This is a genomic window from Phocaeicola plebeius, from assembly GCF_003437535.1.
In the GTDB taxonomy this organism is placed as follows: Bacteria; Bacteroidota; Bacteroidia; order Bacteroidales; family Bacteroidaceae; genus Phocaeicola; species Phocaeicola plebeius_A.
Genome location: NZ_QSQT01000003.1, coordinates 1 through 57,671 on the forward strand (window position 1 = coordinate 1; position 57,671 = coordinate 57,671).

General features: G+C 45.6%; 50 protein-coding genes and 5 tRNA genes (1 of these 55 running past the window's edge). 33 read left to right on the forward strand and 22 right to left on the reverse strand.

Annotated features, from left to right (window positions below; genetic code table 11):
* The first annotated feature begins 100 nt into the window (after positions 1 to 100).
* From DXD04_RS02285 to leuB, 7 genes are all read left to right on the forward strand, one after another.
* Positions 101 to 1,423 (forward strand): alpha-L-fucosidase, encoded by a 1,323-nt coding sequence (locus tag DXD04_RS02285; RefSeq protein WP_117670517.1) that lies wholly within the window; start codon positions 101 to 103, stop codon positions 1,421 to 1,423.
* Positions 1,424 to 1,520: 97 nt separating this feature from the next.
* Complete coding sequence (gene pncB, locus DXD04_RS02290) at positions 1,521 to 2,693, forward strand: nicotinate phosphoribosyltransferase (protein ID WP_117670519.1); 1,173 nt, start codon at positions 1,521 to 1,523, stop codon at positions 2,691 to 2,693.
* A gap of 310 nt (positions 2,694 to 3,003) precedes the next feature.
* Entirely contained in the window at positions 3,004 to 4,500 is a 1,497-nt protein-coding gene (locus tag DXD04_RS02295) for a 2-isopropylmalate synthase (protein WP_117670521.1), read from the forward strand.
* A gap of 19 nt (positions 4,501 to 4,519) precedes the next feature.
* Complete coding sequence (leuC, locus tag DXD04_RS02300; protein ID WP_117670523.1) at positions 4,520 to 5,917, forward strand: 3-isopropylmalate dehydratase large subunit; 1,398 nt, start codon at positions 4,520 to 4,522, stop codon at positions 5,915 to 5,917.
* A 12-nt stretch (positions 5,918 to 5,929) separates the two neighbouring features.
* Entirely contained in the window at positions 5,930 to 6,526 is a 597-nt protein-coding gene (leuD, locus tag DXD04_RS02305; protein ID WP_117670749.1) for a 3-isopropylmalate dehydratase small subunit, read from the forward strand.
* 18 nt (positions 6,527 to 6,544) lie between these two features.
* The gene (locus tag DXD04_RS02310) at positions 6,545 to 8,077 is read left to right on the forward strand and encodes an alpha-isopropylmalate synthase regulatory domain-containing protein (RefSeq protein WP_117670525.1); all 1,533 of its coding nucleotides are present in this window, start codon (positions 6,545 to 6,547) and stop codon (positions 8,075 to 8,077) included.
* A gap of 12 nt (positions 8,078 to 8,089) precedes the next feature.
* Entirely contained in the window at positions 8,090 to 9,151 is a 1,062-nt protein-coding gene (gene leuB, locus DXD04_RS02315; protein WP_117670527.1) for a 3-isopropylmalate dehydrogenase, read from the forward strand.
* Between the two features lie 64 nt (positions 9,152 to 9,215).
* Here leuB and msrA read toward each other — a convergent pair whose 3' ends face one another.
* The gene (gene msrA / locus DXD04_RS02320; RefSeq protein WP_117670751.1) at positions 9,216 to 9,701 is read right to left on the reverse strand and encodes a peptide-methionine (S)-S-oxide reductase MsrA; all 486 of its coding nucleotides are present in this window, start codon (positions 9,699 to 9,701) and stop codon (positions 9,216 to 9,218) included.
* A 108-nt stretch (positions 9,702 to 9,809) separates the two neighbouring features.
* Here msrA and DXD04_RS02325 point away from each other — a divergent pair, with 108 nt between their 5' ends.
* A complete protein-coding gene (locus DXD04_RS02325) occupies positions 9,810 to 10,631 on the forward strand; it encodes a tetratricopeptide repeat protein (RefSeq protein WP_119193919.1) in 822 nt (273 codons plus the stop codon).
* A gap of 78 nt (positions 10,632 to 10,709) precedes the next feature.
* Positions 10,710 to 11,849 (forward strand): DUF3352 domain-containing protein, encoded by a 1,140-nt coding sequence (locus tag DXD04_RS02330; RefSeq protein WP_117670531.1) that lies wholly within the window; start codon positions 10,710 to 10,712, stop codon positions 11,847 to 11,849.
* Between the two features lie 6 nt (positions 11,850 to 11,855).
* Here the strand turns inward: DXD04_RS02330 and DXD04_RS02335 are convergent, their stop codons facing one another.
* Both DXD04_RS02335 and pheS read right to left on the reverse strand, forming a co-directional pair.
* Positions 11,856 to 13,055: an MFS transporter gene (locus DXD04_RS02335; protein ID WP_117670533.1), complete on the reverse strand. Its 1,200-nt coding sequence runs from the start codon at positions 13,053 to 13,055 to the stop codon at positions 11,856 to 11,858.
* A gap of 114 nt (positions 13,056 to 13,169) precedes the next feature.
* Positions 13,170 to 14,189, reverse strand: coding sequence for a phenylalanine--tRNA ligase subunit alpha (gene pheS, locus DXD04_RS02340; protein ID WP_007560786.1), 1,020 nt, complete (start codon positions 14,187 to 14,189; stop codon positions 13,170 to 13,172).
* Between the two features lie 147 nt (positions 14,190 to 14,336).
* On the opposite strand from pheS, the gene DXD04_RS02345 reads away from it, so the two are divergent.
* The 9 genes from DXD04_RS02345 to DXD04_RS02385 all read left to right on the forward strand — a co-directional run bounded on the left by DXD04_RS02345 (position 14,337) and on the right by DXD04_RS02385 (position 25,599).
* Positions 14,337 to 15,191: a DUF4348 domain-containing protein gene (locus tag DXD04_RS02345; RefSeq protein WP_117670535.1), complete on the forward strand. Its 855-nt coding sequence runs from the start codon at positions 14,337 to 14,339 to the stop codon at positions 15,189 to 15,191.
* Between the two features lie 6 nt (positions 15,192 to 15,197).
* Complete coding sequence (murB, locus tag DXD04_RS02350) at positions 15,198 to 16,223, forward strand: UDP-N-acetylmuramate dehydrogenase (protein WP_117670537.1); 1,026 nt, start codon at positions 15,198 to 15,200, stop codon at positions 16,221 to 16,223.
* Positions 16,220 to 17,017 carry an MBL fold metallo-hydrolase gene (locus DXD04_RS02355; protein ID WP_022052844.1) on the forward strand — a complete coding sequence of 266 codons (798 nt, stop codon included), beginning with the start codon at positions 16,220 to 16,222 and terminating at the stop codon, positions 17,015 to 17,017. Before murB ends, DXD04_RS02355 begins: the two co-directional genes overlap by 4 nt.
* 108 nt (positions 17,018 to 17,125) lie before the next feature.
* Positions 17,126 to 18,667: a glycine--tRNA ligase gene (locus DXD04_RS02360; RefSeq protein ID WP_117670539.1), complete on the forward strand. Its 1,542-nt coding sequence runs from the start codon at positions 17,126 to 17,128 to the stop codon at positions 18,665 to 18,667.
* A 13-nt stretch (positions 18,668 to 18,680) separates the two neighbouring features.
* Positions 18,681 to 19,385: a BamJ family beta-barrel-assembly machinery protein gene (locus DXD04_RS02365; RefSeq protein ID WP_117670541.1), complete on the forward strand. Its 705-nt coding sequence runs from the start codon at positions 18,681 to 18,683 to the stop codon at positions 19,383 to 19,385.
* 257 nt (positions 19,386 to 19,642) lie between these two features.
* On the forward strand, positions 19,643 to 20,065 hold the full coding sequence (locus DXD04_RS02370) for a DUF6769 family protein (RefSeq protein ID WP_117670543.1): 423 nt from the start codon (positions 19,643 to 19,645) through the stop codon (positions 20,063 to 20,065).
* Positions 20,066 to 20,146: 81 nt separating this feature from the next.
* Complete coding sequence (locus DXD04_RS02375) at positions 20,147 to 21,301, forward strand: efflux RND transporter periplasmic adaptor subunit (RefSeq protein ID WP_117670753.1); 1,155 nt, start codon at positions 20,147 to 20,149, stop codon at positions 21,299 to 21,301.
* A 12-nt stretch (positions 21,302 to 21,313) separates the two neighbouring features.
* Positions 21,314 to 24,427, forward strand: a complete 3,114-nt coding sequence (locus DXD04_RS02380) for an efflux RND transporter permease subunit (RefSeq protein WP_117670545.1) — start codon at positions 21,314 to 21,316, stop codon at positions 24,425 to 24,427.
* Entirely contained in the window at positions 24,424 to 25,599 is a 1,176-nt protein-coding gene (locus tag DXD04_RS02385) for a TolC family protein (RefSeq protein WP_117670547.1), read from the forward strand. Before DXD04_RS02380 ends, DXD04_RS02385 begins: the two co-directional genes overlap by 4 nt.
* A 78-nt stretch (positions 25,600 to 25,677) precedes the next feature.
* On the opposite strand, the gene DXD04_RS02390 is transcribed toward DXD04_RS02385, so the two are convergent.
* Together DXD04_RS02390 and DXD04_RS02395 are read right to left on the reverse strand one after the other, a co-directional pair.
* Positions 25,678 to 27,132 (reverse strand): catalase, encoded by a 1,455-nt coding sequence (locus DXD04_RS02390; protein ID WP_022052994.1) that lies wholly within the window; start codon positions 27,130 to 27,132, stop codon positions 25,678 to 25,680.
* 18 nt (positions 27,133 to 27,150) lie between these two features.
* On the reverse strand, positions 27,151 to 27,585 hold the full coding sequence (locus tag DXD04_RS02395; RefSeq protein WP_177299046.1) for a hypothetical protein: 435 nt from the start codon (positions 27,583 to 27,585) through the stop codon (positions 27,151 to 27,153).
* A 212-nt stretch (positions 27,586 to 27,797) separates the two neighbouring features.
* Here DXD04_RS02395 and DXD04_RS02400 point away from each other — a divergent pair, with 212 nt between their 5' ends.
* The 7 genes from DXD04_RS02400 (at position 27,798) to DXD04_RS02430 (ending at position 36,241) form a co-directional block, all read left to right on the forward strand.
* A complete protein-coding gene (locus DXD04_RS02400; RefSeq protein ID WP_117670551.1) occupies positions 27,798 to 28,691 on the forward strand; it encodes a LysR substrate-binding domain-containing protein in 894 nt (297 codons plus the stop codon).
* 101 nt (positions 28,692 to 28,792) lie between these two features.
* Complete coding sequence (metA, locus tag DXD04_RS02405; protein ID WP_022052998.1) at positions 28,793 to 29,716, forward strand: homoserine O-acetyltransferase MetA; 924 nt, start codon at positions 28,793 to 28,795, stop codon at positions 29,714 to 29,716.
* On the forward strand, positions 29,716 to 31,557 hold the full coding sequence (locus tag DXD04_RS02410) for a peptidase U32 family protein (RefSeq protein ID WP_117670553.1): 1,842 nt from the start codon (positions 29,716 to 29,718) through the stop codon (positions 31,555 to 31,557). The genes metA and DXD04_RS02410 overlap by 1 nt, the downstream gene beginning before the upstream one ends.
* On the forward strand, positions 31,554 to 32,513 hold the full coding sequence (locus DXD04_RS02415) for a hypothetical protein (protein ID WP_117670555.1): 960 nt from the start codon (positions 31,554 to 31,556) through the stop codon (positions 32,511 to 32,513). Before DXD04_RS02410 ends, DXD04_RS02415 begins: the two co-directional genes overlap by 4 nt.
* A 62-nt stretch (positions 32,514 to 32,575) precedes the next feature.
* On the forward strand, positions 32,576 to 34,219 hold the full coding sequence (locus tag DXD04_RS02420) for an ABC-F family ATP-binding cassette domain-containing protein (RefSeq protein WP_007560820.1): 1,644 nt from the start codon (positions 32,576 to 32,578) through the stop codon (positions 34,217 to 34,219).
* Positions 34,220 to 34,342: 123 nt separating this feature from the next.
* Positions 34,343 to 34,415 (forward strand) — tRNA-Lys (locus DXD04_RS02425).
* A gap of 419 nt (positions 34,416 to 34,834) precedes the next feature.
* Entirely contained in the window at positions 34,835 to 36,241 is a 1,407-nt protein-coding gene (locus DXD04_RS02430) for an amidophosphoribosyltransferase (RefSeq protein WP_117670557.1), read from the forward strand.
* A gap of 116 nt (positions 36,242 to 36,357) precedes the next feature.
* Here the strand turns inward: DXD04_RS02430 and DXD04_RS02435 are convergent, their stop codons facing one another.
* Positions 36,358 to 37,554, reverse strand: coding sequence for a BamA/TamA family outer membrane protein (locus DXD04_RS02435; protein ID WP_117670560.1), 1,197 nt, complete (start codon positions 37,552 to 37,554; stop codon positions 36,358 to 36,360).
* A gap of 220 nt (positions 37,555 to 37,774) precedes the next feature.
* Here DXD04_RS02435 and pepT point away from each other — a divergent pair, with 220 nt between their 5' ends.
* Positions 37,775 to 39,004 (forward strand): peptidase T, encoded by a 1,230-nt coding sequence (gene pepT, locus DXD04_RS02440; RefSeq protein WP_117670562.1) that lies wholly within the window; start codon positions 37,775 to 37,777, stop codon positions 39,002 to 39,004.
* 73 nt (positions 39,005 to 39,077) lie between these two features.
* Entirely contained in the window at positions 39,078 to 40,163 is a 1,086-nt protein-coding gene (gene gcvT, locus DXD04_RS02445; protein WP_022052483.1) for a glycine cleavage system aminomethyltransferase GcvT, read from the forward strand.
* 51 nt (positions 40,164 to 40,214) lie between these two features.
* Here gcvT and DXD04_RS02450 read toward each other — a convergent pair.
* The 6 genes from DXD04_RS02450 to DXD04_RS02475 all read right to left on the reverse strand — a co-directional run bounded on the left by DXD04_RS02450 (position 40,215) and on the right by DXD04_RS02475 (position 41,889).
* Positions 40,215 to 40,287, reverse strand: a tRNA-Gly gene (locus tag DXD04_RS02450).
* A 9-nt stretch (positions 40,288 to 40,296) separates the two neighbouring features.
* A tRNA-Tyr gene (locus tag DXD04_RS02455) sits at positions 40,297 to 40,379 on the reverse strand.
* A 17-nt stretch (positions 40,380 to 40,396) separates the two neighbouring features.
* A tRNA-Gly gene (locus tag DXD04_RS02460) sits at positions 40,397 to 40,469 on the reverse strand.
* Between the two features lie 9 nt (positions 40,470 to 40,478).
* A tRNA-Tyr gene (locus DXD04_RS02465) sits at positions 40,479 to 40,561 on the reverse strand.
* Between the two features lie 50 nt (positions 40,562 to 40,611).
* Positions 40,612 to 41,106, reverse strand: a complete 495-nt coding sequence (gene ribH, locus DXD04_RS02470) for a 6,7-dimethyl-8-ribityllumazine synthase (RefSeq protein WP_117670564.1) — start codon at positions 41,104 to 41,106, stop codon at positions 40,612 to 40,614.
* 105 nt (positions 41,107 to 41,211) lie between these two features.
* Complete coding sequence (locus DXD04_RS02475) at positions 41,212 to 41,889, reverse strand: tetratricopeptide repeat protein (protein ID WP_117670566.1); 678 nt, start codon at positions 41,887 to 41,889, stop codon at positions 41,212 to 41,214.
* Positions 41,890 to 42,037: 148 nt separating this feature from the next.
* On the opposite strand from DXD04_RS02475, the gene recF reads away from it, so the two are divergent.
* Together recF and DXD04_RS02485 are read left to right on the forward strand one after the other, a co-directional pair.
* The gene (gene recF, locus DXD04_RS02480; RefSeq protein WP_117670568.1) at positions 42,038 to 43,159 is read left to right on the forward strand and encodes a DNA replication/repair protein RecF; all 1,122 of its coding nucleotides are present in this window, start codon (positions 42,038 to 42,040) and stop codon (positions 43,157 to 43,159) included.
* Entirely contained in the window at positions 43,146 to 43,436 is a 291-nt protein-coding gene (locus DXD04_RS02485) for a DciA family protein (RefSeq protein ID WP_117670570.1), read from the forward strand. The genes recF and DXD04_RS02485 overlap by 14 nt, the downstream gene beginning before the upstream one ends.
* On the opposite strand, the gene DXD04_RS02490 is transcribed toward DXD04_RS02485, so the two are convergent.
* Genes DXD04_RS02490 through DXD04_RS02515 form a run of 6 tightly spaced genes read right to left on the reverse strand, consistent with a single transcriptional unit; the run spans position 43,411 to position 49,325 of the window.
* A complete protein-coding gene (locus DXD04_RS02490; RefSeq protein ID WP_117670572.1) occupies positions 43,411 to 43,974 on the reverse strand; it encodes a 5-formyltetrahydrofolate cyclo-ligase in 564 nt (187 codons plus the stop codon). The genes DXD04_RS02485 and DXD04_RS02490 overlap by 26 nt on opposite strands.
* Before the next feature lie 6 nt (positions 43,975 to 43,980).
* Positions 43,981 to 45,633 (reverse strand): S41 family peptidase, encoded by a 1,653-nt coding sequence (locus DXD04_RS02495; protein ID WP_022053600.1) that lies wholly within the window; start codon positions 45,631 to 45,633, stop codon positions 43,981 to 43,983.
* 5 nt (positions 45,634 to 45,638) lie between these two features.
* Positions 45,639 to 46,073 carry a deoxycytidylate deaminase gene (locus tag DXD04_RS02500; protein ID WP_117670574.1) on the reverse strand — a complete coding sequence of 145 codons (435 nt, stop codon included), beginning with the start codon at positions 46,071 to 46,073 and terminating at the stop codon, positions 45,639 to 45,641.
* Positions 46,074 to 46,083: 10 nt separating this feature from the next.
* Positions 46,084 to 46,557, reverse strand: coding sequence for a DUF4847 family protein (locus DXD04_RS02505; protein WP_117670576.1), 474 nt, complete (start codon positions 46,555 to 46,557; stop codon positions 46,084 to 46,086).
* A gap of 8 nt (positions 46,558 to 46,565) precedes the next feature.
* Positions 46,566 to 48,605 (reverse strand): M3 family metallopeptidase, encoded by a 2,040-nt coding sequence (locus DXD04_RS02510; protein ID WP_117670578.1) that lies wholly within the window; start codon positions 48,603 to 48,605, stop codon positions 46,566 to 46,568.
* Between the two features lie 33 nt (positions 48,606 to 48,638).
* Positions 48,639 to 49,325 (reverse strand): Crp/Fnr family transcriptional regulator, encoded by a 687-nt coding sequence (locus DXD04_RS02515; protein ID WP_117670580.1) that lies wholly within the window; start codon positions 49,323 to 49,325, stop codon positions 48,639 to 48,641.
* Positions 49,326 to 49,508: 183 nt separating this feature from the next.
* Here DXD04_RS02515 and DXD04_RS02520 point away from each other — a divergent pair, with 183 nt between their 5' ends.
* The 3 genes from DXD04_RS02520 to DXD04_RS02530 all read left to right on the forward strand — a co-directional run bounded on the left by DXD04_RS02520 (position 49,509) and on the right by DXD04_RS02530 (position 52,367).
* The gene (locus DXD04_RS02520; protein ID WP_022053595.1) at positions 49,509 to 50,108 is read left to right on the forward strand and encodes a MarC family protein; all 600 of its coding nucleotides are present in this window, start codon (positions 49,509 to 49,511) and stop codon (positions 50,106 to 50,108) included.
* A 70-nt stretch (positions 50,109 to 50,178) separates the two neighbouring features.
* The gene (gene mnmA / locus DXD04_RS02525) at positions 50,179 to 51,249 is read left to right on the forward strand and encodes a tRNA 2-thiouridine(34) synthase MnmA (protein ID WP_117670582.1); all 1,071 of its coding nucleotides are present in this window, start codon (positions 50,179 to 50,181) and stop codon (positions 51,247 to 51,249) included.
* A 17-nt stretch (positions 51,250 to 51,266) separates the two neighbouring features.
* Complete coding sequence (locus DXD04_RS02530) at positions 51,267 to 52,367, forward strand: tetratricopeptide repeat protein (RefSeq protein WP_117670584.1); 1,101 nt, start codon at positions 51,267 to 51,269, stop codon at positions 52,365 to 52,367.
* A gap of 164 nt (positions 52,368 to 52,531) precedes the next feature.
* Here DXD04_RS02530 and DXD04_RS02535 read toward each other — a convergent pair whose 3' ends face one another.
* From DXD04_RS02535 to DXD04_RS02545, 3 genes are all read right to left on the reverse strand, one after another.
* A complete protein-coding gene (locus DXD04_RS02535; RefSeq protein ID WP_117670586.1) occupies positions 52,532 to 53,188 on the reverse strand; it encodes an HAD family hydrolase in 657 nt (218 codons plus the stop codon).
* A 6-nt stretch (positions 53,189 to 53,194) separates the two neighbouring features.
* Positions 53,195 to 53,566, reverse strand: a complete 372-nt coding sequence (gene folB, locus DXD04_RS02540; protein WP_117670755.1) for a dihydroneopterin aldolase — start codon at positions 53,564 to 53,566, stop codon at positions 53,195 to 53,197.
* A gap of 102 nt (positions 53,567 to 53,668) precedes the next feature.
* On the reverse strand, positions 53,669 to 56,215 hold the full coding sequence (locus tag DXD04_RS02545; protein WP_117670588.1) for an adenosylcobalamin-dependent ribonucleoside-diphosphate reductase: 2,547 nt from the start codon (positions 56,213 to 56,215) through the stop codon (positions 53,669 to 53,671).
* Positions 56,216 to 56,540: 325 nt separating this feature from the next.
* Here DXD04_RS02545 and DXD04_RS02550 point away from each other — a divergent pair, with 325 nt between their 5' ends.
* Positions 56,541 to 57,281 (forward strand): NADPH-dependent oxidoreductase, encoded by a 741-nt coding sequence (locus DXD04_RS02550; protein ID WP_022053589.1) that lies wholly within the window; start codon positions 56,541 to 56,543, stop codon positions 57,279 to 57,281.
* A 60-nt stretch (positions 57,282 to 57,341) separates the two neighbouring features.
* On the opposite strand, the gene dnaA is transcribed toward DXD04_RS02550, so the two are convergent.
* Positions 57,342 to 57,671: the 3' end of a chromosomal replication initiator protein DnaA gene (gene dnaA, locus DXD04_RS02555; protein WP_117670590.1), read on the reverse strand. 1,086 nt of this gene lie beyond the right edge of the window; 330 of the gene's 1,416 nt are visible here — the last part of the coding sequence; its start codon lies off the right edge, out of view; its stop codon occupies positions 57,342 to 57,344.

The window sequence follows — 57,671 nt, forward strand, 5'->3', positions numbered from 1 at the left end:
AGAAATGCTTCAGGGTTTTTTGTATCCATAACCCAGATTTTATTGTATCTTTGCAACTGGTTAAATCTAATTATATTGTTTTTTTAATTATCGAATAAGTATGAGAACACGCATCTTACACCGTTGGAAAACGGTTTGTCTAGGGGGATTATTGGGTATTTCGTCATTATGTGCACAAGCAGATGGAACAGGCTATACGCCCGCTCCAGAGAATCTGCAAGCCCGAAAGGAATTTCAGGATGGCAAGTTTGGCATCTTTCTGCACTGGGGAATTTATAGCATGTTTGGGCAGGGAGAATGGTATATGAATACCGACAACATTGATTGCCATGAGTATGCAAAGGCTGCGTCAGGATTTTATCCTTCACGTTTTAATGCGCAGGAGTGGGTAGCTGCAATCAAGGCTTCCGGAGCCAAATATATCTGTATTACTTCCCGTCATCATGATGGCTTTTCTATGTTTGATACGAAATATTCAGACTATGACATCGTGGATGCCACTCCTTTTAAACGAGATGTGATAAAGGAGCTGGCGGAAGAGTGCCGCAAGCAGGGAATAAGACTGCATTTATATTATTCACATCTGGACTGGACGCGTGAAGATTATTATCCGTTGGGAAGAACGGGGCATGGAACCGGACGTACCTCACATGGAGAATGGGCAACTTATTATCAGTTCATGAATCATCAGCTTACGGAATTGCTGACTAACTATGGTCCGATTGGTGCTATCTGGTTTGATGGAATGTGGGATCAGCCCGATGGCTTTGACTGGAAATTGGAAGAACAGTATAAACTGATTCACAAATTACAGCCTGCATGTTTGATTGGAAACAATCATCATAAAACACCTTACCCAGGTGAAGACTTTCAGATGTTTGAACGTGACCTTCCCGGTGAGAATAAAGCAGGACTGTCTGGACAGTCTGTAAGTGCGCTTCCGTTGGAAACTTGTGAAACGATGAATGGCATGTGGGGGTACAAAATAAAAGACCAGAATTATAAGTCGGTTACCGATTTGGTTCGTCTGCTGGTACGTGCGGCAGGTAAAGGAGCTAATCTGCTGATGAATATCGGCCCTCAGCCTAATGGAGAATTGCCGTCTGTAGCTGTTGAACGCTTGAAAGGAGTGGGAGAGTGGATGTCGAAATATGGGGAAACCATTTATGGCACTACTGCAGGAAATGTAATGAGTGCTTCGTGGGGGACCACTACCCGTAAGGATAATATGCTTTATGTACATCTGTTAGCAGATCGTATGCCTCAGTTCGTGACCTTGCCGGTGACGGAAAAAGTTATTTCTTCTACTTTGTTCGGTACCGGTGAAAAAGTAAAATGGGAGAAAATTCAAGGTGGCATCGTATTGCATACAGAAAATTTGAAACCTTCTGTAGACTGTATTGTGGCCTTAAAACTGAAATAATTTGAATTTAAAATAAGAAAAAAGGATTGTCTGACACTTTAATAGTTGTGACAATCCTTTTTCTTGTTTATATTTACCACAAGAAAAACGAAATATCATGGTGATAAAAACAATTTTGGATACAGATTTATATAAGTTTACTACTTCATACGCTTATATAAAGTTATTCCCTTATGCCATTGGAACCTTTACTTTTAAAGATAGGGATGAGACTGAATATACGGAAGGATTTCTGGAAGCCTTGAAAAATGAAATCCATAATCTGGAAATGGTGAAACTGACATCGGAAGAGCAGGAATACATGACAACCCATTGTCGTTTTCTGCCCAGTGTGTATTGGGAGTGGCTTTCTTCCTTCCGGTTTGACCCGAATAAAATAGAAGTATGGTTGGATGAGCACCATCACTTACAGATGACGGTGACCGATTACCTGTATAAGGTAACTCTTTATGAAGTGCCGCTACTGGCCATTGTTTCTGAAATAAAAAATCAATTTCTGAATCGCATTCCAGACAAGCAGGCAATATTGGCAAAACTGGCCGAAAAGGTGAACCTGTCGAATGCACACCAAATGCCTTTCTCCGAGTTTGGTACACGCCGACGTTTCTCTTTTGACGTGCAGAAGCTGGTGGTGGAATATCTGAAGGAACATGCACAGTATTGTACCGGTACATCCAACTGTCACCTTGCCATGAAATATGATATGCGCCCTATGGGTACCCATCCTCATGAATGGTTTATGTTTCACGGAGCTCAGTTTGGTTACAAGCACGCCAACTATATGGCATTGGAGAACTGGGTAAACGTGTATGATGGTGATTTGGGGACAGCCCTGTCTGATACCTATACATCTGATTCATTCCTCAGCAATTTCAGCCGGAAGCAGGCAAAGTTGTTTGACGGTGTACGTTGTGATTCCGGCGATGAATACGAATTTATAGAGCGGTTGATAGCCCGGTACAAGGAGTTAGGCATTGACCCGACTACCAAAACGATTATCTTCAGTAATGCATTAGATTTCGAGAAGGCACTGAAGATTTATCAGTATTGCCAGGGAAAAATCCGCTGTTCCTTTGGTATCGGTACCAACTTGACGAACGACACAGGTTATCAGCCATCTAACATTGTGATGAAATTATCACGCTGCAAGATGAGTCAGAGTCAGGAATGGCGTGAATGTGTCAAGCTTTCGGACGATATGGGCAAGCATATGGGAAGCATGACAGAGGTAGAAGCCTGTCTGCATGAGCTACGTTTGCTTACAGAATGATAGATTTATAGTCTGTTGCTTTTGTTTGTGTGAATTTGTTGTTTAAATAATGAAAAAACTTTCTTTTTATTTTCTTATTTCAAAATATTGTATACCTTTGCAGCATCTAAAACGAAACGTATAAAACGAACGATTATGAACAACTTGTTTTTACATATTTTGCTATGCGGTCTGATTAATCTGCTGGAAAGCCCAGTGGGAAGTGAGTCGTGCGCATACTGATAGTAAAAATGAAATGATATCAAGCCTTTCTCACTTCCTTGTGCGAAAGGCTTTTTTTTGAGATAACAAGAAATAAAAAGATAATATTATGAGTGACAGATTATTTATTTTTGATACGACTCTTCGCGATGGGGAGCAGGTACCGGGATGCCAGTTGAACACAGTGGAAAAGATTCAGGTGGCAAAGCAGCTGGAAGCATTAGGTGTGGATGTAATTGAAGCCGGTTTTCCGATTTCAAGTCCGGGAGATTTTAATTCTGTAATTGAAATTTCTAAAGCGGTGACTTGGCCGACTATCTGTGCGTTGACTCGTGCTGTGCAGAAAGATATTGATGTAGCGGCAGAAGCCCTGCAATATGCCAAACATAAACGTATTCATACGGGAATCGGTACTTCTGATTCGCATATCAAGTATAAATTCAATTCTACCCGTGAAGAAATTATTGAACGTGCAGTAGCTGCCGTGAAATATGCAAGACGTTACGTAGATGACGTGGAGTTTTACGCAGAAGATGCCGGACGTACGGACAATGAATATCTGGCACGCGTAGTAGAAGCAGTAATTAAGGCTGGAGCTACAGTAGTGAACATTCCGGATACCACAGGCTATTGTTTGCCTGATGAATATGGTGCAAAAATCAAATACCTGATGGAGCATGTCAACGGAATAGACAAAGCAATTATCTCTACTCACTGTCATAACGATTTGGGCATGGCTACAGCCAATACCATCAGCGGAGTGTTGAACGGTGCCCGACAGGTGGAAGTAACCATTAACGGTATTGGTGAACGTGCCGGAAATACCTCGTTGGAAGAAGTGGCCATGATTTTACGTTGTCACCATGACATTCAGATTGATACCAATATCAATACACAGAAAATCTATCCTACCAGCCGCATGGTGTCCAGTTTGATGAACATGCCGGTACAGCCTAACAAGGCTATCGTGGGACGTAATGCCTTTGCGCATTCTTCGGGTATCCATCAGGACGGTGTGCTGAAAAATGTGCAGACTTACGAAATCATTGACCCGAAGGATGTGGGTATCGATGATAATGCCATTGTGCTGACTGCACGTAGCGGACGTGCTGCCTTGAAGCATCGTTTGCATGTGCTGGGAGTGGAAATGACTCAGGAAAAACTGGATAAGGTATATGAGGATTTCTTGAAACTGGCTGACAAGAAAAAGGATATCACAGACGATGACATCTTGGTATTGGCAGGAGCCGACCGTAATGTGAACCACCATATCAAACTGGAATACCTGCAAGTGACAAGTGGTGTGGGTGTTCGTTCGGTAGCCAGTCTTGGACTGAATATCAGCGGAGAGCACTTTGAAGCAGCTGCTACAGGTAATGGACCGGTGGATGCCGCTATCAAGGCTGTGAAACAGATTATCAAACGCCAGATGACTTTGAAAGAGTTCACTATTCAGGCCATCAGCAAGGGTAGTGACGATGTGGGTAAAGTACACATGCAGGTGGAATACGACGGCCAGATGTATTATGGCTTTGGCGCAAACACCGACATCATTGCCGCATCAGTAGAAGCATATATCGATTGTATCAATAAATTCAGAAAATAATAAATTAAACGAGAAACGTATGGCTAATACATTATTCGACAAAATATGGGATGCACACATCGTGCAGAAGGTGGAAGACGGACCTACCCAGTTGTATATCGACCGTCTGTACTGTCATGAGGTAACCAGTCCGCAGGCTTTTGCCGGGATGCGTGCCCGTGGATTGAAGTGCTTCCGTCCGGAACGTATCTATTGTATGCCGGACCACAATACACCGACTCATGACCAGGACAAACCTATCGAAGATCCTGTATCTAAGGCACAGGTAGATGCGCTGGCAAAGAATGCAGCCGATTTCGGACTGACGCATTTCGGAATGATGAACAAGAAAAACGGTATTATCCATGTGGTTGGTCCGGAACGAGGACTGACACTGCCGGGCATGACGATTGTGTGTGGTGACTCACATACTTCTACTCATGGAGCGATGGGAGCAGTGGCTTTTGGTATCGGTACCAGTGAAGTGGAAATGGTAATGGCTTCACAGTGTATCCTTCAGGCACGTCCCAAGACCATGCGTATCACGATTGACGGTAAGCTGGGCAAAGGTGTTACGGCAAAGGACGTTGCATTGTACATGATGTCAAAAATGACCACAAGCGGTGCGACCGGATATTTTGTGGAATATGCAGGTGAAGCTATTCGCAGTCTGACCATGGAAGGACGTCTCACATTGTGCAACTTGTCGATTGAAATGGGAGCCCGTGGAGGTATGATTGCTCCGGATGAAGTGACCTTTGAATACATCAAAGGACGTGAATATGCTCCTAAGGGTGAAGAATGGGATAAGGCCCTGGCTTACTGGAAAACATTGAAGAGCGACGACGATGCCGTATTTGACAAGGAAGTACGTTATGACGCTGCAGATATTCAGCCGATGATTACTTACGGAACCAATCCGGGAATGGGCATGGCTGTTACATCGGATATTCCTACCACGGAAGGCATGAGTGAAGTAGAAAAAGGCTCTTTCGAAAAATCCATGCAATACATGGGATTCCAGCCGGGTGAAAGTCTGCTGGGTAAAAAAGTAGATTATGTGTTCTTGGGAGCTTGTACCAACGGACGTATTGAAGACTTCCGTGCGTTTGCTTCTATCGTGAAGGGAAGAAAGAAAGCTGATAATATCACTGCATGGCTGGTTCCGGGTTCTTGGATGGTAGACGAACAGATTCGTCAGGAAGGACTTGACAAAGTGTTGGAGGAAGCTGGATTTGAAATCCGTCAGCCGGGATGTTCTGCTTGTCTGGCCATGAACGACGACAAGATTCCTGCCGGAAAATATTCAGTATCTACAAGTAATAGAAACTTTGAAGGACGCCAGGGACCGGGTTCACGTACCTTGCTGGCAAGTCCGTTGACTGCGGCTGCCGCTGCCGTAACCGGTGTGATAACAGATCCAAGAACGTTAATGTAAAAAATGAGTGTCATGAAACAGAAATTCAATATCATAACAAGTACTTGTATCCCTTTGCCATTGGAAAATGTGGATACTGACCAGATTATCCCGGCACGCTTCCTGAAAGCAACTACACGCGATGAAAAATTCTTTGGAGACAATTTGTTTCGCGACTGGCGTTATCATCCGGATGGTTCGCTGAACAAGGATTTTGTGCTGAACAATCCTAAATACAGCGGACAGATTTTAGTGGCCGGAAAGAACTTCGGTAGCGGTTCCAGCCGTGAACACGCTGCGTGGGCTATTGCCGGATATGGTTTTCGGGTGGTAGTTTCAAGCTTCTTTGCCGATATTCATAAGAACAATGAACTGAATAACTTTGTTTTGCCGGTGGTGGTAAGCGAAGAGTTCTTGAAAGAGCTGTTTGCTTCGATTGAAGCAGACCCTCAGACGGAAGTAGAGGTGAACTTACCGGCACAGACTATTACCAACAAAGCAACCGGAAAGTCTGAAACATTTGAAATCAATGTTTATAAGAAGCATTGTTTGATGAACGGACTGGATGACATTGACTTCTTGGTAGAGAACAAAGATAAGATAGAGGCTTTTGAAAAGGCACGCAACTGACCGTAAAAAAGAGTGATTATGAATAATCATCCGAGAATAGAGATAATGGACACTACGTTACGCGACGGAGAACAGACCAGTGGCGTATCGTTTGTCCCTCACGAGAAGTTGATGATAGCCCGTTTGTTGCTGGAGGATTTAAAGGTAGACCGAATCGAAGTTGCTTCAGCCCGCGTGTCGGATGGTGAATTCAATGCAGTAAAAATGATTTGTGACTGGGCTGCACGCAGAGGTTTACTGCAGCGGGTAGAAGTCCTGGGATTCGTTGACGGAAAGATGTCGGTCGACTGGATTCATGATGCGGGAGGACAGGTCATCAACTTGCTTTCGAAAGGCTCTGAAAAGCATTGCCGCTATCAGTTGAAGAAGACTTTGGAGGAACATCTGGCTGACATACGGAATACGGTAGACTATGCGCACGAAAGAGGGCTTGAAGTCAATTTGTATCTGGAAGACTGGAGTAATGGTATTAAGGATTCACCGGACTATGTATTCGGATTGGTAGATGGTTTGCGCGACATCGGTATCCGTCGTTTCATGCTTCCTGATACCTTGGGAATTCTCAATCCCTTGCAGGTCATCGAATTCATGCGTAAAATGAAAAAGCGTTATCCAGACCTTCATTTTGATTTTCATGCGCACAATGACTATGATTTGGCTGTAAGTAACGTATTAGCAGCTGTATTGAGTGGGGTGAAAGGATTGCATACTACCATTAACGGGTTGGGAGAACGGGCCGGTAATGCCCCTCTGGCCAGTGTGCAGGCTATCTTGAAAGACCATTTTCATGCCATTACGCGCATCGATGAAAGTCGCTTGAATGATGTGAGTCGTGTAGTGGAATCTTATTCCGGTGTGACGATTCCGGCCAACAAGCCCATTGTGGGAGAGAGTGTGTTTACACAGGTGGCTGGCGTACATGCCGATGGAGACAATAAGAATAAACTCTACTTCAACGACCTGCTTCCGGAGCGTTTCGGACGTGTGCGTGAATATGCCTTAGGAAAAAATTCCGGGAAAGCCAACATCCGTAAGAATCTGGAGAGTATGGGCCTGGAACTGGATGAAGAATCCATGCGCAAAGTCACCGAACGAATCATTGAACTGGGCGATCGTAAAGAACTGGTCACTCCCGAGGATTTGCCGTATATCATCAGTGACGTGTTGAAGCACGATGGCATACAGAATAAGGTGAAATTGCTTAGTTACTTTGTAACCCTCGCCAAAGGATTGAAGCCGATGGCCACGCTTAGCATTGAGATTAACGGGAAAACCTATCAGGAAAGTTCCAGCGGCGACGGACAGTACGATGCTTTTGTACGTGCGTTGCGCAAGATATATAAAGGTACATTAGGAAGAAAATTCCCGATGTTACTGAACTATGCTGTGACTATTCCTCCTGGCGGACGTACGGATGCCTTTGTGCAGACTGTTATCACCTGGAATTATGAGGATAAGGAGTTCCGTACAAGAGGATTTGATGCCGACCAGACAGAAGCAGCCATCAAGGCGACAATTAAAATGTTGAACATGATAGAAGATTTAAATTAAAAGCATACAATTATGGATTTTAAAATAGCAGTATTAGCCGGTGACGGAATCGGACCGGAAATCTCCGTTCAGGGAGTAGATGTAATGACAGCCGTTTGTGAGAAGTTTGGTCACAAGGTGGATTATAAATATGCACTTTGTGGAGCACATGCTATCGATGAAGTAGGTGATCCGTTCCCTGAAGAAACTTATCAGATTTGTAAGGATGCCGATGCTGTGTTGTTCTCAGCAGTAGGTGACCCGAAATTTGACAATGACCCGACCGCAAAGGTACGTCCGGAACAGGGATTGCTGGCTATGCGTAAAAAACTGGGACTTTTTGCCAATATTCGTCCGGTACAGACCTTCAAGTGTCTGGTGCACAAATCTCCGTTGAAAGCCGAACTGGTAGACGGTGCAGATTTTCTCTGTATCCGCGAACTGACAGGCGGTATGTATTTCGGAGAAAAATACCAGGATAATGACAAGGCATACGATACAAACATGTATACTCGTCCGGAAATTGAACGAATCTTGAAGGTTGGCTTTGAATATGCGATGAAACGTCGTAAACACCTGACTGTGGTAGATAAAGCTAATGTATTGGCTTCTTCTCGTTTGTGGCGTCAGATTGCACAGGAGATGGCTCCTCAGTATCCGGAAGTGACAACTGACTACATGTTTGTGGATAATGCAGCCATGAAGATGATTCAGGAACCCAAGTTCTTTGATGTAATGGTTACAGAAAATACGTTCGGCGATATTTTGACAGACGAAGGTTCAGTAATCAGCGGCTCAATGGGCTTGTTGCCTTCGGCTTCTACAGGCGAGAGCACACCGGTGTTTGAACCGATTCACGGTTCATGGCCACAGGCAAAGGGACTGAATATTGCCAATCCGTTGGCACAGATTCTTTCCGTAGCCATGTTGTTTGAATATTTCGATTGTAAGGAGGAAGGTGCACTTATCCGTCGTGTAGTAGATGCTTCTTTGGATGCCAATGTACGCACTCCGGAAATTCAGGTAGAAGGCGGAGCAAAATATGGAACCAAAGAAGTTGGTGCTTGGATTGTAGACTATATTAAGAAGGCGTAAAACGAAATATCTTATTAAATAGAAGAAAGGGAGGTCGCTTCATGGCAGACCTCCCTTTTTATGTTTAAAACTTCTTGACTCGGATGTGGCAGTAAGGTTCTCCTCCTGTCTTGTCATAATAGTGCTGGTGATAATCTTCAGCCGGCCAGAATTCGGATGCCGGAGTAAGGCGGGTATTTACCTCGTAGCCTTTTTCTCTTAGCAGCTGGATGATTGCTTCAGCTTCTGCTTTCTGCGCTTCGTTCAGGTAGAAAATCTCACTTCGGTACTGCGGACCTATGTCAGGACCTTGTCCGTCTGTCTGTGCCGGGTCGTGTATCTCGAAGAAAAGTTTGCATAATTCCTTGTAAGTGGTCTGCTCCGCATCGTATTCCACTAATACAGCTTCGGCATGCCCTGTAGTGTGTGCTTTTACTTCCTGATAAGTTGGGTGTTGTTCTTTTCCTCCCGTATATCCTACTGTGCTGCGAATAACTCTCTTGGCTCTCTCCATCTGATGTTGTACCCCCCAGAAGCATCCGCAGGCAAAAATGGCTTTTTCTATTTTCATGATAATTGTCTGTTTAATGATTGTTCAAACTTACAAAAAAATATTGTAATCCCTCCTGAGTTAGAGGAAGAAATACTACCTTCGTTACAAATTCAAACGAAAGAAGAAATGAAATACATTGTGTGGATTCTTTGTGTATGGGTACTCAGCCTTCCTTTGCAGGCCCAGTCATATAACGATGTGGTAGAGCAGGCAATGGACTGTGTGAAAAAGGACAGTCTTGTGCAGGCGGAACGTCTTTTCAGGCAAGCACTGAAAATGGAACCGGATAATGCCCGGAATGCCCTGCTGTTTTCGAATTTAGGTACGGTGCAGAAGCGCATGGGAAAGACGGATGAGGCCATTGAATCCTATACGTTAGCACTGAATATCATACCCTATTCTACCACCATGTTATTGAACCGGGCTGCTCTCTATCTGGAAAAAGATTTGATGCAAAAGGCTTATCTGGATTATTGTAATGTGATAGACCTTTTACCCAAAAATCTGGAAGCCCGTCTTTTTCGTGCCTATATTTACATGCAACGTCGCGAATATAAAGAAGCACGTGTGGACTACAATGTAGTGCTGGAGCAGGATGTGAAAAACAAGACAGCACGTATCGGGATTATCATGCTGGATGAGAAGGAAGGACGGCATCAGTCGGCGATGGACGCTATGAACCTGCTGGTTTCAGATTACCCTCGTGATGTATCCATACTTCGGATGCGGGCCAATATGGAGTGGGAACACGGACAGGCAGAGGCTGCTTTGTTCGATTTAGATGAAGTCTTGAAACTTGACCCGCGGGATGCTTCTTGCTATGTGATGAAGGGAGATATTTGTTTGCAGCAGAAAAAAAAGGCAGAAGCACGAGAGGCGTACGAAAAAGCGTTGGAGTTGGGAGTTTCTCGGGCTGAATTGGCTGAAAAACTGAAACAATGTAAATAGTATTCAATAAAAACTTTCGTTTTTGTTTGTACTTTTTAAAAAGTTTTTGCTATCTTTGCCTGAAATAGGTGAAGTGTGATGCAAATTCGTTCGGTTATAAAATTGGGAGTAGTGCTTTCCGTGGTACTTTTTTGTATCGGGATTGCTTTTTATGGTTTTGCCCGTTTGAGTATGGCCGACAAGGAAAACCGTGTGGATATTTTTGAATTTGTTCCTAAAGACTGTGCGGGCATTCTTGAAACGGATAACATTGATAATTTTATGCATGTCTTTTCGCAGGCTGCATATTCTTCCCAGTTGGACACGCTTCATCGTGCGGGCTTAATGAATGACATCTTGAGTGATTTGAGCCGTTATTCTTCTGCAGCAGCCCATGGGCTTTCCTATCAAATGAATCATGTAGTAATTAGTTTTCATCGTCCTCATACTGCCATGGATGTGGTGGCTTATTTCCGCATAGGAAAAGAAGGGAAACACCAGCTTATTGAGGCGGTAAAAGGGAAGCATGGTGCTGATTTCGTACCCAAGAAAGAAACTTATCGCGGTAAGAAAATAGAAATTTATCCGCTCAGTTCTACGCGATATCTGTCAGTGTACACTACAGACGGACTGGTAGTGGTCAGCTATCAGAAAAAACTGATAGAGCAGGTGATTGATGCGGTGAAGGATAATAATTCGCTTCGTGAAGATTCTGTTTTTACTTCTATTCATCATACTCAGCCGGCAAGCTTTATTACGATTTATGGGCGTACACCTTCCGTTCCATTCTTAGGAAAAGAATCCTGTCATAGCTGGAGTGAATATGACATTCATTTGAACAGCGAAGTATTCTATCTGAGCGGGCTGATGAAAGAAGAGCAGGCTGATTGTCTAGACCGTATGTTGCAGGCTGTCCATACAGTTCCTGTAGTTTCTGAGTCGGACAGTTTGCTTGTAGTATCGGGGCGTGAACGGGTAGACTCTTGTATTTCCAAGGTAATCGCCTCTCCTTCTCATACCTTGTTTGACGAGTGTGTGTCAAATTTATCGCGTGACGCTTCCTATATTATGGTGGCTGATATGGAAAAAGTGGCAGCTGCCCCAGAGCAGTTTGCTTCATATCTTCCTCCATTCTTTATTCGTCATGCCGATTTATTCCGCTCTTTTATTCTTTCTATACAGTTTACGGAAGTAAACAATCGCTTGTCGCATATCTTTGTGTTTACGTATAAAGAGTAATCGGATTTATCTTAATCGGTTCTTTTCAAAATGAGGTCCTGCCTTGAGGTGGAAATAAAGTAGTGATACTACTGTCAGTGAGGCTCCGAACAGGTAGGCTATTTTGAAGGTGGCTATTTCGGCCAAATATCCTCCAGTAAGCATACCTATACCCAAACCAACATCCCATGAGGTCAGGTAGGTGCTGGTAGCTGTGCCACGCTGGCTGTTGGGGGCTAAGTTCACAAACAGGGTGTTGTAGGCCGGAAACATGGTACCAAATCCTATTCCTAACAGCAGTGAAATCAGAAAGAAAATTCCCGTAGTCAGTTCTAAATTCCAGTTGACCAACCATCCGCATGCGGTCAGGGCGAAGTAACATCCACTTACCAGATACAATCCTGCCGCAATTACTTTGGTGACTAATCCTTTGTCGACAAGTCGGCCACTGAACAGGCGGCTCACTGCCATGCCGACAGCCATCAGCGTAAAGAAGAATCCGGTTTCTGCCGTAATACCTATTTCTTGCGCATACATAGCCACGTAGTTGGTAGTCATTCCATAAGGAATGGAGAGTAGCAGGAGGGTGAATCCGGCAGGAAGTCCTTTCAGCAGAATGAAGCGGTCGAGCGATATAGGGGCACGCTTCACTGGAGCCTTATAAGGTGTGCGGACGGTCCAAGCTGCTATAAATCCGATTACACATGAACCGAGCGCATACGAGAAAATAGTCGTATAAGAAGCACCTCCACTGTGCAGAAACAGACCGAACATGGGGCCGATAGACATGGCAATGTTATTGGTCAGTCCGTAGTAACCCAATCCTTCTCCCCGTCGGGAAGACGGCATGATGTCGATAACCAGCGTGTTTCCTCCTACCGTAACCATACCGAACGAAAATCCGTGTACAATGCGGAAGATAATAAATAAGGTCAGCGCTGTTGCAGTCATATAGCCGGCAAAAATCAGTGTAAAAATGAAATAAGCCAGCAGGTATAATGGTTTCCGGGCAAATGTATCCAGAATATACCCGGAGAAGGGACGGATACATAAAGAGGAAATCGTATAGCAGGAAAGAATGACTCCAATAGCGGTATGTGAAGTGTGGAATACTTCCGACAAGTAAAACGGAAGGATGGGAGTAAGGAGCCAAAATCCGAAATAGAGCAGGAAGTTGGCAGCCAGGATGGCACAGAAACTCGGGGTGACAAGTCTTTCTTTTTCCATATTTCGCCGAAAGAAAAAGGGGAGATGGCAGGTTTGAATAGATAAACACGGATTACACTAAGGAAGTCGATACCTCCGGTGTAATCCGTGTTCTTATGATGATGTTACGATAAATCAGTTAGCTGATTCAAATTCTTCAAGGAAGCGTGTGTCATTTTCAGAGAACATACGCAAGTCTTTAACTTTGTATTTCAGGTTGGTGATACGTTCCACTCCCATACCGAATGCATAACCGGTGTAGACTTTACTGTCGATACCGTTTGCTTCCAGTACAGCCGGGTCTACCATACCGCATCCCAAAATTTCTACCCATCCAGTATATTTACAGAACGGACAGCCTTCGCCACCACAGATGTCGCAGCTGATATCCATTTCAGCACTGGGTTCTGTGAACGGGAAGTAAGACGGACGAAGACGGATTTTAGTTTCCGGACCGAACATTTCTTGTGCAAACTGCAGCAATACCTGTTTTAAGTCTGTAAATGAAACGTTCTTGTCGATATACAGACCTTCTACCTGATGGAAGAAGCAGTGTGCACGGTAGCTGATAGCTTCATTACGATATACACGTCCCGGACAGATTACACGGATAGGAGGCTGTGATACTTCCATCACACGGCTCTGTACAGAAGAGGTGTGTGTACGAAGAATGATGTCAGGGTGACTTTCAATGAAGAATGTATCCTGCATGTCGCGTGCGGGATGGTCTTCTGCAAAGTTCATGGAAGAGAATACATGCCAGTCATCTTCTACTTCCGGACCGTCGGCAATAGTAAAGCCCATACGGCTGAAAATGTCGATGATTTCATTGCGGACAATCGTCAACGGATGACGTGTTCCAAGATTAACCGGGTAAGCCGTACGGGTCAGGTCAAGTTCGGCAGCTCCGTTGTCCTGGTTATCGAATGCTTCTTTTAAGGTTGCAATCCGTTCCTGTGCAAGGTTCTTCAACTCATTTAATTTCATACCTACTTCTTTCTTCTGTTCAGCAGGTACATTACGGAAGTCAGCCATCAGTGCGTTGATGGCACCTTTTTTGCTCAGGTATTTGATTCGTAACGCTTCCAGTTCTTCTGGATTCTGCGCTGTGAGTCCTTTTACTTCCTGAAGCAACTGTTCTATTTTTGCTAACATATCTCTTCTTTAATTATTTTGTTTGCAAAGGTAAGGATTTAAACTGAAAAATTCAGTTTTTCATCCAACAAAAAAGAAAACTCTTGTTTCATGAAACAATGATACGAAAAAAAAAGGTATTTTTGCGGCGATATTTGAGGAGACCAGATGAAGAGACTAATCATTGGGTGCTGTCTGCTGGTGCTGATGGCATCTTGCGGAGGAGGACAGAAGAAAGTCGATCCTTTTGCCGCGTTGACAGAACAAATTGATTCCATGAAAGTTCTGCCTGATTCGATTCAGGATACCACTGTGGTGGAAGAACAGATACCTGCTTCGGCTGACGAGAGTTTTGCCGACTTTTTCTATAATTTCGCTTCGGATGCAAAGTTCCAGCGGTCGCGCGTGGTATTTCCTTTCTCATTGTACAAAGGCAAACAGGTGAAGCGTATTCAAAAAGAGGAGTGGAAACACGATCCTTTATTTAGTCGCGAACAGGCCTATACGGTGCTTTTCGATAAGGAAGAGGATATGGAAATGGAAAAAGACACCAGTATGCACAGCGTACAGGTGGACTGGATTTTTCTGACAGAGAAAAAAATCAAGCGTTATTATTTTGAGCGGAAAAAAGATTCCTGGTTTCTCGAAGCCATTAATGTAGAAAAAATGGCAGAAGAACACGATGGAAAAGAGGATTTCTATACCTTTTATGAACGTTTTTCGCGCGACTCACTTTTCCAGCAGGAGCGTCTGCATGAACCTTTGTATTTTGTAACGGCTGACCCCGAAGATGAATTTCAGATATTGGAAACCACACTGGAGCCGGGACAATGGTTTGCTTTTCGTCCTCCGATGATAAAGGGTAAAATGACCAATGTACACTACGGCCAGCCTGAAAATATACATTCCGACTATAAGGTAGTAGAATTCAAAGGCTTTGGAAACGGCTTTAGTAATACCCTCTATTTTGAACGGCGTGAAAACATCTGGCAACTTATCCGGTTTGAAGATTTGAGCGATTGATGCATTATGAAAAACTATACAAATTACTCATTGCTTCCTTATAATACATTCGGAATGGATGTAAAGGCAGCTCGTTTCGTAGAATATGAATCAGTGAATGAACTGCTCTGCTTTTTGAAAGAGTGGAAAGCACAAAAGACTCCTCTTTTACATGTAGGAAGGGGAAGTAATCTGTTGTTTGTGTCCGATTATCAAGGAACCGTTTTGCATTCAGGCATTAAAGGAATGCAGGTGGTAAGTGAAATCGACGAGTGGGTGGAGATACGCGTCGGTGCCGGTGAAGTGTGGGATGACTTTGTAGACTACACAGTTAAGCAGGGATGGTATGGTGCCGAGAATCTGTCTTTGATACCTGGAGAGGTAGGGGCTTCGGCCGTGCAGAATATCGGAGCGTATGGAGTAGAAGCTAAGGATTTGATTGTGTCGGTCGAAACGGTAGCGGTGAATGATGGAACCACTCGTCTTTTCAAGCAAGATGAGTGTGGATATGCGTACCGTGAAAGTATATTTAAACGGGAGTTGAAAGGGCTTTACATTGTGACTTATGTCACTTATCGCCTGAAAAAACAGCCGGAGTTTCATCTGGATTATGGAAATATCCGGTCCGAACTGGAGAAGGAGGGAGGAGTGTTGTCACTGGAAAAACTTCGTCGTGTGATTATACGTATCCGTGAGGCGAAACTTCCCGATCCGGAAAAGATAGGAAATGCCGGCAGTTTCTTTATGAATCCCATTGTACCGCTTGCACAATTTGAAGATTTGCTCAAGGAATATCCTGATATGCCTTTTTATAAAGTAGGTGCCGATCGTGTAAAAATTCCTGCAGGATGGATGATTGACCGTTGCGGATGGAAGGGCAAACGGCTGGGAAATGCCGGAGTACATGACAAGCAGGCATTGGTGTTGGTGAATCTGGGAGGAGCTACCGGAAGTGAAGTAGTCAAGCTGGCAGAAGAAGTCGTTCGTTCTGTGAAAGAAAAATTTGGAGTGGCCATTCATCCGGAAGTGAACTTTATTGGAGTAAAACAATGAAAATAACAATTTTAGGAAGCGGAACGTCTACGGGAGTGCCTCAGGTGGGATGTACTTGTAAAGTATGTACAAGTTCCGACCCGCGTGACAACCGTTTGCGTTGTTCCGGTCTGGTAGAAGTAAACGGAGTACGCATTCTTATCGACTGCGGCCCGGATTTTCGCGAACAGATGCTTCGGCTGAATGATTTTCGTGCGATAGACGGAGTACTGATTACCCATGAACATTATGACCATGTGGGTGGTCTGGACGATTTGCGACCTTTCTGTCAGTTTCGTGACATTCCGGTGTATGCGGAAGATTACACTGCCACTCGTTTGAAGAACCGCATGCCTTATTGCTTTACGGAAAACCTTTATCCCGGTGTACCTCATATTCCCTTGAATTATATTAAAGAAGGCGAACCGTTCGTCGTTTCTAATGTAGCCGGAAATCAGGTGGAAGTAATTCCTTTCCGCGTGATGCATGGAAAGCTTCCGATTATGGGCTTCCGTATCGGAGGTATGGCCTGGATTACCGATATGCTGCATCTTCCTGAAAGTTCATACGCGTACCTGAAAGGATTGGATTGTCTGGTGATGAATGCCCTGCGTATTGAATACCATTGGACGCACCAGTCTTTGTCCGCAGCATTGGAGCAGACAGCCCGTATTGCAGCTGGAAAAACCTACTTTATTCACATGAGCCATCAGATAGGTTTGCATGCGGAAGTGCAGGAACAGTTGCCGGAAAATGTGTTCCTGACATACGATGGACTTGTGATAGAATGGGATGAGGCAGGGGAGAAGAAATAACTCATAAGATAAATTAATACACCTATCATGCTTTTTTATTGATAAATCTGTATCTTTGTGCCCTATTAAGTAGACATTTAAGTAGAAAAAATCAAAATAATAGGAAAAATGGCACAAGAAGACGTTTTCAAGAAACTTGTTTCGCATTGTAAAGAATATGGTTTTGTATTCCCGTCAAGTGATATTTATGATGGGCTGGGAGCCGTATATGATTACGGTCAGAACGGTGTGGAACTGAAAAACAATATCAAACAATACTGGTGGCAGAGCATGGTGCTGTTGCACGACAACATCGTAGGTATTGACTCTGCTATCTTCATGCACCCTACTATCTGGAAGGCTTCTGGTCATGTAGATGCTTTCAATGACCCTTTGATTGACAACCGTGATTCAAAGAAGCGCTATCGTGCCGATGTCTTGATTGAAGATCAAATTGCTAAATACGACGAGAAAATCAATAAAGAAGTAGCGAAGGCTGCCAAGAAATACGGAGAAGCATTCAATGAAGAAGAGTTCCGTAGCACCAATGCACGTGTGCTGGAACATCAGGCAAAACGTGATGCATTGCATGAACGTTATTCAAAGGCTATGAATGCCAACGACCTGGCCGAACTTCGTCAGATTATTCTGGATGAAGAAATCGTATGTCCGATTTCTGGTACAAAGAACTGGACAGAAGTTCGTCAGTTCAACCTGATGTTTACCACTGAAATGGGATCTACTGCAGACGGTGCCATGAAGGTATACCTGCGTCCGGAAACTGCTCAGGGTATTTTTGTGAACTACCTGAACGTACAGAAAACAGGACGTATGAAGATTCCGTTCGGTATTGCACAGATTGGTAAGGCTTTCCGTAATGAAATTGTAGCTCGTCAGTTCATCTTCCGTATGCGTGAGTTCGAACAGATGGAAATGCAGTTCTTCGTAAAACCGGGCACAGAACTTGACTGGTTCAAGAAATGGAAAGAAATCCGTTTGAAATGGCATAAGGCACTGGGCTTCGGTGACGACCACTATCGTTATCATGACCATGAAAAACTGGCTCACTATGCCAATGCAGCTACGGATATTGAATTCCTGATGCCGTTCGGATTCAAGGAAGTAGAAGGTATCCACTCACGTACTAACTTTGACTTGAGCCAGCACGAAAAATTCTCAGGAAAGAGCATCAAGTACTTTGATCCGGAAATCAACGAAAGCTACACTCCGTATGTCATCGAAACTTCTATCGGTGTAGACCGTATGTTCCTGAGCGTGATGAGTGCGGCTTATCATGAAGAAAAACTGGAAAATGGTGAAACTCGTGTGGTATTGAAATTGCCTGCAGCTTTGGCACCGGTGAAACTGGCTGTCATGCCGTTGGTAAAGAAAGACGGTCTGCCTGAAAAGGCTCGTGAAATCGTGAACGACCTGAAATTCCACTTCCACTGCCAGTACGATGAAAAAGATTCTATCGGAAAGCGTTACCGTCGTCAGGATGCCATCGGTACTCCGTACTGTATCACCATCGACCATCAGACATTGGAAGACAACTGCGTAACTCTGCGTAACCGTGACACTATGGAACAGGAACGTGTGGCTATTGCAGATTTGAATAATATCATTGCAGACAAGGTAAGCATCACCAGCTTGCTGAAAACATTGCAGTAATAAATTAAACTACATGAACAAGAACCTATTTTGGCTGATTGCCCTGCTATTTACTCTTTCTTTCGGCTTTATGTCGTGTGCAGAAGACACTACAGTGGAAGATCCGTATGCGAATTGGGATGACCGTAATGTGCGATATTTGGACTCCATTGCGGATGTGGCCCGTGCAAACGAAATTCCCGAACTTAATGAAGTTGAAAAATGGGTAATAAAGTGTAATTATAAAATTTCGAATGAAAGTTCGCTGAATCCGGGATTAGGAGGAAGTTCGGTTAGTTCGAATCCATTTGAAACTCCTCCCAGTGTGAATGATTCTGTATACATGAAAGTTTTGGAAGTGGGAGAAGGAGATGGAAATTCTCCTTTGTTCACGGATACCGTAAGTGTGTACTATCGTGGAAAGTTGATTAATGGAACCGTGTTCGATCAGAATTATTCGGGAGATTTGAATACGGAGGTACATGTACCTACTCATTTTGCATTGCAGGCCAAACAGTCAGATGGTGTATTCGGTGACGGATTGATTGTTGGTTGGATTACTGCATTGCAATATATGAAAGAAGGTGACCGGGTGGAATTATATATCCCGTCAGCTCTTGGATATGGTACGCAAGGTCAGTCATCTATTCCAGCCAATTCCGTGTTGAAATTTGATTTGAAACTGGAAAAAGTGATTCATCCTGATGGCTTAGAAAGCTATAGCTTGAAAGTTGACTGATTATAAATAATAAGTACAGATTGGAAAGACGGTGAGGAAGTGGTTTAGATACACTTCTTCACCGCTTTTTTTATGATATAAGTTGCTCTTGCCAGTACTTCCTTGGAAGTACTGGAGTACTGCTTAGGGAGTACTGAAGTATTTTCGGGGAAGTACTGCAGTACTGGCTTGGAAGTACTGAGACTTTGACTTTTCCTGATGCGACTCTTTTGTTTGTTAGGAGATTTCTTCGTATTTTTGTGCCCGACAGAAAAAGAATGAAGCAGATTTTAGGTACATATTGTTTGCTGTTGGTCAGCCTGTGGGTGCTGGTGGTAGGTGTGTTTCCACACCATCATCACAATGAGGCGTTTTGTGTCAGTCCGGATATGGAGACTTGCGCCTCGTCATCGCATGACGGATGCGAAGGACGACACCATTGTGCAGGAGATGCCGACAAGCATGCGTGCGACATCAGTTGTGTCACCCACCTGTCTTTTTCTGTTCCTCATCATTTGCCGGATTTTACACCGGACTATACATTCTATACGTTGATTTATCTGTCATCCCTTTGTTTGGAAGCTCCATCTGTTTCCTTTGAACGAGGGGATATGATTTCCTATTACGTAGAAAAACTGCACGCACGGCATTTTTCTGCCGTTCGCAATTTCCGTGCACCTCCTTTTGCTGTTGTAGCTTGATTTTTAGGGAAGTTACTGCACTTTGCAACCTGCTTGCAACGTGTAGAATTTATTTTTGCAAACAAAAAACAACAGTATTCAATGAAAAACTATATTTTGACAGGAACATTGTGTATGTTCCTTTTTGGGGGATGCGGAGAACACGCACACGACCATGAGCATGAAGGTCATGACCATGAAGCGGAAATACATGCAGAAGAAAAAACAGCTCATTCAGATGAAATCGTACTGACGCCGGAGAAAGCAGAAGCGGCTGGGGTGGAAGCTGAAGTGGTTCACCCGGGAGCCTTTCGGGAAGTGATACAGGCTGGCGGACAGATTCTGTCGGCACAAGGCCAGGAGGAAACGGTGGTAGCGGCTTCCTCGGGAGTGGTGTCTTTCTCCCGCAAAATTGCGGAAGGAATTGAAGTGGGCAAGGGCAGTGAACTGCTGAGTGTATCTGCCGAGCACATTCAGGAGGGTGACCCCGTGAGAAAGGCAAAGGTGGCCTATGAAAAAGCCAAGGAAGAATACGAACGTGCAGAGAAACTGGTAGGCAGCCAGATTGTGTCGCAAAAAGAATTTGCGGCTTTGCGTGAGGCATACCAGAATGCCCGTCTGGCATACGAGGCTTTGCTGCCCAGCAAGTCGGGTAAAGGAGTAGCCGTGAAGGCACCTATCGGCGGGTTCGTGAAGAATTGTCTGGTGAAGGAAGGCGATTACGTAACGATAGGACAGCCGTTGATGACGGTGACTCAGATGCGCCGCTTGGTGCTGAAGGCCGATGTGTCGGAACGTTATTATGCACAACTTCCTCGCATTGTGTCGGCTAACTTCAAGACACCTTATAATAATAAAGTCTACAGCCTGGAGAACTTGGGCGGAAAAGTGCTTTCGTTTGGAAAATCATCAGGCGATACGTCTTATTATGTACCGGTGACATTCGAATTTGACAACCGTGGCGACATGGTTCCAGGTGCATTTGTGGAAGTCTTCCTGCTGTCGGGTGAACGTCAGGGAGTCATCAGCCTGCCGGAATCGGCACTGACCGAAGAACAGGGACTTTATTTTGTGTACCTGAAACTCGACGACGAGTGTTATAAGAAACAAGAAGTACAATTAGGAACTTCCAACGGAGAGCGGGTAGAAATTCTTTCCGGTCTGAAAGACGGAGATACCGTGGTGACCCGTGGTGCCATTCATGTGAAACTGGCTGCCGCTTCCAATGCCATTCCGGCTCATTCACACAACCATTAAAAGTGACACGCTATGCTGAATAAAATTATACAATTTTCGCTACAGAACCGCTTGCTGGTTCTGGTGGCTTCGGTGTTGTTGCTGATAGGAGGAACCTATACAGCTTTCCATACCGAAGTGGACGTGTTCCCTGACTTGAATGCGCCTACCGTAGTGGTGATGACCGAAGCCAACGGGATGGCTGCCGAAGAGGTAGAACAGCTGGTTACTTTCCCGATAGAGACTGCCGTAAACGGGGCTACTCATGTACGCAGGGTACGTTCTTCCTCTACCACGGGATTTTCTGTCGTATGGGTGGAATTTGAGTGGGATACCGACATCTACCTGGCACGCCAGATTGTGTCGGAAAAATTAGCGGCGGCGGGCGAGGACTTGCCCGACAATGTGGGTAAACCGACATTGGGCCCTCAGTCGTCTATCTTAGGAGAGCTGTTGATTGTGGGACTGACTTCCGACTCCACTTCCATGCAGGATTTGCGTACTATGGCCGACTGGACCATCCGTCCGCGTCTGCTGTCTACCGGAGGTGTGGCTCAGGTAGCTGTACTGGGAGGCGACATCAAGGAATATCAGATTCTGGTTCATCCGGACCGTATGCGCCACTACGGCGTGACGTTGGGCGAAGTGATGGAAGTGTCACGAGGCATGAACCAGAACACCAACGGAGGAGTCATTTATGAATACGGAAATGAATACATCGTGCGTGGAGTCATCTCTACCGACGATGTGCGTAAGTTGGGACGTGCTGTCATCAAGACTACTCCAGACGGGGCACCCATTACCTTGGAGGATGTGGCCGATGTACGTATCGGGTCACAGCAACCCAAGTTGGGACTGGCTTCTGAAAAAGGAAAGCCGGCGGTACTCATTACGGTGACCAAGCAACCGAATACCGGAACCATTGAGCTGACCGAAAAACTGGAAGCCGCTTTGGCCGATTTGCAGAAGAACTTGCCGAAGGATGTACATATCTCTACCGACATTTTCCGTCAGTCACGTTTTATTGAAAGTTCTATCAGCAACGTGCAGGATTCACTTTACGAAGGTGCCATTTTCGTAGTGATTGTGCTGTTCCTGTTCCTGGCCAACACACGTACTACGATTATTTCACTGATAACCCTTCCCTTGTCGCTTGTGGTAGCCATCCTGACCTTGCATTACCTGGGACTTAGTATCAATACCATGAGTCTGGGTGGTATGGCCATAGCCATCGGTTCGCTGGTGGACGATGCCATTGTGGACGTGGAAAATGTATGGAAGCATCTGCGTGAAAACCGTCAGTTGCCGTTAGCGGAACGGAAACCGGTACGGGAAGTTGTCTTTCAGGCTTCACGTGAGGTACGTATGCCTATTCTGAACTCTACGTTGATTATCATTGTCAGCTTTATTCCTCTTTTCTTTCTGAGCGGAATGGAAGGACGTATGCTGGTGCCGCTGGGTATTTCTTTTATCGTGTCTTTGTTTGCTTCTACGATAGTAGCTTTGACCCTGACTCCGGTACTTTGCAGCTACTTGTTGGGTAAAAATACGTTCAAGGGAGAGGGATTGCCCAAGGAAGCCTTCCTTGCTGTATGGCTGAAGAAATATTATGAGCGTGCCTTGCTCTGGGCGCTGGAACATAAGAAGACGGTATTGGGAGGAACGATAGCTTTCTTTATCGTGGCGTTAGGAATTTTCTTTACCTTGGGACACAGCTTCCTTCCTTCTTTCAATGAAGGTTCCTTCACCATCAATGTCAGTTCATTGCCGGGTATTTCACTGGAAGAATCCGACAAGATAGGCCGTCAGGCAGAGGAACTGCTGCTTTCGATTCCTGAAATTCAGACCGTAGCCCGTAAGACTGGACGTGCGGAACTGGATGAACATGCGCTGGGAGTGAATGTATCCGAAATAGAAGCACCTTTTGAACTGAAAGACCGCTCGCATGCCGAATTATTGGATGAAGTGCGTCACAAACTGTCGGTCATTACGGGTGCCAACATTGAAATCGGGCAGCCCATCAGCCATCGTATTGATGCCATGTTGAGCGGTACACAGGCCAGCATTGCCATCAAGCTGTTCGGCGACGACCTGAACCGGATGTTTGCCATCGGTAACCAGATAAAGGAGGCGGTGAGTGATGTAGAAGGAATTGCCGACCTGAATGTGGAGCAGCAGATTGAGCGTCCGGAACTGAAGATTGTGCCGAAGCGTGAAATGTTGGCCAAGTACGGTATTTCGTTGCCGCAGTTCAGTGAGTTTGTCACGGTTAACATGGCCGGTGAGGTCGTGTCGCAGGTATATGAACAGGGAAAGACCTTTAACCTGGTGGTACGTGCTGCAGAATCTGACCGTGGTACGATGGAACGTGTCAAGGAACTGATGATTGACGATGCACAAGGCCGGAAGATTCCTCTTTCATACGTGGCAGATGTGACTTCTTCTATGGGTCCCAATACCATCAACCGTGAGAACGTAAAACGAAAAATTGTAATCTCGGCCAATACCAGCGGGCGTGACCTGCGCAGTGTGGTGAACGACATCCAGCACCGGGTAGAAGAAAAAATCAGCTTGCCGGAAGGGTATCATATAGAATACGGCGGACAGTTTGAAAGTGAACAGGCTGCCAGTCGTACCTTGTTGCTGACTTCCCTGATGAGCATTGCAGTGATTTTCCTGTTGCTGTACATGCAGTTCCACGATGCGGCAGAGAGTGGCGTTATCCTGTTGAATCTGCCTTTGGCCCTGATTGGAGGAGTCTTTGCCCTCTTCCTGACTACGGGTGAAGTCAGCATTCCAGCCATTATCGGTTTCATCTCGTTGTTCGGAATCGCTACCCGTAACGGAATGCTGCTTGTCACACACTACAATCTGTTGCGTGAAGAACAGCAGTTGGGAGTGCGTGAAAGTGTGGTGCGCGGTTCGCTCGACCGTCTGAATCCGATTCTGATGACGGCTCTTTCCTCTGCTTTTGCATTGATTCCGCTGGCTTTGCGCGGCGATTTGCCGGGAAATGAAATTCAGAGTCCGATGGCGAAGGTCATTCTGGGAGGTCTGCTGACTTCTACTTTCCTGAATGCGTTTGTCATTCCTATTGTGTACGAGTTAATGAACCGGAAGAAAAACCTTAAAAGAACAGAAGAATGAAAAAAATAGGATGGATGTGGCTTGCAGGACTGGCATTTGCCAGCAGCGTGCAGGCACAGAAAATAGAAGAAGTATTGCAGTCTGTAGAGCAGAATAACAAGGAACTGCAGGCGGTCTTTCATTCTACGGAAGCTGCCAAGATGGAAGTGCAGACGCAGAATAACCTGGAAGACCCCAGTGTGGAGTACAGCCCGTTTTTTGCTAAAGGAATAGATGGAATGGCCAGTTCGGAACTGGTGGTGACACAGGGATTTGATTTCCCGACCTTGTATGCGGCACGTAATCGTTCCGGGAAACTGCAGAAAGATGTGCTCGACCGTCAGCAGCAGGCGCTTCGCCGTGATATTCTGCTACAGGCCAAGAATCTGTGTCTCGACTTGATTCGCCTGAATCAGGAGCAGGCTTTGCTCATGGAACGGCAGAAAAATGCCGATGCCCTGTTGCAGTTGTTTGAAAAGCGTTTGAAAGAAGGAGATGCGAATGCCTTGGAGGTGAATAAAATCAAGATGGAACGCATGAAGGTGCAGACGGAAGTGGCACAGAACCATGCGGCACATCGTACGGCACTTCAGCAACTGCTGGCGATGAACGGTAACCTCCCGTTGGAGTTTGCAGAAGACCGTTATCCGGCAGTGGAAGCTATTCGTGACTATCATACATTGTATAACGAAGTAATGATGCAGGATGCAGACCTTCAGGCGGCAGATGCGGCTTCCCGTGCGGCTGAGGAACAGGTAAGCGTGAACAAGCAGAACTGGTTGCCCAAGCTGGAGGTAGGTTACCGTCGCAATACGTCGGTAGGTGAGAAAAGCAACGGTTTTCTGGTGGGAGGAAGTTTCCCGATATTTTCTAACCGGAAGAAACTGAAGATTGCCAAGGCACAGGCTTTGAGTGCCAATCTGCAACTGGACAATACCCGCTTGCAGGTGGAAGCAAGAATACAGGGACAGTTCAATGAAATGCAGCAGCTTCAGGAGGCAATGCAGGCTTACGATGTGCCTTTGATGCATCATACTCTCCGCTTGCTTTATGATGCCGTGACTGCCGGACAACTTTCGATTATTGACTTCTATGTAGAGGCCGATAACGTGTACGGCAACCTGCAAAGTTATATTACCCTTGAAAACCAGTATCAGAAACTGATGGCGGATATTTATAAAAACCGTCTTTGATAGGTTCTAAAAAAATCCGTCCCCGGTAATTTATCGCTAATTACCGGGGGCGATTTTTTAGTCAAGTCAGTTTGTCATTCAAATCTTTTCTAATGGAATATTCAGGGCTTTTGCCACTCCCTTTCCATAATTTTCATCTGCTTTCATGCAGTTTCGTATGTGGCGAAGCTTGATTTCTTCTGGAATATCTCCCATAGCTCTTGCCGTATTTTCGAAGAGCACCTGCTGCTGGGCGGGAGTCATCAGTCGGAACAGGTCGCCCGGCTGAGAGTAGTAATCTGAATCATCTTCCCGGTAGTCCCATTGGTAAGCGGCTCCATCGAGTTCCAACGGCGGCTCCTTGTATTCCGTCTGGTGCTGCCATTCTCCGTAGCTGTTGGGCTCATATCCTAACGTAGACCCGTGGTTTCCGTCTACGCGCATCTGTCCGTCCCGATGATACATATTCAGGAAAGGACAACGACTGCGGTTGACCGGAATCTGGTGATGGTTCACTCCCAGTCGGTAGCGCTGTGTATCTCCGTAAGAGAACAGACGTCCTTGCAGCATACGGTCGGGTGAGAAACTGATACCCGGCACCACATTGGCCGGATTGAACGCCGCCTGCTCTACATCTGCAAAGTAGTTTTCCGGATTGCGGTTCAGTTCCATCACGCCCACCTCAATCAACGGATATTCTTTCTGCGACCAGACTTTGGTCAGGTCGAACGGATTGAACGGACAGTTCTTGGCCTGCTCTTCCGTCATTACCTGAATGTACATAGTCCATTTGGGGAAGTCGCCCTTCTCAATGCTTTCATACAAATCGCGCTGGTGGCTTTCACGGTCTTTGGCAATGATGGCTTCTGCCTCCGCATCGGTCAGGTTCTTGATGCCCTGCTGCGTATGCAGGTGGAATTTCACCCAAGTGCGTTTTCCTTCTGCGTTGATAAGTGAGAATGTATGGCTTCCGTATCCGTGCATGTGGCGGTAAGAGGCTGGAATACCTCGGTCGCTCATGGTGATGGTTACCTGATGCAGTGCTTCAGGTAGTAATGTCCAGAAATCCCAGTTGTTGCGTGCGCTTCGCATGTTGGTGCGCGGGTCACGTTTTACCGCATGATTCAGGTCGGGGAATTTCAGCGGGTCACGAAGGAAGAAGACGGGGGTGTTGTTACCTACCAAATCCCAGTTACCTTCTTCTGTATAGAATTTGATGGCGAATCCGCGAATATCACGTTCGGCATCTGCCGCTCCTCGTTCACCGGCTACGGTAGAGAAACGGACAAACAGTTCTGTTTCTTTTCCAATCTGTGAGAAAATAGCTGCCTTGGTGTAGGCTGTAATGTCATGAGTGACCGTAAATTTTCCGAAGGCACCGGAGCCTTTGGCGTGCATGCGTCGTTCCGGAATCACTTCGCGGTCAAAGTGTGCCAGTTTCTCAAGAAACCATACGTCTTGTAAAAGCATCGGGCCTCTCCGTCCTGCGGTGGCCACATTGTGGTTGTCGGCTACAGGTGCTCCTGAAGCGCTGGTCAGTTTTTTATTTTCCATACAATATTACATTTATAATTAATAAAAAAGGGATGTACTGATAAATTGGTCTAATATCTTTTTGTCTGTTTCTGTCAGCAATCCGTTTTTGGATTTCAGGAAAGGTATGTGGGTGTTCCGTGAAATCTTCAATGTTTTCTTCATTTTCCGGTACATACTGCCTGTCCTGAATTTATACGTGGTAAAAAGGAGTGTACGATGCGGAGATATGCGTCCTGCCATCTTCCGGCTGCATGCACTCCATTTCTTGTGAGGGTGCTGTCCGACGACGAACCAGCCGCACGTCCAGCATCCGGAAATAAGAAAGTCCGTCTCGTTCAGCTTTTGAGTGTCAAAATCAGAAATGGCACTCAGGCTGACGTTCAACCCTTTTGACCAGAGATACATGGCTATTTCTCGTGCGAAAAAGGCGGTCTTTCTTTTGTGGCTGTAATATAAGACAGTGGCTTTCATCTTATTGGCAACAACATAGTTCTTTGGCAATCTTTGTTCACTGTATTTGCGGTTTGTGCCGAGACAGTTATTGCCAGCCAGGCACACATTAAACTGATGATTTTTTTCATATAGCGTTTCTTTTTTAACAAAGATAAGCGGGATGAGAATATTTATTTATATTTGCAAAATTCATTTTTTCGATAATATCCATAGATAAAAACGATAAGGAAATGGAACTGCGTCAATTGAAATACTTTAAAGAGGCCTGCGAACTACAGAACTTTTCAGAGGCTGCGCGTGTGCTGCACATCTCTCAAAGTACCCTTTCACAGCAAATCAAACAGCTGGAAGATGAGCTGGATGTGCTGCTGTTCGACCGCATCGGCAAGCGAATTGTACCCACAGAGGCTGGGCTGGCTTTTCTGCCTTATGCTGTCAGGGCAATACGTGATGCGGAAAACGGAAAACAGATTATTCGCGACCTGAAAGGTATTGAAACGGGAGTGCTTCATGTAGGAGTGACTTACAGCATGAGTCCGTTATTGATTGCAGCGTTGGGATTATTTTCCAAGACTTATCCCAAAATAAAGGTCAATGTCAGTTTTGGCACTTCCGAAGAGTTGTTGGACAGATTAGAGGCAAATCAGTTGGATTTTGTGTTGTCCTTTAAACCGGAAGGCGTGTCAGAGCATATGGAAACCATGCCTTTGTTCTCTTCCATGCTCCGCTTTATTGTGCATTGTTCTCATCCGTTGGCCGAATTGTCGTCCATCACCTTGAAGCGGCTTTCTGAAACTCCCCTGATTCTGCCGGGAAAAGGATTTGCCACCCGAAAAAGAATAGACGACCTGTGCCGGAAGCATCAGTTGGAGCTGACGGTAGGCGTGGAGATGAATGACGTGCATACCATCATTCATACCTTGCGCGAAGGCTATTGGGGAACGATATTGACGCAGGCGGCTGTACGGGGAGAAGAGAACCTGGTACAAATTCCGATACTATGTGCCGACAAACTGACTTCACAGGGCTTTTTGTTCTGGGCACAGGGAGATTACCGTAAGAAATCGGCATTGGCTTTTGCTGATTTTCTCCGAAAAGTGGCAGGAGGAGAAGAGAGAAGCTAAATAATGATAAGATGTAAAAAAGACAGGTTCCTGTTTCTCTTAATCCGTTCTGAATTATTAACTTTGTCGGTCGATAAAAACTAAAACAGAAACACAGCGCTATGCCATTAAATTTACCCGATAAACTGCCCGCAATTGATTTGCTGAAGGAGGAGAATATTTTCGTTATCGATAATTCTCGTGCCAGCTCACAGGATATTCGTCCGCTGAAAATTGTGGTGCTGAACCTGATGCCCATCAAGATTACTACAGAAACCGATTTGATTCGTTTGCTTTCGAACTCTCCTCTTCAGATAGAGGTGAGCCTGATGAAGCTGAAAAGTCATACGTCAAAAAATACGCCGGTGGAACACATGAAAGCTTTCTACCGTGATTTTGAACTGATGAAGAATGAGAAGTTCGACGGAATGATTATTACGGGTGCGCCGGTAGAACATCTCGATTTTGAGGATGTAAATTATTGGGATGAAATCACGGAGATTTTCGAATGGACCCGTACGCATGTGACTTCTACTTTTTATATCTGCTGGGCAGCACAGGCGGGATTGTATTATCATTATGGCATTCCGAAATATCCGCTGGAAAAGAAAATGTTCGGAATTTTTGAACATCATATCTGCGACGGATTCCAGCATTTACCTATTTTCCGTGGGTTTGACGATGTGTTTTATGTACCGCACAGCCGTCATACGGAAGTCCGTCGGGAAGACATCGAGAAGTGTGAAGGCTTGCAGGTGATTTCGGAATCGGCCGACTCAGGTGTACACATTGTGATGGCTCGCGGCGGACGTGAGTTTTTCGTGACCGGACATTCCGAATATTCTCCTTATACTTTGGACACGGAGTATCGCCGTGACCTGGATAAGGGACTTCCTATTGAAATGCCTCGAAACTATTATCGTGAGGACAATCCGGAGAAAGGACCGCTGGTACGCTGGCGAAGTGTGGCCAACCTCTTGTTCTCCAATTGGTTGAACTATTATGTATATCAGGAAACTCCTTACGACATCAATCAGATAAAATAATGCTCAGACAACGTCCTATCGAACTGCTTGCTCCGGCAAAGAACTTGGAGTGTGGAATGGAAGCCATTAATCATGGTGCCGATGCGGTGTATATCGGTGCACCTCGTTTTGGCGCGCGTGCAGCTGCCGGAAATTCCCTGGAAGACATTGAAGCCCTGGTGCGTTACGCACATTTGTATCGGGTGCGTATTTACGTGACTGTCAATACAATTTTGAAAGATGAGGAACTGGCAGAAACGGAGAAAATGATTTGGGATTTGTACCGGATTGGGGTGGACGCCTTGATTGTGCAGGATATGGGGATTACCCGTCTGAATCTTCCTCCGATTCCTTTGCATGCCAGTACGCAGATGGACAACCGCACTCCGCAAAAAGTGAAATTCCTGGCTGAGGCAGGTTTCCGTCAGGTGGTGTTGGCCCGTGAACTGACGCTTGATGAAATTGCAAAGATTCATGCAGCTTGTCCGGAAACACCGCTGGAAGTGTTTGTACACGGAGCCTTGTGCGTAAGCTATAGCGGACAATGTTATGTCAGCCAGGCTTGCTTTGGCCGTAGTGCCAACCGGGGAGAGTGTGCACAGTTCTGTCGCCTGAGTTTTGATATGGTAGACGCCGACGGGAAAATGATTGCCCGGGGCAAACATCTGTTGTCCTTGAAAGATATGAATCAGAGCGAGAACCTGGAAGCCTTGCTGGATGCCGGTGCTTCTTCACTGAAAATAGAAGGACGTTTGAAGGATGTGGCCTATGTAAAGAATGTGACGGCTTACTATCGCCAGAAACTGGATGCGATATTCAAACGCCGCAAAGAATATATACGTGCTTCTTCCGGCACGGTCCGGCTGGCTTTTCGTCCGCAATTGGACAAGAGTTTCAGCAGGGGCTTTACCGATTATTTCCTGCACGGACGTACACCGGATATTTTCTCCTTCCATACGCCAAAGTCGCTAGGTGAGGAAATGGGGGTGGTGAAGGAAGTACGCGGCAACTATTTTACCGTGGCAGGTGTCAAACCTTTCAGTAACGGTGACGGACTTTGTTATCTGGATGAGGCGGGAAAACTGCATGGATTCCGGGTAAATCGCGTAGAAAACAATAAACTTTATCCGCAGGAAATGCCACGCCTTCGACCGAAGACCAAGCTTTACCGTAACTTTGACCAGGAGTTTGAACGAGTGATGCAGAAGAAATCGGCAGAGCGAAAGATGGCCGTGGCCATGGCATTGGAAGAAAACAATTTCGGATTTACACTGACTTTGACCGATGAGGACGATAATAGCATCAGCGTGACGTTGCCGTACGAAAAAGCACCGGCCCGTACACCCCAGGCTGAAAACCTGAGAAATCAGTTGGGCAAGTTGGGAAATACGCCTTTTGAACTGGAACGTTTGGATATTTCTTTATCGGGCGACTGGTTTATTCCTTCGTCAGTGCTTGCAGATTTACGTCGTACGGCAGTGGAGAAACTGCTGGAGGCTCGTCGTATCAACTATCCGCAGGAAAGAGTCCGTTTCCCGAAAACAGTTCATGCCTTTCCGGCAGGCGAACTGACCTATTTAGGTAATGTGATGAACGGCAAGGCGCAGGCTTTCTACCATGACCATGGAGTGAAGCGCGTGGAGCCGGCTTTTGAAAAGGAAGCACAGGCTGATGCGGTGTTGATGTTCTGCAAGCATTGCCTGCGTTATAGCATGGGATGGTGTCCGGTGCATCATAAGGTGAAGTCGCCTTATCGTGAGCCGTATTATCTGGTAAGTACGGACGGACGACGTTTCCGCCTTGATTTTGACTGTAAGGTTTGTCAGATGAAAGTCTCATTGGATAATCGGGCATCTTCATGAAGCACTTACGATATTTTCTGGGCATACTCTTTCTGTTGCTGTGTATGACGGCCTGTCATTACCGCACCACCTTGTCTTCGGCTGTGAAGAACGGTTCGGAAGACTCGGTTGCCGTGTCGGTACAGAAAGAACGCCCGTATGCACTGAACAGCAATTTTCGTGTGACAGCTGATACGCTCTGGTTGCGTCTGCTTCCGTTGCTCGACTCTATTCCGGTAAGGGAAGGAGATGAACTGGTGGTGGCTGAAATATCGCTGCGCACGGAAATGCAGGATGACTCTGTGTGGGTGAAGGTGGCACGCGACCAGGAAACCATAGGCTGGATTCCGGAACATCAGCTTTTGACGCACATTGTCCCTGTAGACCCGATATCACGTTGCATCCACTTGTTCAGTAATTCACACACCTTACCGTTCTTTCTGGTATTGGCAGTGTTCTTCCTTTGCTTTGTGTACCGTGCCGTACGGCGCAAGCAGATAAAACTCATCTGGCTGAACGACATAGACAGTGTGTTCCCCATTACGTTGTCATGGTTGCTTGTGGCAGCTGCTACACTTTATAACAGCATGCAGCATTTTGTGCCGGAAACCTGGGAGCGGTATTATTATGACCCGTCCCTGAATCCGTTCGACCTGCCTTTTGTATTAGGGTTGTTTGTGCTCAGTGTGTTCTTTATTTTGCTGTTAGGAGTCGCTTTGCTGGATGATTTGTTTCATCAGACCTCTTTTGAAGTAGCCTTCTTCTATCTGCTGGGACTGGCTTCCTATTGCATATTTCTTTATATCTTCTTTACTTATTTATGGGTGTACCTGGCTTATGTGGGCTTTATCGGATATACCTTGTGGTGTATTCGTCAGCTCAGGAAATCGCACGGTTATCCATACGCCTGTGGTTCTTGTGGCGCAAAAATGAGATCGAAAGGCATTTGCCCGCACTGTGGCGCATTGAATGAGTAAGAATCGGCAGAATTTTGTAATTTTGCATTTTCCAAAATCAAAAATCTTAAAACGTACCAAATATGATTAGTATAGATGGACTGACCGTAGAATTCGGAGGGACCACCTTGTTCAGTGACCTGAACTTTCAGATTAACGAGAAAGACCGTATCGCCCTGATGGGTAAAAATGGTGCCGGAAAATCGACACTTCTTAAAATTTTGGCAGGCGTTCGGCAGCCCACCCGTGGAAAAGTGACGGCACCGAAGGACTGTGTGATTGCCTATCTGCCCCAGCACCTGATGACGGAGGATGGCCGTACGGTGTTTGAAGAAGCCTCTCAGGCGTTTGCCCATTTGAAAGAAATGGAAGAAGAGATAGAGCGGATGAACAACGAACTGGCCACTCGTACGGATTATGAGAGTGACTCCTATATGGCTTTAATCGAGAAAGTGGCAGCCATGAGCGAGAAGTTCTATGCCATCGACATGACGCATTTTGAAGAAGATGTGGAGAAGGCTTTGCTGGGACTGGGATTCTTGCGGGAAGACTTTAACCGTCCGACCAGTGATTTCAGTGGAGGATGGCGTATGCGTATCGAACTGGCCAAGCTGTTGCTGCAGAATCCGGACGTCCTTTTGCTGGATGAGCCTACCAACCACCTGGACATTGAATCTATCCAGTGGCTGGAAGATTTTCTGATTAACAGTGCCAAGGCCGTGGTAGTCATCAGTCACGACCGTAAGTTTGTCGATAATATTACCACACGTACTATTGAAGTCACGATGGGGCGCATCTATGATTATAAGGTGAACTATTCTCAGTATCTTGTATTGCGGAAGGAACGCCGTGAGCAACAGATGAAGCAGTATGAGGAACAGCAGAAAATGATTCAGGAAACCAAGGACTTTATCGAACGCTTCAAGGGTACATACAGCAAGACGCTTCAGGTACAGAGCCGTGTGAAGATGCTGGAGAAACTGGAACTGATAGAGGTGGACGAAGAAGATACTTCGGCCTTGCGTTTGAAGTTTCCTCCCTCTCCGCGTAGTGGAAACTATCCGGTTATCATGGAAGGAGTCGGTAAAACATACGGCGATCATGTAGTCTTTAAAAATGCCAATCTGACCATTGAGAGAGGAGATAAGGTGGCATTCGTCGGAAAGAACGGAGAAGGAAAGTCTACTTTGGTGAAATGTATCATGAATGAAATAGATCATGAAGGTACGCTGACGTTGGGGCATAACGTACAAATCGGATACTTTGCACAGAACCAGGCATCCTTGCTGGATGAAAATCTGACGGTGTTCCAGACTATTGACGATGTAGCCAAAGGTGAAATCCGTAATAAAATCAGAGACCTGCTGGGAGCATTCATGTTTGGTAGTCCGGAGGCTTCCATGAAAAAGGTAAAAGTGTTGTCAGGAGGAGAACGTACCCGTCTGGCGATGATAAAGCTTTTATTAGAGCCGGTCAACCTGTTGATTTTGGACGAGCCGACCAATCACCTGGACATGAAAACAAAAGATATTCTGAAGCAGGCACTGGTAGATTTCGACGGCACACTGATTGTCGTATCTCACGACCGTGACTTCCTGGATGGGCTTGTGACGAAAGTATATGAATTCGGAAACCAGCGTGTGAAAGAACATTTGTGTGGCATTTATGAATTCCTGGAGACGAAAAAAATGGAAAACTTGCAGGAACTGGAGCGTAAAAATGCCTGAAATCACCCTTTTTTAGAGAAAAAACAGGGATTTGAGAAAAAAGTTCCCAAATGTTTTGCAGGTTTAAAATAAGTTACTACCTTTGCACTCGCAATCGGGAAATGACCGATGCGGCAAAGGATTGATTCGCTAGCTCAGCAGGTAGAGCACAACACTTTTAATGTTGGGGTCCTGGGTTCGAGCCCCAGGCGGATCACTCAGAGAAAAGCGGTTATCTTGAAAAAGATAATCGCTTTTTTCGTGTTTGTATGATGCTATAAATGTACTTTTGGGTCAACGTAAAAACGGGTCAACGTAAAAACCTGAGGGCTTCATTGTTTAGGCATAAATTTTAGTCAGTCTGAACAAAAAGAAAGCCGCCGGTGTTGTGCGGCGGCTTTTGTACATAATGTAAAGTTTAGTTAAGCCCTTTGTATGATTTACGTGCGGCTTCTTTCCTTGTTAAAAAGGGGGGATTCTGTAAAGGAGTTATGTCATATCAACAAGCGGAAGGGTGAAATTGTTCATCCATTGTATTAAAAAATATGTTTATAAAAAAGCTTGATAATGACTTCCCGTTTTTTTTCTGTACTTTTGCACCCGAAAATCATAACAACTAAATAACATACATACAGAATGGGTGGTTTTTTCGGAACAGTCTCTAAGGCTGAATGCGTGACCGATTTATTTTACGGTACGGATTATAATTCACATTTAGGAACGAAACGCGCCGGAATGGCGACATACGCCGAAGGCGAGGGTTTCATACGTTCGATTCACAATCTGGAGAGTTCTTATTTTCGCACGAAGTTCGAGAGTGAACTTCCTAAATTCAAGGGAAAGGCAGGAATCGGTGTCATCAGTGATACGGATCCGCAACCGATGATGATTAATTCTCATCTGGGGCGTTTTGCCATTGTAACGGTAGCGAAGATTAACAACATGGACGAACTGGTGCAGGAATTGTTGAGCAACAATATGCACTTCTCGGAGATGAGCATGGGAAAAACCAACCCTACGGAGCTGGTAGCATTGCTTATTGTGCAAGGAAAGGATTTTGTGGATGGTATTGAAAATGTATTCAACAAAATCAAGGGTTCCTGCTCTATGCTGATTCTGACTGAGGACGGTATCATCGTGGCTCGTGACAAGTGGGGACGTACGCCAATTATCATTGGAAAGAAGGATGGCGCATACGCTGCCACCAGCGAATCAAGCAGTTTGCCGAACCTGGATTTTGAAATCGACAAATATGTAGGACCGGGTGAAATTCTGCGCATGCGTGCTGACGGTCTTGAACAGCTTCGCAAACCGAATGAGAAGATGCAGATCTGCTCTTTCTTGTGGGTGTATTATGGTTTCCCTGTTTCTTGTTATGAAGGTAAGAACGTGGAAGAGGTTCGTTTTATGAGCGGATACAAGATGGGACAGACGGATGAGTCTGAAGTGGACTGTGCCTGCGGTATCCCTGATTCGGGGGTAGGTATGGCTTTGGGATATGCAGAAGGTAAGGGAATTCCTTATCATCGTGCTATAGCCAAGTACACTCCGACCTGGCCCAGAAGCTTTACTCCGAGCAACCAGAACATGCGTTCGCTGGTAGCTAAGATGAAGTTGATTCCTAACCGTGCCATGCTGCAGGGAAAGCGTCTGTTGTTCTGCGATGATTCTATCGTTCGTGGTACTCAGCTTCGTGACAATGTGAACATTCTTTACGATTACGGAGCAAAGGAGGTACACATGCGTATTGCTTGTCCGCCGCTGATTTACGGATGTCCTTTCATTGGCTTTACTTCTTCTAAGGGTGATATGGAATTGATTACCCGTCGTATCATCAAGGAAATCGAGGGTGATGAAAATGCCAAACTCGACAAATACGCTACTACAGATTCTCCGGAATACAAGGAACTGGTAGAACGTATTCGTGCCCGTTTCGGATTGACTTCATTGAAGTTCAATACGCTGGAAACCTTGATTGAAGCTATTGGCTTGCCGAAGTGCAAAGTTTGTACACATTGCTTCGATGGCTCCAGCTGTTTCTGATGAATATTGCTGAATATAAATATAGAAAGGGAGGTTCAAACGAACCTCCCTTTTTTATATATAGAAACTCTTTGAAATTCTCTTTGGTGAAGAGGGATGAATGTCGGTGTGCTTTTTTAGAACGCTTCGGTCATGTTGAAATAAAACAGATTCTGCTTGTTGGTGAAATCGCGTCCTAAATCCAGGCGGACATTCATGCGGGGCTGTACCTCTATGCGAAGTCCTAATCCGGCATTAGGAAGCACTCCTTCTATTTTTCCGGGAGTAGGTCCCATAAAGCCACATCCTCCCCAGGCAACGAAGCCCAGACGATTGATTACTCTTTTAATCCAGTTGCTCTGGTCGGTATTGAACATCTGGCGATATTCGGCCAGTGCCACGTGCGAAGATTTATCGCGGTATTGTCCCATGTAATATCCTCGTAAGTCGAAAGGAGTACCACTCAGTACGTACTTATTCAGCGGAAGATTGTGTCCGAAAGAGTGCTTGCTCTGTACCGTCCATGCCACTACCTTTCGTTTCCCGACGCTCTTGTATTGTCTGTAATCCAGTTCCAGATGGGAGAAATTAGAGTAGCTGCCTAAGAATTTTTGGTATATCAGTCCTCTCAGGTCGAAGTAGAGCCCTTTGTAAGGGTTGGCCGGTACATCGCGTGTGTCGTAAGTAAGCAGGAAACCTACTCCGGAACTGAAATCCTTGTAGCCGTCGGCGGTACCTCCTGCACGTTTGTAGTCAGGCTGTTCCACCAGGTACTTGGCCGGATCCATGATGTGGTCATAGGTAATGTCAATCTGTGGACCTGCAAAGAAGTTACTTTCTCCCAGACGGAAAAGGAACCACGGATTAATCTGTATGCCGCTGTAGCGATACTGGCTGGTCGTATCGCTTCGTACATAATTCTTATTGGTATCGTATCCCACCCCATAGAAGTTTTCCTGGGTATTCTTGAATGTAAACTGTCCGAAGATACGGAAGCGGTCGTTCTTGAAGAAAAGCTGTGGCTTGACTACCAGATTTAGTCCCCCGTTGAACATGAAAGCTACGGAAGCCGGGATAACCGAACGGCGCATGGTGGTATCTTTCGGGTTCATGCGGAACGTCATCAGGGCGCTTCCGCCTATCAGCAGACCAAAGTCTGGAGTATAACTCGGGCCTCCCAATATGTTATAGTGAAAATTGCGGGCTGCTTTTTTCTGTTTTTTGAGCTCTTTCTCCGTCTGTTGCTGGCGTAACAGGCTGTCTTGAGGAGATTCTTGTGCATTTCCTGCTATGATGAACAGGCAATAGATGCAAATGAGTAAGTATTTTTTCATGCGACAAAATTACAAAAAAGGGCCGAATCTGATTGGGCTTATTTTAAGAGTTTTTGGATTCCCTTGTCTTTTTAACTTAAAAGGCAGACTGGTGTCTGAATTTTCGCCGTAAGTAGGTAAATCATCCTTGCGTTCTGATAAAAAATGGTAAGTCTTTTGGTCATTCTCTGGGTATTTTTTACTTTTACAGAAGTAAGATATTTGTAAATAATAAAGTGATATGACAGTAATTGAACGCTTTTTAAAGTATGTGACTTTTGATACGCAGTCGGATGAATCGACCGGTGTCACTCCGAGTACGCCGAAGCAGATGGTATTTGCGCAATACCTGAAAACGGAGCTGGAGGAACTGGGATTGAAAGATATTTCCTTGGATGAAAACGGGTATTTGTTTGCCACACTTCCTTCGAATGTGAACCATGAGGTTCCGGTAGTCGGCTTTATTGCTCACATGGATACCAGTCCCGATATGAGCGGAGAGAATGTGAAACCGCGCATCGTTGAGAAATACGATGGAAAGGATATTCCTCTATGTGCGGAAGAGAATATCATTCTGTCTCCTGCTAATTTCCCGGAACTGCTGGATCATGTAGGTGAGGATTTGATTGTGACCGACGGACATACCTTGCTGGGAGCGGACGATAAGGCCGGAATTGCAGAAATTGTAGGTGCGGTGGCTTATCTGATTGCACATCCGGAAATCAAGCATGGTGACATCCGTATCGGTTTTAATCCGGATGAAGAAATCGGTCTGGGAGCTCACAAGTTTGATGTAGAGAAATTCGGTGCGAAATGGGCTTATACCATGGACGGGGGAGAAGTCGGCGAACTGGAATTTGAGAATTTCAATGCCGCAGCTGCAAAGATTCGGGTAAAGGGACGCAATGTACACCCGGGATATGCAAAGAACAAGATGATTAACTCTTTGTTGGTGGCCAATGAATATGCTTCTTTGTTGCCTGCAAATGAAACACCGGGTACTACAGAAGGATACGAAGGCTTTTACCATTTGATTGGTATGGAAGGTGAAGTGGAAAATACGGTGCTTTCATATATTGTTCGCGACCATGACCGTGAGAAGTTTGAAGCACGTAAGCAGGCTTTGCTGAACTATGCTGCACAGTTGAACGAGAAGTACGGAGAGGGTACGGTTACCGTAGAGCTGAAAGACCAGTACTATAACATGCGCCAGCAGGTGGAACCGTTGATGCATATCATTGATATAGCTTTTGCAGCAATGCAGGAAGCTGGGGTGACTCCGAAAGTAAAAGCAATTCGTGGAGGTACGGACGGTGCGCAACTTTCATTCAAAGGACTTCCGTGTCCGAATATCTTTGCCGGCGGATTGAATTTCCACGGACGTTATGAGTTTGTTCCTGTACAGTCTATCGAGAAAGCCATGAACGTGGTAGTGAAGATTGCGGAACTTACTGCTAAAAGATACTGCTAATTATACAACGGTTGCGGGTCTGCCTTGCTGAGGTCGGGCTCGCAACTTATTTATCAACCTTAATATATACCTTATGAAAACAACTCCATTTACCGAGAAACATATTGCACTCGGAGCCAAGATGCATGAGTTTGCGGGTTACAACATGCCGATTGAATATTCTGGAATTATTGATGAACATCTCACGGTCTGCCATTCGGTAGGTGTTTTCGATGTATCTCACATGGGTGAATTTTGGGTAAAAGGCCCTCATGCACTCGAATTTATTCAGGAAGTGACTTCCAATAACGCTGCTGTACTTACACCGGGCAAGGTGCAGTACACTTGTTTTCCTAATGAAACCGGAGGAATTGTAGACGACCTGTTGGTGTATGCATACGAACCGGAGAAATACATGCTGGTGGTCAATGCAGCGAATATCGAAAAGGACTGGAACTGGTGTGTGGCTCATAATCGGGTAGGGGCAGAACTGGAGAATTCTTCCGACCGTATGGCACAGCTGGCCATTCAGGGACCTAAGGCTTGCGAAACGCTTCAGAAACTGACTTCCGTAGATTTGTCATCTATTCCTTATTATACATTCAAAGTAGGCGAGTTTGCCGGAGTTCCGAATGTGATTCTTTCCAATACCGGATACACCGGAGCAGGTGGCTTTGAATTATATTTCTATCCGGAAGTAGCCATGAAAATTTGGGATGCAATTTTCGAAGCAGGTCAGGAATTTGGCATCAAGCCGATTGGTTTGGGAGCTCGCGATACATTGCGTTTGGAAATGGGTTTCTGTCTGTACGGAAATGACATCACGGATGAAACTTCTCCGTTGGAAGCCGGATTGGGTTGGATTACCAAGTTTGTGGAGGGTAAGAACTTTACTAATCGTGCAGCCTTGGAGAAACAAAAAGCAGAAGGTGTCAGCCGGAAATTAGTAGGTTTTGAAATGATTGACCGTGGAATTCCCCGTCATGGCTATGCGTTGCTGAATGAGGCAGGAGAGCCTATCGGTCAGGTCACTTCAGGAACCATGTCGCCTATGCGTAAGATAGGTATCGGTATGGGATACGTGAAGACTGAATACAGTAAGCCGGGGACAGAGATTTATCTGGACAACCGTGGAAGAAAACTGAAAGCGCAGGTAGTGAAACCTCCTTTCCGGAAATAGCAAGAAAAGGATACGAAAAAAAAGCCTGTCGAAAGACAGGCTTTTTTCATGAGCGGAAGACGGGACTCAAACCCGCGACCCTCAGCTTGGAAGGCTAATGCTCTATCAACTGAGCTACTTCCGCAATTTTTAGTGGGCAAAGATGGATTCGAACCACCGAAGGCGTAAGCCAGCAGATTTACAGTCTGCCCCATTTGGCCACTCTGGTACTTGCCCAACAATATTTTAAAAAGAGCGGAAGACGGGGCTCAAACCCGCGACCCTCAGCTTGGAAGGCTAATGCTCTATCAACTGAGCTACTTCCGCAATTTTTAGTGGGCAAAGATGGATTCGAACCACCGAAGGCGTAAGCCAGCAGATTTACAGTCTGCCCCATTTGGCCACTCTGGTATTTGCCCGTCCGCAATCAAGATTTAGTGCTTTTCTCAATTGCGATGCAAAGGTACGATTATTTTTTTAACTTGCAAATAAAATCAATCATTTTTATTGCTGTAATTGCACATTCGTCACCTTTATTTCCTAATTTCCCTCCGGCACGGTCTTCTGCCTGCTGCATGTTATTGGTTGTGATGAGGCCGTAAATGACTGGTGTATCGGTAGTTGCATTCAGTTCTGTGATACCTTGGGTGGCTCCGGCACACACATAGTCAAAATGAGGCGTATCGCCACGTACTACGCAGCCTAATGCGATGACTGCATCTACTTTTCCGCTTTTTACGAGCTGTGATGAGCCGAAAGTCAGTTCGAAGCTGCCCGGAACGTAATATACCAGGATGTTTTCATTCTTTGCCCCGTGTTTTTTCAATGTGTTGACTGCTCCTTCAAGCAAAGCTCCTGTAATGTTATGATTCCATTCAGACACTACGATACCAAAGCGCATCTGTGAGGCATCGGGTACGGAGTTAAAGTCGTAATCTGAAAGATTGTGATAAGCTGTAGCCATATTGTTTGTCTTTTTAAGTTTGTATGTTAAAGAAAAAAGCCGGACCGAAAAACCTCGGTCCGGCCTGAATGATACTTATACTAATAGAAGTATGTTTCTTGTGGTTTATTTCAAAGAAGCACGTTCGATGTACTTATCGATATCCATTGCCTGATATGAGTTACCGTATTTGTTCTTAACCTGCTTGTAAGCTTCTACGGCTTCTGCATTCTTTCCTTGTTTTTCCAGAATTTGTCCAGCCTGAATCAGGAAAATCGGGCTAATTGACAAGCTGTTGGCACGGTCAGCTGCTTTCAGCAAAATAGCAGCAGCCTTGTCAAGCTGTCCAGTCTGTGCATAGCAGTTGCCCAGAGCGCCCATTACTGAAGGAGCAACCAGTAAATCATCACCGCTGAATTTATCCAGATACTTGATAGCATCTTCGTATTTACCCAACTGTGCATAGCAAAGTCCTGCGTATGCGTTTGCCAGGTTTCCTGCATCTGTACCGCTGAACTCGTCTGCCAGTTTCACAAAACCTGCATATCCCAGACTGTCACCTTTCAAGGCAACTTCAAAGTTATCAGCTCCGAAGTACTGTTCACCTTTGAAGATAGCTTCTGAAGCTTTCAGCTCATTCGGCTCAGAAATGAAATGTTTGTATCCGAGGAAACCTCCGACGATAACTACTAGAGCAACTACTGCTCCCAAAAGTACATTCTTGTTTTTAATCAGGAATGCTTCTGAAGTGCTGAGCGCTTCGTCTACATTCAACGGGTCATTAGTGTGTTTTTGTTCAGTCATTTGATATTTGTTTTTTATTATTTTTCTAATCCACGTATTTGGACAGCAAAAGTAGTTGATTTATGTGTATAAATGAAATTTGCGGGCAGTTTTTTTAATCAATCTTGCTTTTATTGTTAATTTTGTATCCCAAATAGTGATTGTTTTTATGTGGCTTAAACGCATTTCGATATTAAACTATAAGAATCTGGAACAGGCCGAGCTGGCTTTTTCCCGCAAGATGAACTGCATCATCGGAAAAAACGGGATGGGAAAGACCAACCTGATGGATGCTGTGTATTATCTGTCTTTCTGTAAGAGTGCAACCAATCCCATTGATTCTCAGAATATACGGCACGAACAGGACTTTTTTGTGCTGCAAGGTTTTTATGAAACTGAAGGTGGTGATCCGGAAGAAGTGTATTGCGGGTTGAAGCGTCGGCAGAAGAAGCAGTTCAAGCGGAATAAGAAAGAATATACCCGTTTGTCCGATCACATCGGATTGATTCCTTTAGTGATGGTTTCTCCGGCTGATACGTTGCTTATTGCTGGGGGGAGTGAGGAAAGAAGACGCTTCATGGACGTGGTGATTTCGCAGTTCGACCGGGAATATCTGGATGCGCTGATTCGCTACAACAAGGCCTTGGTGCAGCGTAATACGTTGCTGAAAGCGGAACTGGAGCCCGACGAAGAACTGATGAACGTATGGGAAGAGATGATGGCTTCTACGGGTGAAGTGGTATTCCGCAAACGTCAGCAGTTTATCGAAGAGTTTATTCCGATTTTCCAGTCATACTATTCTTATATATCCCAAAACCAGGAGGAGGTAAAGCTTTCTTACCAGTCGCATGCGGCAGAGGGTGATTTGCTTGCCTTACTGCGTGCCAACCGTCAGCGTGACCGGGTGATGGGGTATTCCTTGAAAGGCATTCATAAGGATGATTTGATTATGCAGCTAGGAGAATTCCCTATGAAGCGGGAAGGTTCTCAAGGGCAGAACAAAACGTATCTGATTGCTCTCAAGTTGGCACAGTTTGAATTTTTGAAGCGTACTGGAAGCGGTACGACTCCTTTGATTCTTCTGGATGATATTTTCGACAAGCTGGATGCGCTTCGTGTAGAGCAGATTGTCAAGTTAGTGGCAGGAGATAATTTCGGACAGATTTTTATTACCGATACCAACCGTGACCATCTGGACCGTATCTTGAAAAAGATAGAGGGCGATTACAAGCTGTTTGAGGTGGAAAACGGAGAAGTGTCCGAACGGAAGGAGTCTTATGAAGCGGAATAACGCAGAACAGATTGGCGATGTGCTCCGGCAGTTTCTCCGCCAGCAAGGACTGGAGACTCCCTTGAATGAATATCGTCTGGTAGATGCCTGGAAAGATGTGGTGGGACCAGTCATTACTCGTTACACCACGAATCTTTTTATTAAAAACCAGGTACTTTATGTCAGCCTTTCTTCTTCCGTGATTCGTCAGGAACTGATGATGGGACGTGAAATGCTGATTCGTAACCTGAATGCCCAGGTCGGCTCTCAGGTTATTGTGAATATTGTGTTCCGCTGAATACGCAGCCTTGTTCCGTCCATACTTCGTCCATGGGCAGGTCTGTGGCTTCTACGGGAATATGTGGAAGCAGTTGGAGTTGGAAGCACACTCCTATGCGATAGGATTGCAGCTTGGTCAAAGCGCGGTCGTAGTATCCTTTTCCCCGTCCTAACCGGTTGCCTGAGCGGTCGAAGGCCACACCAGGAATAATACTCAACTCTATTTCATGCAGATTTTCTACCAGGCTGCCGGTGGGCTCTTCGATGCCGAAAGCACCAGCTTGTAATGAATCCTCCCCTTCATAATACCGGAATTCCAGTTCCTCTCCTTTGACAAGGGGAAGTACGATGCGCTTGTATGGATGCCAGCGCTTGATGAATTCGTGAGTCTGTACCTCATCGGGCAGTGAGTGATAGAGCAGGAGAGTATGTGCCTGTAAAAACAATGGATGGCCCTCCAGCTTTTGAAATAAGCTGGAAGACCATTCAGTTTTTTGAGCAACGGAATAATTCCGTTTTTGTTGTGCGATGTATCGTCGCAATTCCTTTTTATCCATGAAGTATCATTTCTTGTTGTCGGTTGTTGCCTGAGGAGCCGGAGCCTGAGGGAAAGATTCACCTTTTTCCAGAATTTCTACGGCTTTCAGTACGGTCTTGTCCGATTCATTCAGGTATTCCACGTATGCTTCCATACCCAGCATGTTATAGATAATGTTTCCGTACAAGCTCATTTCGAACAAGCGGCGTGACTTCATCATCAGGTTGTTACGGCGTTTCAAGCCTTTTTTCTCCGCCCATGCGGCAAACTTGTTCAGCAGGTTTTGTCCTTTCAGATAAGCTTCCATCTTTTCCGGAGTATCATATTTCTGCAAGGTACTGCGATTCTGGTCGGTATAGTCGAACGTGTAGCGGATAATTAGTCCGCGGTTGGCAGCCATGCGGAAGTACGAGGTCATGCCGGTTGTATCCTGTGGTACGAAAATATCGGGCATTATACCTCCTCCTCCGTATACCGGACGGCCCAGGCGGGTGTGATATACTTCAGTCTCATCCTGCTTGATGCTGTCGGCAGAGAAGAACTCACCGTGTTCATAACGGGTGAGCAAATCCAGTTCGTATTCTGATTCTTTCCCTTTTTCGTAAGGTTTCTGTATGCAGCGTCCGGATGGGGTATAGTAGCGTGCAATGGTCAGTCGGATGGCCGAACCGTCGCTGAATTCAATGGGCTGCTGTACCAGACCTTTTCCGAAAGAACGGCGTCCTACGATGGTACCGCGGTCATTGTCCTGGATGGCTCCGGCAAAGATTTCGCTGGCAGAAGCCGAACCTTCGTCCACCAGTACCACAAGCGGCATCTTCTGGTTGCTTCCTGTTCCGTTGGAGTTATAGTCTTCGCGCGGCGACTTGCGTCCTTGGGTGTAGACAATCAGACGGTTGTTAGGCAAGAACTCGTTGACCATCTGGATGGCAGCAGCCATGTAACCTCCCGTATTTCCACGCAGGTCGACAATCAGACCTTCACAGTTCTTCTGATTCAGTTTGGCCAGTGCGATAAGCAGTTCCGGATAAGTGGTTTCACCAAACTTGTTGACTTTTATGTAGCCTACCTTCTCATTAATCATATAGGCGGCATCGATACTCTTCACCGGAATGTTTCCACGGATAACGGTGAAATGAAGCAAGTCCTTTTCGCCCGGACGATAAACGCCCAGTTTCACCTTGCTGCCTTTTTCACCTTTCAGGCGTTTCATGGCTTCACTGTTTGTCACAATCTTGCCGACAAAAGCAGAATCATCTACTTCTACAATACGGTCGCCTGCCATCAAACCCACTTTTTCCGAGGGACCGCCCTGAATGACGCTGTTTACATGAATGGTATCGTTCTGAATGGTAAACTGGATACCGATACCGCTGAAACTACCTTTCAAATCGGCGTTTACAGCCTCCAGGTCCTTGGCCGGAATATAAGAAGAATGCGGGTCGAGTTCCGAAAGAATCTGCGGCATGGCTTCTTCCACCAGTTCGCCCATGTTTACCGTATCTACATACTGGTCGTCGATAATGCGCAACAACGCATTCAGCTTGTTGGATGAAGTGTTGATGATGCCCAGCTTGTTTCCTGAGAAATGGTTGGCGTAGAATGTGCCGATGGCGATGCCCGCAATCAGGCAGATGGCCAACAGGAACGGGATAAAGCGTGTGTTATTGTTTTTCATGTTATTTATTCATTGGGGTTAAGATATACAACTTCAATATTGGCTCTTTTCAGCAAGTCCAGTCCGTCTTCCAACCGATACTTTTCTGCATATACCACTCGTTTGATGCCAGCCTGAATAATCAGTTTGGCACATTCGATGCAAGGAGAAGCAGTGACATACATGGTAGCTCCTTCACTGTTGTTGCTGGAGCGGGCTATCTTGGTGATGGCGTTAGCTTCGGCATGAAGCACATAGGGGCGGGTTACTCCGTTCTCGTCTTCGCATACATTCTCAAAGCCGGCGGGAGTACCGTTGTAACCATCCGAAATAATCATCTTGTCTTTGACAATCAATGCGCCTACCTGCCGCCGTTGGCAATAGGAATTTTCTGCCCAGATTAAGGCCATGCGCATGTAGCGTTTGTCCAGTATTTCTTGCTTATGTTCTGTTGGTTTCATAGTGGTATGCTTAATCGTTGAATCCTTTAGGATAGAATTGAATATAATGATTCTTGTCGAGGTTGAACAGTTTGATGGTTCTGGAACTTCCCCGATAGAATTTAGCATTGCTTATTTCGTCATAAAAAGTCTTGTCCAGTCCGCTGCGGTTTCCACTAGGCTTTAACTGGATAGAAAAACTCTGGTCTTCTCCGTTGGCACTCCATGTACCGGTAAAGCTGAAATTACTTCCGTTGCCTTCCACGGTGCCGTCTTCCTTGAAAATGATGTTGTAGCTGTCCTGACTGTCGTTGATTTTAGCTACTTCATCACGTGTCAGTGTGGAATTGAAATTGTTGTCATCCTTCCAGTCACTGGTACTATAGGAGTTGCTCCAGTGCCACGTCTGTCCGCTGGAGAAAATTTCGTGTACGTTGTCTTTCTGATTACATCCGGTCAGTAACAGGAGTAACGTAAAGAACCAGTAGAGTCTGAATGTTTTCATTTGTATCCTTATTTTATACCATTTCTTTTTAATAGAGCTTCAATGGTCGGTTCCTGACCACGGAAACGTTTGTATAATGTCATCGGGTGCTCGGTACCTCCTTTTGACAGGATATTCTCACGGAACGAACGAGCGGTGTCCTGATTGAAGATACCTGTTTCCTTGAATACGGAAAAAGCATCGGCATCCAGTACCTCAGCCCATTTGTAGCTGTAATATCCGGCAGAATATCCTCCCGACATGATGTGCCCAAACTGTACGCTCATACAAGTGTCTTTCGGTTGCGGAAGCAATTGTGTACGTTGCCATGCCTCTTTTTCGTAGGCTTTTACATCACCTTCGAACTTGCTCTGGCGAGTGTACCAGGCCATGTCAAGGAATCCGAAGCTGAGCTGGCGCAGGCAGGCGTATGCCACGTTGAAGTTGGAAGCGTCTACGATGCGCTGAATCAGTTCTTGCGGAATGGGTTCGCCTGTCTGGTAATGACATGCGAATGTATTCAAAAATTCTTTTTCTATGGCAAAGTTTTCCATGATTTGTGAAGGAAGCTCCACAAAATCCCAATATACATTGGTTCCGCTCATGCTTTGGAAGCGGGTATTGGCGAACATGCCGTGCAATGCGTGTCCGAACTCATGCAGGAAAGTATTCACCTCCGAGAATGTCAGCAGGGCAGGCTTGTCTTTGGTTGCTTTAGTGAAATTCATGGTGACGGACACATGCGGACGGCTGTTGCATCCGTTGTCGTCTATCCATTGTTCTTTGTAGCTGGTCATCCAGGCACCCGAACGCTTGCCTTCGCGGGGATGGAAGTCAGTGTAGAGTACAGCCAGGAAACTTCCGTCGCGGTCGAACACTTCATATGCCTGTACGTCCGGATGATATACCGGAATTTCCTTGTTTTCCTTGAAGGTGATGCCATACAAGCGGGTAGCCAGCCCAAATACACCGGCTTTTACACGGCTCAGTTCAAAGTAAGGTCGGAGCGCTTCTTCATCCAGACTGAATTTCCGGTTTTTCAACTTTTCCGCATAGTAAGAGAAGTCCCACGGCATCAGCTCGAAGTCCTCGCCTTCCAGTTCGCGAGCCAGGGCACGGATTTCTTCTACTTCCTGACGGGCAGTCGGTGTATAAGCCTCCAGCAGGTCGTTCAACAGCTTGTACACATTCTCGCTGTGTTCGGCCATGCGTTTTTTCAGTACATATTCAGCGTAATTCTTGAAACCCAACAGTTGCGCCAGTTCCATGCGGAGGTTGACCAGCTGTTCCACAATCTTCAGGTTGTTGAATTCATTGTCGTGACAGCACTGGGTGTTATAAGCCATGTAGAGCGTCTTTCTCACTTCCCTCTTGTCACTGTATTTCATAAAAGGCACGTAGCTTGGATCCTGCAGAGTGATTACCCAGCAGCCTTCCTTCCCTTTCTCGTGTGCCGTATGTGCGGCTGCCTCTATGGCACTTTCCGGAAGTCCGGCCAGTTCATCTTCGGTGTGCAGCACCAGTTCGTAGCCATTGGTCTCTTTCAGGTGATTCTGCGAGAATTTCAACGTCAGGCTGCTCAGTTCCATGCTCAGCTTTCGGAAAGTAGCCTTGTCTTCTTCAGACAGATTGGCTCCGTTGCGGACAAAGCCGTCGTATGATTTTTCCAGCAGACGACGTTCTTCAGGAGTCAGCTGCAGGGATTCTCTTTTATCGTACACTGCTTTTACGCGGGCAAAGAGCTGCTCGTTGAGGCTGATGTTGTTAGCATGTTCAGACAGTGCCGGGGTCAGCTTTTCTGCTATTTCTTCCAGCGCGTCGCAGGTTTCCGCACTCAGCAAGTTAAAAAGCACGGTAGTGACCCGGTCGAGGGCTTTCCCAGCATGCTCCAGAGCTAAAATGGTGTTCTGGAAAGTCGGTTCTTCCGGATTACCGGTGATTTGCTGAATTTCTTCGTCCTCCAGTCGCATGCCTTCCCGAACGGCCGGCTCGTAGTCTTCAATCCGTATCTGCTGGAAAGGAGTAGTATCGTGGAGTGTATGATAGGGTTGTAAAAATGGATTGTTCATATTGCTTCAAATAAATAAAGGTTGTAATTACGCTCAGTCTTTCTTGTCTAACAGCTGCACCACTTCCCTCAGTTCAGGAATGCTGAAGGTGCGCCGTCCCAGCTGAATCAGTCCCCGGTTCTGAAGGTCGTTCAGCACGTTTGATACGTTGATACGGGTATCGTCAATCAGGCGTGCCAAATCTTCCATTCGGATGGACAGTTTTTTCGCGCCGTAGGGAGTCATGCAGCGCAGCAGAAGGAAGTTGATAATCTTGTCGCGCGTTTTTCCGATATGCGCATTCCACAATTTGTTGTAAATCACCTGACTCCGGTTGCTCAGCATGTTCATGTAGTTCAGGTTGAACACCTCATACCGGCATAGCTCATTGAGAATGTATGATTTGTCAATGTTCAGTGTGTTGACCTCCGTAACCGCCGTGTAAGAAGCCGTGAAGTAAGGGCGCATACCAAACAGAGAATAAGGCTCAATCACATTCGGGCTTTTGAAATTTTCCCAAAGTGTATATTTGTGAGTCTTGTCATTGGATTCTATCTGTACTTCTCCATCCAGCACGAAAATAAGTTGATTGCATGGAGTGTCTTGTCTTACCAGGCAGCTTCCAGGTTCATATTTATTGAAGTGAATTTTTACTTTTTCCAGAATGTCAGTGAAGTCAAATTTCGACATACCCTGAAATAGAGGCAGCTGTAAAAGCTTGTCGTACATTGTCAATTCCATTTCTCGTTAACTTTATTAAGTTATCTTTTAACATACAAAGTTAAGTATATTTCCCTACTGAAAGTATCGTCCGATAATACCTTTTATCTTTTTTATTCTTTCTTACAGTCTGATAATGTTTGTTCTTTCCTTGCAAGTGTGTAGAAAAATCATAACTTTGCAGTAATAATTTTGGATATAGCTATGAGTGGATTAGATTTTCAGCAGTTTCTGAGTGCCTTTATCGTTCTTTTCGCCGTGATTGACATCATTGGTTCCATTCCCATTATTCTGGACCTGAAACAAAAAGGGCGGTCCGTGAATGCCCTTAAAGCCACTCTCATTGCTTTTGCGCTTCTGATAGGATTCTTTTATGCAGGCGACATGATGTTGCGTCTGTTTCAAGTGGACATCGCTTCGTTTGCGGTGGCTGGTGCGTTTGTCATTTTCCTGATGTCGCTGGAAATGATTCTGGATATTGAAATTTTCAAGAATACAGGTCCTATCAAAGAAGCTACGCTGGTGCCTTTGGTTTTTCCTTTGCTGGCAGGTGCCGGTGCGTTTACCACCCTGCTTTCATTGCGGGCGGAATATGCGCCAATTAACATTGTACTGGCCTTGATACTCAATATGGTATGGGTGTTCATCGTCTTGAAACTGACCGACCGCATTGAGCGTATGTTGGGAAAAGGAGGTATTTACGTAATCCGTAAGTTTTTCGGTATCATCTTGTTGGCTATCTCAGCCCGCTTGTTTACGGCAAACATTACTTCACTTATCGAGCAGTTCCAGGCCCTGAAATGAGATATACCCTGAAAAGGGTATTGGGCATTTGGGAGGCCGGTGGTATATTTGCCGTTAAAAAAAGAAAGATATGAATATAGCAGCGTTGATTTCGGGAGGAGTGGACAGTGCGGTAGCCGTGCACCTGTTGTGTGAACAAGGATACAAGCCCGATTTGTTTTACATAAAAATCGGTATGGATACAGATGACGGACTAACCTGTACGGCGGAGGAAGACATTGAACTGGCTTCTGCCACTGCACGTAAGTATGGCCTTTCTTTTCATATTGTCGATTTGCAGCAGGCTTATTGGGACAATGTGGTGGCTTATACGGTGGACAGGGTGCGTCGTGGGCTGACTCCCAATCCGGACGTGATGTGCAACAAGCTGATAAAATTCGGCTGTTTTGACCGGGAGGCCGGACAGGGTTACGATAAGATTGCCACGGGGCATTATGCTTCTACACTGGATATAGACGGATATACATGGCTGGCTACAGCCAAAGACCCGGTGAAAGATCAGACCGATTTCCTGGCTCAGATTGATTACCTGCAGGTGTCACGCCTGATATTTCCCTTGGGAGGTTTTCTCAAGGAAGAAGTGCGGGATATGGCATTGAAAGCTTCTTTACCCAGTGCCCGACGAAAAGACAGCCAGGGCATCTGTTTCCTGGGAAAGATAAATTACAATGATTTTATCCGCCGTTTCTTGGGAGAACGTCCGGGACCGGTCGTAGAACTGGAAACCGGAAAGGTTATCGGACAGCACCGCGGATACTGGTTTCATACCATTGGCCAGCGTAAAGGACTGGGACTGGGCGGTGGTCCGTGGTTTGTGGTAGACAAGAATGTGGAAGATAACATTATCTATGTGTCGCATGGATATGATACAGAAAAGCAGTTCGGACATTCCTTCTGTGTAAAGGATTTTCATTTTATCACCTTGAATCCATGGAAAGAACAGGAAACTGAAATTTGTTTCAAGATACGTCACACGGATACCTTTCAGACTGGAAAAGTGTGCTTTGCCGAAGACGGAACGCTGCAGGTTTCCAGTGAGGAACCGATACAGGGCATTGCGCCCGGACAATTCGGGGTGATTTATGACAAAGATGCTCGTTTGTGCATAGGTAGTGGTGAGATTCGAGCAAAGATTTATTAAAGGCAGAAAGGGTAACTATGCGAATTTCTTTTCAACTGAATGCGGCATCTCCTTTGCAAATAAAGGATTTTTTTCGCAAGCTGGAGGTTCCTGTGGAACTGACCGTACAGGGTACTTACCGTGGGGAAACTCATTATTATTTTCATCGTCCGGAGCATTCCACCACTTCGTTTGTCATTTCCGACGACATGCATGGCAAAATTGTGATAGGCATGGACGGACTGTCTTCATACGATGACTATAAATTCTTTCCTTACCTGATTGATACGCTGGGCTTGCATTTGAACGGGCATAGTCCGAAACTGATGTCGCGGGAAGATGGGAAGACTTACAGCGTATATGAAAGGCTGGGTGCGCAATGGATAGAAGACTGTATCGGAGAGGAGATAGCCTCGCTGAAGGTGATACTGTCTGTCATTCCCCGCTGTTACCTGGAGCTTCCGAAAAACGGAATCCACTATGTTTCTCTGGAACAGTTGAAAAGATATGGGGTGAATCTTCATTCTTCCACTTCACGCATTTATGGTTACATACAATACCTACTTCGGAAAGGCTGGCTGTTAGAAGCGACTAAGGAAGAGTTTCTGGCCGACCGGATGGCCTATGCGATGGACGTGGAGATTGATGTGCCGCAACATGTGTCCATCGGACGTGTCAAATCATGGCAGACAGACGGTACAGAAACCTGGGAAAGTTTTTCGCGGGAAGATGTGGATATGCTGCTGGAGCTAGGAAAAGAGTATCGTGAAGGAACGCCCGTAGACGGGGTGGTATTGAATGATATTGGTACCTTGTATCAGGAAGGGGTAGGGGTATTCCCCGACGGCTATCAGGCAGAGTTCTGGTTTAAGGAAGCTGTCCGTCAGGGAGATTTGACCTATGCTTCGGCCAACCTGGGCGATTTGTACCGGAAAGGATGCGGTACGTTGCCCGTGTCACTTCCACAAGCTTTTGAGGCTTATCGTCATTCGTCCGACCCTTATGCTTTCTATCGCATCGGACAGGGGTACGAGGAAGGTTGGGCAGGAGTGCCGGATTTACACCTGGCCATGTTCTGGTATAAGAAGGCAGCTCAAGCCGGGCATCATCTGGCTCTCAAACGGCTTGCTCGCGAGTGATTTTTCGGCCTTGGAAAAACGCCCTTGCGTTTGAAGTAAAATGTACTTGCGTTTTAACTGAAACGCACTTACGTTTTATCTTAAATGCACTTGCGTTTTGAGTCAAACGTCCTTGCGTTTTGGAGGAAGCACAAGGACGCCTGAGAATGTTTGCTTTCTGGGGGTTAAGCGAGTTGCAGAAAGTCTGCGATTTCTTCCGGATTTTCCACCAACAGGTCAGGCTGAAATGCCTCTAATTCGTTTTTCGGACGGAATCCCCAGCATACGCCTATGGTAGTCACTCCTGCATTAAGTCCTGTTTGCATGTCTACTCCTGAATCACCGATGTAGACCACCTCCTCTTTCTGTACGCCACTTATTCCTATGATTTCATGAATGACTTGCGGGTCGGGCTTAGTTGGTACGTTTTCCCGCTGTCCGAATACGGCTGTAAAATGGATGGAGGGAAAGTATTGGCGGATAAGTTTCTCTGTCGCTTCCTGATACTTGTTGGAAGCAACGGCTACCTGAATGTGTTGCTCCTGAAGTTGGGTGAGCAGTTGCTCAATACCGGGGTAGGGGCGACTTAAATCTGCATTGTGCAGGTTGTAGTAAGGTACAAATTGGGAACGTATGCGCAGCACATTCTCCGGTGTCCTTTCCGATTCAGGAAGAGCTCTTTCGAACAGCTTGTTGATGCCGTTTCCCACGAAAAAACGATAAGCGTCCGTGTCATGTGTGGGATAACCGAACTGATTCAGCGCGTAATTAGTAGCCGCTGCCAGGTCGGCAATGGTGTTTAGTAAAGTTCCGTCCAGGTCAAAAATTACAAGTCTTTTCATATCGCGTTAGTCTTTGGTGTAAATGGATTCCACTCCCGTTTCCTGGCATTCAGCCCCCATGGGAGGATTCTGTTTGAACAAGGCTATTTTGATTTCCGTGATTTGTGGGAAATCGTGAAACAGTCGTCCGGCAATGCGCTGGATGACATGCTCCAGCAGCTGGGAAGGGATTTTCATTTCTTCTTTCACGGCCTCGAACACTTCAGCATAGTTGATGGTATAGTTCAGGTCGTCGGTTTGGGAAGCCCGGCTGAAGTCGGTTTTCAACCGCAGGTTGAGGGTGTATTCGGCACCTACCTTGTTTTCCTGTGGAAGTACCCCGTGGAAAGCGAAAAGCTTCAGTCCCTTCAAATGAATATACATGTCACTTTGTTTCATCTTTTTTATGAATAAGAGAGGCATGAATCGTATGATTACTGAATTTCAGAAACCCGTACGATTCATGCCTGCGCATTTATAAAATATGTATTTCGTCGGCGATTATCCGCAACGTGAAGAACCGCATGTCTTACAAATCAGACAGCCTTCCTGATATACCAGTGTTTCATGGCCGCAGTTCGGGCATTTCACGCCTTTGGCCTCGGTACCATCCTGTACGTATTTCTTCAGTGCTCTTTCCACACCGTTTTTCCAGGTGTTGATGTTTTCACTGTCGAGTTGCAGAGAACCTACCAGTTTGATAACCTGTTCGATAGGCATTCTCCAGCGGAGTACTCCTGAAATCAGTTTGGCGTAGTTCCAGTATTCCTTGTTGAACTTTTCAGAAAGGCCTTCAATGGTCATCTTATAGCCACGCTTGTTTTCGAACTGGAAGTCATAATGCTTGGTTCCGTCCTCATCGTAGCTCTTGATGATACGTCCGCTGGTGACAGATTTCGGTAATACGATACCTTCTTCATCATCCTGCAGACCGGTAAAGATTTCGTAAGGTCTTCCGTCGAGCAAGCCTACGAATGCCACCCATTTTTCCTTGTTGTTCTGGAATCGTACTACATCAGCTTCCAGCACTTTCGGGCGTACCTCTACCACCTGAGGCGGTTTGCAACGGCATTCTTCCTCTTCTTCTTTCTTGTCTTTTTTCTTGGTAGAAATCAGCACTCCGGCACGTGAACCGTCACGGTATACCGTACATCCCTTACATCCTGAACGCCATGCTTCCACATACAACTGGTTGACGAGGTCTTCGCTTACGTTGTTGGGCAGGTTGATGGTCACACTGATAGAGTGGTCCACCCATTTCTGGATACGTCCTTGCATCTTCACTTTCATCAGCCAGTCCACATCGTTTGAGGTGGCTCTGTAATAGGGTGATTTTGCTACCAGCTCGTCAATCTCTTCCTGCGTGTAACGTTTGTCCGGATCGTATCCGTTGATTTTCATCCAGGTGAGGAATTTGTGGTGGAATACCACGTATTCTTCGAATGCATCTCCTGTTTCGTCTACAAAGTCTACGTGTACATTCGCATCGTTCGGGTTTACTTTGCGGCGGCGTTTGTACACAGGCATAAATACCGGTTCGATACCGGAAGTAGTCTGTGTCATCAAGCTGGTAGTTCCTGTCGGAGCAATGGTCAAGCAGGCAATGTTTCTTCTACCGTATTTTTTCATTTCTTCGTACAGTTCCGGGTCAGCTTCTTTCAGGCGGTTGATGAACGGGTTGTTCTTTTCACGTTCTGCGTCGTAGATTTCGAAAGCACCACGTTCTTTGGCCATGTTTACAGATGAACGGTAAGCCTCCAATGCGATTGTCTTGTGAACTTTCTCAGAGAATTCAGTAGCTTCTTCCGTACCATAACGCAATCCCATAGCTGCCAGCATGTCACCTTCTGCAGTGATACCTACACCCGTACGGCGTCCCAGTCCTGATTTGTGGTAAATTTTCTCCCACAAGTGACGTTCGCTTCCTTTTACTTCCATGCTCTCAGGGTCAGAGTCAATCTTTTCAAGGATGCGTTCAATCTTTTCCAATTCCAGATCGATGATATCATCCATGATGCGCTGAGCCAGTGCTACATGTTTCTTGAATAAATCAAAGTCGAAGTATGCTTCCGGTGTAAAAGGATTTACTACGTATGAGTACAAGTTGATGGCCAGCAGGCGGCATGAATCGTACGGACACAATGGAATTTCACCGCATGGATTGGTAGATACCGTACGGAAGCCTAAGTCTGCATAGCAGTCGGGCACAGATTCACGGATAATTGTATCCCAGAACAATACACCCGGTTCGGCAGATTTCCATGCGTTGTGTACGATTTTTTTCCATAGAGCTGACGCATCTATTTCTTTTGAAACCATCGGGTTGGGTGAATCTATCGGGTACTGCTGGGTATAAGGCTTTCCTTCTACAGCAGCTTGCATGAATTCGTCGTCTAATTTTACAGAGACGTTGGCTCCGGTTACCTTTCCTTCGGTCATTTTGGCATCGATGAAAGATTCAGAGTCCGGATGCTTGATGGATACGCTCAGCATCAGGGCACCACGGCGTCCGTCTTGTGCTACTTCACGGGTAGAATTAGAATAGCGCTCCATGAAAGGAACAAGACCCGTTGAAGTCAGAGCTGAGTTTTTTACCGGAGAACCTTTCGGACGGATGTGTGACAAGTCATGTCCTACACCACCACGTCGCTTCATCAGCTGTACCTGCTCTTCGTCGATGCGGATAATAGCTCCGTATGAGTCAGCGCTTCCGTCAAGTCCGATTACAAAGCAGTTTGATAATGAAGCAATCTGGTAGTCATTTCCAATTCCGGTCATCGGGCTTCCCTGAGGAACGATGTACTTGAAATGGTCAAGCAAATCAAAAAGTTCTTGAGAACTGAGAGCATTAGGATATTTAGCCTCTACGCGGGCTACTTCATTGGCAATTCGCCAATGCATATCCTCTGGCGATTTTTCATAGATGTTTCCAAATGAGTCTTTCACCGCGTATTTGTTTACCCAAACACGTGCGGCCAACTCGTCTCCTTTGAAATACTCCAATGAAGCGTTGTAGGCTTCATCGTAGCTGTACGTTTTTTTTTCCACGGTTGTTATATGAATAAGTTTGTTTTCAATAAAAATAGTAAAGGTGTAGAAAGTTTGCTTTTATTGCTAACAAACGTCTGCAAATCTAAAGATGTTTTTTTAATTGGCAAAATAAAAAAGAAATAAGTTATTAACAATGTGGATGGTTTTCTGTTTTTATTTTTTATTGTATTGATAATTAATTGTTTGTGGAATTTGTAAATCTGAAAAGTTTTCCAAAACGGGAAACATGCTTGAAATATGCGTGTTTCTTGCTTGAGAATGAAGTAGGGATATTCAAGGATTCTTGTTACCTTTGTGTAGTATCATATAAAGCCTATATATTATGGAATCAATAAAGAACAGACGGACCATTCGTAAATACAAGCAGGATGATGTGCCTGCCGCTTTACTGAATGAATTGTTGGAGGAGTCTTTCCGTGCTTCTACGATGGGAAATATGCAGTTGTATAGTGTGGTGGTAACCCGGAATGCAGAAATGAAATCGCGTTTGGCACCGGCTCATTTTAATCAGCCAATGGTTACTTCAGCCCCTGTAGTGCTCACTTTCTGTGCCGATTTTAACCGCTTCAGTAAATGGTGTGAACAGCGCAAGGCGGTACCGGGGTATAATAATTTTATTTCTTTCTTGAATGCGGCTACGGATGCGCTGTTGGTGACACAGAACTTCTGTACGTTAGCAGAGGAAGCCGGATTGGGAATTTGTTATTTGGGAACTACCATTTATAATCCGGATCAGATTATTGATTTGCTGGAGCTCCCAGAGCTGGTTGTTCCTGTAGCAACGATTACTGTTGGTTATCCGGATGAGTGCCCTGAACAGCCGGACCGCTTACCTGTGCAGGGGATTATTCATGAAGAAAAGTATCAGGATTACACACCTTCCATGATTGACCAGATTTATGCTTATAAGGAAGCGTTGCCGGAGAACAAGCATTTTGTCGAAATCAATCATACCGAGACATTGGCTCAAATCTTTACGGACATCCGCTATAAGAAGGCTGATAATGAATTTATGTCTGAAGGTTTGAAGAAGGTGCTGAAGCGTCAGGGATTTGATAAGTGATTATAGTTGATAGTTGAAAGATAATAAAAATGGCGGCTGGAACTCCAGTCGCCATTTTTATTATCTTGTGCGAAGACTCATTTCAATTTCTTCGATTTCTGCCTTAAATGATTTGTCTACGTCTACCTGATCTTTCACAATCTTGCATGCGTGCAATACGGTAGCATGGTCTTTGTTTCCGATGAGCTGACCAATTTTGGAGGAAGACGTATCGGTATGCTTCTTGGCCAGATACATTGCCACTTGTCTCACCTGCACTACTTCCCGTTTACGGGTTTTGGTATGGATGGCTGTTTCATCTATCTTGTAATGCTCGCATACTTTGGCAATGATATCGCTTACCGTCATCGGTTTGCTTTCTGCGCACTTCACAGCCTTTCTGACGATGCG

Excerpts from the sequence above, each read along its gene's own strand:
- DXD04_RS02325 (WP_119193919.1), top strand. The coding sequence starts at position 9,810 with ATGAAATACATTGTGTGGATTCTTTGTGTATGGGTACTCAGCCTTCCT.
- DXD04_RS02360 (WP_117670539.1), top strand. The coding sequence starts at position 17,126 with ATGGCACAAGAAGACGTTTTCAAGAAACTTGTTTCGCATTGTAAAGAA.
- leuC (WP_117670523.1), top strand. The coding sequence starts at position 4,520 with ATGGCTAATACATTATTCGACAAAATATGGGATGCACACATCGTGCAG.
- murB (WP_117670537.1), top strand. The coding sequence starts at position 15,198 with ATGAAAAACTATACAAATTACTCATTGCTTCCTTATAATACATTCGGA.
- DXD04_RS02400 (WP_117670551.1), top strand. The coding sequence starts at position 27,798 with ATGGAACTGCGTCAATTGAAATACTTTAAAGAGGCCTGCGAACTACAG.
- gcvT (WP_022052483.1), top strand. The coding sequence starts at position 39,078 with ATGAAAACAACTCCATTTACCGAGAAACATATTGCACTCGGAGCCAAG.
- leuD (WP_117670749.1), top strand. The coding sequence starts at position 5,930 with ATGAAACAGAAATTCAATATCATAACAAGTACTTGTATCCCTTTGCCA.
- mnmA (WP_117670582.1), top strand. The coding sequence starts at position 50,179 with ATGAATATAGCAGCGTTGATTTCGGGAGGAGTGGACAGTGCGGTAGCC.
- DXD04_RS02385 (WP_117670547.1), top strand. The coding sequence starts at position 24,424 with ATGAAAAAAATAGGATGGATGTGGCTTGCAGGACTGGCATTTGCCAGC.
- DXD04_RS02515 (WP_117670580.1), bottom strand. The coding sequence starts at position 49,325 with ATGGAATTGACAATGTACGACAAGCTTTTACAGCTGCCTCTATTTCAG.
- leuB (WP_117670527.1), top strand. The coding sequence starts at position 8,090 with ATGGATTTTAAAATAGCAGTATTAGCCGGTGACGGAATCGGACCGGAA.
- DXD04_RS02520 (WP_022053595.1), top strand. The coding sequence starts at position 49,509 with ATGAGTGGATTAGATTTTCAGCAGTTTCTGAGTGCCTTTATCGTTCTT.
- DXD04_RS02390 (WP_022052994.1), bottom strand. The coding sequence starts at position 27,132 with ATGGAAAATAAAAAACTGACCAGCGCTTCAGGAGCACCTGTAGCCGAC.
- DXD04_RS02435 (WP_117670560.1), bottom strand. The coding sequence starts at position 37,554 with ATGAAAAAATACTTACTCATTTGCATCTATTGCCTGTTCATCATAGCA.
- recF (WP_117670568.1), top strand. The coding sequence starts at position 42,038 with ATGTGGCTTAAACGCATTTCGATATTAAACTATAAGAATCTGGAACAG.
- DXD04_RS02530 (WP_117670584.1), top strand. The coding sequence starts at position 51,267 with ATGCGAATTTCTTTTCAACTGAATGCGGCATCTCCTTTGCAAATAAAG.
- pepT (WP_117670562.1), top strand. The coding sequence starts at position 37,775 with ATGACAGTAATTGAACGCTTTTTAAAGTATGTGACTTTTGATACGCAG.
- DXD04_RS02420 (WP_007560820.1), top strand. The coding sequence starts at position 32,576 with ATGATTAGTATAGATGGACTGACCGTAGAATTCGGAGGGACCACCTTG.
- DXD04_RS02295 (WP_117670521.1), top strand. The coding sequence starts at position 3,004 with ATGAGTGACAGATTATTTATTTTTGATACGACTCTTCGCGATGGGGAG.
- DXD04_RS02500 (WP_117670574.1), bottom strand. The coding sequence starts at position 46,073 with ATGAAACCAACAGAACATAAGCAAGAAATACTGGACAAACGCTACATG.
- pheS (WP_007560786.1), bottom strand. The coding sequence starts at position 14,189 with ATGTTAGCAAAAATAGAACAGTTGCTTCAGGAAGTAAAAGGACTCACA.
- DXD04_RS02550 (WP_022053589.1), top strand. The coding sequence starts at position 56,541 with ATGGAATCAATAAAGAACAGACGGACCATTCGTAAATACAAGCAGGAT.
- DXD04_RS02375 (WP_117670753.1), top strand. The coding sequence starts at position 20,147 with ATGAAAAACTATATTTTGACAGGAACATTGTGTATGTTCCTTTTTGGG.
- DXD04_RS02365 (WP_117670541.1), top strand. The coding sequence starts at position 18,681 with ATGAACAAGAACCTATTTTGGCTGATTGCCCTGCTATTTACTCTTTCT.
- DXD04_RS02505 (WP_117670576.1), bottom strand. The coding sequence starts at position 46,557 with ATGAAAACATTCAGACTCTACTGGTTCTTTACGTTACTCCTGTTACTG.
- DXD04_RS02285 (WP_117670517.1), top strand. The coding sequence starts at position 101 with ATGAGAACACGCATCTTACACCGTTGGAAAACGGTTTGTCTAGGGGGA.
- folB (WP_117670755.1), bottom strand. The coding sequence starts at position 53,566 with ATGAAACAAAGTGACATGTATATTCATTTGAAGGGACTGAAGCTTTTC.
- DXD04_RS02410 (WP_117670553.1), top strand. The coding sequence starts at position 29,716 with ATGCTCAGACAACGTCCTATCGAACTGCTTGCTCCGGCAAAGAACTTG.
- DXD04_RS02415 (WP_117670555.1), top strand. The coding sequence starts at position 31,554 with ATGAAGCACTTACGATATTTTCTGGGCATACTCTTTCTGTTGCTGTGT.
- DXD04_RS02380 (WP_117670545.1), top strand. The coding sequence starts at position 21,314 with ATGCTGAATAAAATTATACAATTTTCGCTACAGAACCGCTTGCTGGTT.
- DXD04_RS02370 (WP_117670543.1), top strand. The coding sequence starts at position 19,643 with ATGAAGCAGATTTTAGGTACATATTGTTTGCTGTTGGTCAGCCTGTGG.
- ribH (WP_117670564.1), bottom strand. The coding sequence starts at position 41,106 with ATGGCTACAGCTTATCACAATCTTTCAGATTACGACTTTAACTCCGTA.
- DXD04_RS02330 (WP_117670531.1), top strand. The coding sequence starts at position 10,710 with ATGCAAATTCGTTCGGTTATAAAATTGGGAGTAGTGCTTTCCGTGGTA.
- DXD04_RS02335 (WP_117670533.1), bottom strand. The coding sequence starts at position 13,055 with ATGGAAAAAGAAAGACTTGTCACCCCGAGTTTCTGTGCCATCCTGGCT.
- DXD04_RS02310 (WP_117670525.1), top strand. The coding sequence starts at position 6,545 with ATGAATAATCATCCGAGAATAGAGATAATGGACACTACGTTACGCGAC.
- DXD04_RS02430 (WP_117670557.1), top strand. The coding sequence starts at position 34,835 with ATGGGTGGTTTTTTCGGAACAGTCTCTAAGGCTGAATGCGTGACCGAT.
- pncB (WP_117670519.1), top strand. The coding sequence starts at position 1,521 with ATGGTGATAAAAACAATTTTGGATACAGATTTATATAAGTTTACTACT.
- DXD04_RS02485 (WP_117670570.1), top strand. The coding sequence starts at position 43,146 with ATGAAGCGGAATAACGCAGAACAGATTGGCGATGTGCTCCGGCAGTTT.
- DXD04_RS02355 (WP_022052844.1), top strand. The coding sequence starts at position 16,220 with ATGAAAATAACAATTTTAGGAAGCGGAACGTCTACGGGAGTGCCTCAG.
- msrA (WP_117670751.1), bottom strand. The coding sequence starts at position 9,701 with ATGAAAATAGAAAAAGCCATTTTTGCCTGCGGATGCTTCTGGGGGGTA.
- DXD04_RS02345 (WP_117670535.1), top strand. The coding sequence starts at position 14,337 with ATGAAGAGACTAATCATTGGGTGCTGTCTGCTGGTGCTGATGGCATCT.
- DXD04_RS02475 (WP_117670566.1), bottom strand. The coding sequence starts at position 41,889 with ATGACTGAACAAAAACACACTAATGACCCGTTGAATGTAGACGAAGCG.
- DXD04_RS02495 (WP_022053600.1), bottom strand. The coding sequence starts at position 45,633 with ATGAAAAACAATAACACACGCTTTATCCCGTTCCTGTTGGCCATCTGC.
- metA (WP_022052998.1), top strand. The coding sequence starts at position 28,793 with ATGCCATTAAATTTACCCGATAAACTGCCCGCAATTGATTTGCTGAAG.
- DXD04_RS02535 (WP_117670586.1), bottom strand. The coding sequence starts at position 53,188 with ATGAAAAGACTTGTAATTTTTGACCTGGACGGAACTTTACTAAACACC.
- DXD04_RS02490 (WP_117670572.1), bottom strand. The coding sequence starts at position 43,974 with ATGGATAAAAAGGAATTGCGACGATACATCGCACAACAAAAACGGAAT.
- DXD04_RS02510 (WP_117670578.1), bottom strand. The coding sequence starts at position 48,605 with ATGAACAATCCATTTTTACAACCCTATCATACACTCCACGATACTACT.
- DXD04_RS02395 (WP_177299046.1), bottom strand. The coding sequence starts at position 27,585 with ATGAAAGCCACTGTCTTATATTACAGCCACAAAAGAAAGACCGCCTTT.